The organism is Flectobacillus roseus, from assembly GCF_030056595.1.
In the GTDB taxonomy this organism is placed as follows: domain Bacteria; phylum Bacteroidota; class Bacteroidia; order Cytophagales; family Spirosomataceae; genus Flectobacillus; species Flectobacillus roseus.
The window spans coordinates 57,672-111,005 of sequence record NZ_JASHIF010000027.1; the positions used below are offsets into that span (position 1 = coordinate 57,672).

66 protein-coding genes and 1 pseudogene (1 of these 67 cut by a window edge) are annotated in these 53,334 nt (G+C 34.6%); 1 reads left to right on the forward strand and 66 read right to left on the reverse strand.

What is annotated here, in order from left to right:
• The 49 genes and pseudogenes from QM524_RS23880 to QM524_RS24115 all read right to left on the reverse strand — a co-directional run.
• A protein-coding gene (locus tag QM524_RS23880) for a serine hydrolase (RefSeq protein ID WP_283346552.1) crosses the window boundary here: on the reverse strand, nucleotides 1-1,321 show its 5' portion. It extends 53 nt beyond the left edge of the window; only the first 1,321 of its 1,374 coding nucleotides appear in the window; its start codon is at nucleotides 1,319-1,321; its stop codon lies off the left edge, out of view.
• Between the two features lie 101 nt (nucleotides 1,322-1,422).
• A complete protein-coding gene (locus tag QM524_RS23885) occupies nucleotides 1,423-2,022 on the reverse strand; it encodes a macro domain-containing protein (protein WP_283346553.1) in 600 nt (199 codons plus the stop codon).
• A gap of 84 nt (nucleotides 2,023-2,106) precedes the next feature.
• The gene (locus QM524_RS23890) at nucleotides 2,107-2,667 is read right to left on the reverse strand and encodes a YdcF family protein (protein WP_283346554.1); all 561 of its coding nucleotides are present in this window, start codon (nucleotides 2,665-2,667) and stop codon (nucleotides 2,107-2,109) included.
• A 124-nt stretch (nucleotides 2,668-2,791) separates the two neighbouring features.
• Nucleotides 2,792-3,031 (reverse strand): hypothetical protein, encoded by a 240-nt coding sequence (locus QM524_RS23895; RefSeq protein WP_283346555.1) that lies wholly within the window; start codon nucleotides 3,029-3,031, stop codon nucleotides 2,792-2,794.
• A 373-nt stretch (nucleotides 3,032-3,404) separates the two neighbouring features.
• The gene (locus QM524_RS23900; RefSeq protein ID WP_283346556.1) at nucleotides 3,405-3,689 is read right to left on the reverse strand and encodes an immunity protein Imm33 domain-containing protein; all 285 of its coding nucleotides are present in this window, start codon (nucleotides 3,687-3,689) and stop codon (nucleotides 3,405-3,407) included.
• A 73-nt stretch (nucleotides 3,690-3,762) separates the two neighbouring features.
• The gene (locus QM524_RS23905) at nucleotides 3,763-4,506 is read right to left on the reverse strand and encodes a DUF6896 domain-containing protein (RefSeq protein WP_283346557.1); all 744 of its coding nucleotides are present in this window, start codon (nucleotides 4,504-4,506) and stop codon (nucleotides 3,763-3,765) included.
• Between the two features lie 111 nt (nucleotides 4,507-4,617).
• Nucleotides 4,618-5,040, reverse strand: a complete 423-nt coding sequence (locus QM524_RS23910) for an SMI1/KNR4 family protein (protein WP_283346558.1) — start codon at nucleotides 5,038-5,040, stop codon at nucleotides 4,618-4,620.
• Between the two features lie 135 nt (nucleotides 5,041-5,175).
• A complete protein-coding gene (locus QM524_RS23915; RefSeq protein WP_283346559.1) occupies nucleotides 5,176-5,889 on the reverse strand; it encodes a hypothetical protein in 714 nt (237 codons plus the stop codon).
• A 62-nt stretch (nucleotides 5,890-5,951) separates the two neighbouring features.
• Nucleotides 5,952-6,374 carry a hypothetical protein gene (locus QM524_RS23920; RefSeq protein WP_283346560.1) on the reverse strand — a complete coding sequence of 141 codons (423 nt, stop codon included), beginning with the start codon at nucleotides 6,372-6,374 and terminating at the stop codon, nucleotides 5,952-5,954.
• Between the two features lie 125 nt (nucleotides 6,375-6,499).
• Complete coding sequence (locus tag QM524_RS26075; RefSeq protein WP_449757799.1) at nucleotides 6,500-6,586, reverse strand: hypothetical protein; 87 nt, start codon at nucleotides 6,584-6,586, stop codon at nucleotides 6,500-6,502.
• 8 nt (nucleotides 6,587-6,594) lie between these two features.
• The gene (locus QM524_RS23925; RefSeq protein WP_283346561.1) at nucleotides 6,595-7,098 is read right to left on the reverse strand and encodes an immunity protein Imm33 domain-containing protein; all 504 of its coding nucleotides are present in this window, start codon (nucleotides 7,096-7,098) and stop codon (nucleotides 6,595-6,597) included.
• Nucleotides 7,099-7,335: 237 nt separating this feature from the next.
• Complete coding sequence (locus tag QM524_RS23930) at nucleotides 7,336-7,941, reverse strand: hypothetical protein (protein ID WP_283346562.1); 606 nt, start codon at nucleotides 7,939-7,941, stop codon at nucleotides 7,336-7,338.
• 176 nt (nucleotides 7,942-8,117) lie between these two features.
• Nucleotides 8,118-8,843: a hypothetical protein gene (locus tag QM524_RS23935; RefSeq protein ID WP_283346563.1), complete on the reverse strand. Its 726-nt coding sequence runs from the start codon at nucleotides 8,841-8,843 to the stop codon at nucleotides 8,118-8,120.
• A gap of 4 nt (nucleotides 8,844-8,847) precedes the next feature.
• Nucleotides 8,848-8,985 carry a hypothetical protein gene (locus QM524_RS23940; protein WP_283346564.1) on the reverse strand — a complete coding sequence of 46 codons (138 nt, stop codon included), beginning with the start codon at nucleotides 8,983-8,985 and terminating at the stop codon, nucleotides 8,848-8,850.
• A gap of 116 nt (nucleotides 8,986-9,101) precedes the next feature.
• On the reverse strand, nucleotides 9,102-9,431 hold the full coding sequence (locus tag QM524_RS23945; protein WP_283346565.1) for a hypothetical protein: 330 nt from the start codon (nucleotides 9,429-9,431) through the stop codon (nucleotides 9,102-9,104).
• Between the two features lie 109 nt (nucleotides 9,432-9,540).
• On the reverse strand, nucleotides 9,541-10,089 hold the full coding sequence (locus tag QM524_RS23950) for a DUF5063 domain-containing protein (RefSeq protein ID WP_283346566.1): 549 nt from the start codon (nucleotides 10,087-10,089) through the stop codon (nucleotides 9,541-9,543).
• A gap of 157 nt (nucleotides 10,090-10,246) precedes the next feature.
• Nucleotides 10,247-10,960 (reverse strand): hypothetical protein, encoded by a 714-nt coding sequence (locus tag QM524_RS23955; RefSeq protein ID WP_283346567.1) that lies wholly within the window; start codon nucleotides 10,958-10,960, stop codon nucleotides 10,247-10,249.
• A 377-nt stretch (nucleotides 10,961-11,337) separates the two neighbouring features.
• Nucleotides 11,338-11,946: a hypothetical protein gene (locus QM524_RS23960; protein WP_283346568.1), complete on the reverse strand. Its 609-nt coding sequence runs from the start codon at nucleotides 11,944-11,946 to the stop codon at nucleotides 11,338-11,340.
• A gap of 168 nt (nucleotides 11,947-12,114) precedes the next feature.
• A complete protein-coding gene (locus tag QM524_RS23965) occupies nucleotides 12,115-12,567 on the reverse strand; it encodes a carboxymuconolactone decarboxylase family protein (protein ID WP_283346569.1) in 453 nt (150 codons plus the stop codon).
• Between the two features lie 658 nt (nucleotides 12,568-13,225).
• Complete coding sequence (locus QM524_RS23970; RefSeq protein WP_283346570.1) at nucleotides 13,226-14,245, reverse strand: thioredoxin-like domain-containing protein; 1,020 nt, start codon at nucleotides 14,243-14,245, stop codon at nucleotides 13,226-13,228.
• A 135-nt stretch (nucleotides 14,246-14,380) separates the two neighbouring features.
• Nucleotides 14,381-14,899 carry a 3'-5' exonuclease family protein gene (locus QM524_RS23975; RefSeq protein ID WP_283346571.1) on the reverse strand — a complete coding sequence of 173 codons (519 nt, stop codon included), beginning with the start codon at nucleotides 14,897-14,899 and terminating at the stop codon, nucleotides 14,381-14,383.
• Nucleotides 14,900-15,057: 158 nt separating this feature from the next.
• The gene (locus QM524_RS23980; protein ID WP_283346572.1) at nucleotides 15,058-15,768 is read right to left on the reverse strand and encodes a hypothetical protein; all 711 of its coding nucleotides are present in this window, start codon (nucleotides 15,766-15,768) and stop codon (nucleotides 15,058-15,060) included.
• A 111-nt stretch (nucleotides 15,769-15,879) separates the two neighbouring features.
• Nucleotides 15,880-16,824 carry a hypothetical protein gene (locus tag QM524_RS23985; protein WP_283346573.1) on the reverse strand — a complete coding sequence of 315 codons (945 nt, stop codon included), beginning with the start codon at nucleotides 16,822-16,824 and terminating at the stop codon, nucleotides 15,880-15,882.
• Nucleotides 16,825-17,149: 325 nt separating this feature from the next.
• Nucleotides 17,150-17,701 carry a hypothetical protein gene (locus QM524_RS23990; RefSeq protein WP_283346574.1) on the reverse strand — a complete coding sequence of 184 codons (552 nt, stop codon included), beginning with the start codon at nucleotides 17,699-17,701 and terminating at the stop codon, nucleotides 17,150-17,152.
• Nucleotides 17,680-18,261 carry a hypothetical protein gene (locus tag QM524_RS23995; RefSeq protein ID WP_283346575.1) on the reverse strand — a complete coding sequence of 194 codons (582 nt, stop codon included), beginning with the start codon at nucleotides 18,259-18,261 and terminating at the stop codon, nucleotides 17,680-17,682. The genes QM524_RS23990 and QM524_RS23995 overlap by 22 nt, the downstream gene beginning before the upstream one ends.
• Before the next feature lie 243 nt (nucleotides 18,262-18,504).
• Nucleotides 18,505-19,209 carry an FG-GAP repeat protein gene (locus QM524_RS24000; RefSeq protein ID WP_283346576.1) on the reverse strand — a complete coding sequence of 235 codons (705 nt, stop codon included), beginning with the start codon at nucleotides 19,207-19,209 and terminating at the stop codon, nucleotides 18,505-18,507.
• A gap of 148 nt (nucleotides 19,210-19,357) precedes the next feature.
• On the reverse strand, nucleotides 19,358-19,747 hold the full coding sequence (locus QM524_RS24005; protein WP_283346577.1) for a hypothetical protein: 390 nt from the start codon (nucleotides 19,745-19,747) through the stop codon (nucleotides 19,358-19,360).
• A 432-nt stretch (nucleotides 19,748-20,179) separates the two neighbouring features.
• Complete coding sequence (locus QM524_RS24010; RefSeq protein ID WP_283346578.1) at nucleotides 20,180-21,235, reverse strand: ligand-binding sensor domain-containing protein; 1,056 nt, start codon at nucleotides 21,233-21,235, stop codon at nucleotides 20,180-20,182.
• Nucleotides 21,236-21,473: 238 nt separating this feature from the next.
• On the reverse strand, nucleotides 21,474-22,130 hold the full coding sequence (locus tag QM524_RS24015) for an EF-Tu C-terminal domain-related protein (protein WP_283346579.1): 657 nt from the start codon (nucleotides 22,128-22,130) through the stop codon (nucleotides 21,474-21,476).
• A 132-nt stretch (nucleotides 22,131-22,262) separates the two neighbouring features.
• On the reverse strand, nucleotides 22,263-23,111 hold the full coding sequence (locus QM524_RS24020; protein ID WP_283346580.1) for a hypothetical protein: 849 nt from the start codon (nucleotides 23,109-23,111) through the stop codon (nucleotides 22,263-22,265).
• Between the two features lie 181 nt (nucleotides 23,112-23,292).
• Nucleotides 23,293-23,964, reverse strand: coding sequence for a carboxypeptidase-like regulatory domain-containing protein (locus tag QM524_RS24025; protein WP_283346581.1), 672 nt, complete (start codon nucleotides 23,962-23,964; stop codon nucleotides 23,293-23,295).
• 192 nt (nucleotides 23,965-24,156) lie between these two features.
• Nucleotides 24,157-24,687 carry a hypothetical protein gene (locus QM524_RS24030; RefSeq protein WP_283346582.1) on the reverse strand — a complete coding sequence of 177 codons (531 nt, stop codon included), beginning with the start codon at nucleotides 24,685-24,687 and terminating at the stop codon, nucleotides 24,157-24,159.
• Between the two features lie 280 nt (nucleotides 24,688-24,967).
• Nucleotides 24,968-25,363 (reverse strand): hypothetical protein, encoded by a 396-nt coding sequence (locus QM524_RS24035; protein WP_283346583.1) that lies wholly within the window; start codon nucleotides 25,361-25,363, stop codon nucleotides 24,968-24,970.
• A 118-nt stretch (nucleotides 25,364-25,481) separates the two neighbouring features.
• Nucleotides 25,482-25,991 carry a hypothetical protein gene (locus QM524_RS24040; protein WP_283346584.1) on the reverse strand — a complete coding sequence of 170 codons (510 nt, stop codon included), beginning with the start codon at nucleotides 25,989-25,991 and terminating at the stop codon, nucleotides 25,482-25,484.
• Nucleotides 25,992-26,184: 193 nt separating this feature from the next.
• Nucleotides 26,185-26,727 (reverse strand): DUF4240 domain-containing protein, encoded by a 543-nt coding sequence (locus QM524_RS24045; protein WP_283346585.1) that lies wholly within the window; start codon nucleotides 26,725-26,727, stop codon nucleotides 26,185-26,187.
• Nucleotides 26,728-27,015: 288 nt separating this feature from the next.
• Nucleotides 27,016-28,143 carry a serine hydrolase domain-containing protein gene (locus QM524_RS24050; protein ID WP_283346586.1) on the reverse strand — a complete coding sequence of 376 codons (1,128 nt, stop codon included), beginning with the start codon at nucleotides 28,141-28,143 and terminating at the stop codon, nucleotides 27,016-27,018.
• Nucleotides 28,144-28,317: 174 nt separating this feature from the next.
• On the reverse strand, nucleotides 28,318-29,151 hold the full coding sequence (locus QM524_RS24055) for a hypothetical protein (RefSeq protein ID WP_283346587.1): 834 nt from the start codon (nucleotides 29,149-29,151) through the stop codon (nucleotides 28,318-28,320).
• Between the two features lie 262 nt (nucleotides 29,152-29,413).
• Nucleotides 29,414-29,869, reverse strand: coding sequence for a hypothetical protein (locus QM524_RS24060; protein WP_283346588.1), 456 nt, complete (start codon nucleotides 29,867-29,869; stop codon nucleotides 29,414-29,416).
• 159 nt (nucleotides 29,870-30,028) lie between these two features.
• Nucleotides 30,029-30,712, reverse strand: a complete 684-nt coding sequence (locus tag QM524_RS24065) for a hypothetical protein (RefSeq protein WP_283346589.1) — start codon at nucleotides 30,710-30,712, stop codon at nucleotides 30,029-30,031.
• A 151-nt stretch (nucleotides 30,713-30,863) separates the two neighbouring features.
• Nucleotides 30,864-31,478: a DUF4304 domain-containing protein gene (locus tag QM524_RS24070; RefSeq protein ID WP_283346590.1), complete on the reverse strand. Its 615-nt coding sequence runs from the start codon at nucleotides 31,476-31,478 to the stop codon at nucleotides 30,864-30,866.
• A 562-nt stretch (nucleotides 31,479-32,040) separates the two neighbouring features.
• Nucleotides 32,041-32,610: a Crp/Fnr family transcriptional regulator gene (locus QM524_RS24075; RefSeq protein WP_283346591.1), complete on the reverse strand. Its 570-nt coding sequence runs from the start codon at nucleotides 32,608-32,610 to the stop codon at nucleotides 32,041-32,043.
• A 4-nt stretch (nucleotides 32,611-32,614) separates the two neighbouring features.
• Nucleotides 32,615-33,427 (reverse strand): oxidoreductase, encoded by an 813-nt coding sequence (locus tag QM524_RS24080; protein ID WP_283346592.1) that lies wholly within the window; start codon nucleotides 33,425-33,427, stop codon nucleotides 32,615-32,617.
• Between the two features lie 185 nt (nucleotides 33,428-33,612).
• Nucleotides 33,613-34,029, reverse strand: a complete 417-nt coding sequence (locus QM524_RS24085) for a hypothetical protein (RefSeq protein ID WP_283346593.1) — start codon at nucleotides 34,027-34,029, stop codon at nucleotides 33,613-33,615.
• A 190-nt stretch (nucleotides 34,030-34,219) separates the two neighbouring features.
• Nucleotides 34,220-34,981, reverse strand: coding sequence for a hypothetical protein (locus QM524_RS24090; protein WP_283346594.1), 762 nt, complete (start codon nucleotides 34,979-34,981; stop codon nucleotides 34,220-34,222).
• 245 nt (nucleotides 34,982-35,226) lie between these two features.
• Nucleotides 35,227-35,673 carry a hypothetical protein gene (locus QM524_RS24095; RefSeq protein ID WP_283346595.1) on the reverse strand — a complete coding sequence of 149 codons (447 nt, stop codon included), beginning with the start codon at nucleotides 35,671-35,673 and terminating at the stop codon, nucleotides 35,227-35,229.
• A gap of 381 nt (nucleotides 35,674-36,054) precedes the next feature.
• A pseudogene (locus tag QM524_RS24100) lies at nucleotides 36,055-36,183 on the reverse strand (hypothetical protein); the annotation flags it as partial.
• Between the two features lie 72 nt (nucleotides 36,184-36,255).
• Entirely contained in the window at nucleotides 36,256-36,453 is a 198-nt protein-coding gene (locus QM524_RS24105; protein WP_283346596.1) for a YdeI/OmpD-associated family protein, read from the reverse strand.
• A gap of 149 nt (nucleotides 36,454-36,602) precedes the next feature.
• The gene (locus tag QM524_RS24110; protein ID WP_283346597.1) at nucleotides 36,603-36,995 is read right to left on the reverse strand and encodes a RidA family protein; all 393 of its coding nucleotides are present in this window, start codon (nucleotides 36,993-36,995) and stop codon (nucleotides 36,603-36,605) included.
• Nucleotides 36,996-37,082: 87 nt separating this feature from the next.
• Nucleotides 37,083-37,775: a helix-turn-helix transcriptional regulator gene (locus QM524_RS24115; protein ID WP_283346598.1), complete on the reverse strand. Its 693-nt coding sequence runs from the start codon at nucleotides 37,773-37,775 to the stop codon at nucleotides 37,083-37,085.
• 104 nt (nucleotides 37,776-37,879) lie between these two features.
• Between QM524_RS24115 and QM524_RS24120 the strand changes: the two genes are divergently transcribed.
• Nucleotides 37,880-39,460, forward strand: a complete 1,581-nt coding sequence (locus QM524_RS24120) for an IS1182 family transposase (RefSeq protein ID WP_283346599.1) — start codon at nucleotides 37,880-37,882, stop codon at nucleotides 39,458-39,460.
• Between the two features lie 180 nt (nucleotides 39,461-39,640).
• On the opposite strand, the gene QM524_RS24125 is transcribed toward QM524_RS24120, so the two are convergent.
• From QM524_RS24125 to QM524_RS24205, 17 genes are all read right to left on the reverse strand, one after another.
• Nucleotides 39,641-40,057, reverse strand: a complete 417-nt coding sequence (locus tag QM524_RS24125) for a hypothetical protein (protein ID WP_283346600.1) — start codon at nucleotides 40,055-40,057, stop codon at nucleotides 39,641-39,643.
• Between the two features lie 197 nt (nucleotides 40,058-40,254).
• Nucleotides 40,255-40,974, reverse strand: a complete 720-nt coding sequence (locus QM524_RS24130; protein ID WP_283346601.1) for a hypothetical protein — start codon at nucleotides 40,972-40,974, stop codon at nucleotides 40,255-40,257.
• Nucleotides 40,975-41,199: 225 nt separating this feature from the next.
• Nucleotides 41,200-41,856, reverse strand: a complete 657-nt coding sequence (locus QM524_RS24135; protein WP_283346602.1) for a hypothetical protein — start codon at nucleotides 41,854-41,856, stop codon at nucleotides 41,200-41,202.
• Nucleotides 41,857-41,976: 120 nt separating this feature from the next.
• Entirely contained in the window at nucleotides 41,977-42,543 is a 567-nt protein-coding gene (locus tag QM524_RS24140) for a hypothetical protein (RefSeq protein WP_283346603.1), read from the reverse strand.
• Between the two features lie 222 nt (nucleotides 42,544-42,765).
• Nucleotides 42,766-43,245: a hypothetical protein gene (locus QM524_RS24145; protein WP_283346604.1), complete on the reverse strand. Its 480-nt coding sequence runs from the start codon at nucleotides 43,243-43,245 to the stop codon at nucleotides 42,766-42,768.
• Between the two features lie 184 nt (nucleotides 43,246-43,429).
• On the reverse strand, nucleotides 43,430-43,990 hold the full coding sequence (locus QM524_RS24150; RefSeq protein ID WP_283346605.1) for a tetratricopeptide repeat protein: 561 nt from the start codon (nucleotides 43,988-43,990) through the stop codon (nucleotides 43,430-43,432).
• Between the two features lie 166 nt (nucleotides 43,991-44,156).
• On the reverse strand, nucleotides 44,157-44,771 hold the full coding sequence (locus QM524_RS24155) for a hypothetical protein (RefSeq protein WP_283346606.1): 615 nt from the start codon (nucleotides 44,769-44,771) through the stop codon (nucleotides 44,157-44,159).
• Between the two features lie 228 nt (nucleotides 44,772-44,999).
• Nucleotides 45,000-45,431 (reverse strand): hypothetical protein, encoded by a 432-nt coding sequence (locus tag QM524_RS24160; RefSeq protein ID WP_283346607.1) that lies wholly within the window; start codon nucleotides 45,429-45,431, stop codon nucleotides 45,000-45,002.
• 58 nt (nucleotides 45,432-45,489) lie between these two features.
• The gene (locus tag QM524_RS24165) at nucleotides 45,490-46,056 is read right to left on the reverse strand and encodes a hypothetical protein (protein WP_283346608.1); all 567 of its coding nucleotides are present in this window, start codon (nucleotides 46,054-46,056) and stop codon (nucleotides 45,490-45,492) included.
• 157 nt (nucleotides 46,057-46,213) lie between these two features.
• Complete coding sequence (locus QM524_RS24170; protein WP_283346609.1) at nucleotides 46,214-46,828, reverse strand: hypothetical protein; 615 nt, start codon at nucleotides 46,826-46,828, stop codon at nucleotides 46,214-46,216.
• 424 nt (nucleotides 46,829-47,252) lie between these two features.
• Nucleotides 47,253-47,732, reverse strand: a complete 480-nt coding sequence (locus QM524_RS24175) for a hypothetical protein (protein WP_283346610.1) — start codon at nucleotides 47,730-47,732, stop codon at nucleotides 47,253-47,255.
• Between the two features lie 246 nt (nucleotides 47,733-47,978).
• The gene (locus tag QM524_RS24180) at nucleotides 47,979-48,665 is read right to left on the reverse strand and encodes a hypothetical protein (RefSeq protein ID WP_283346611.1); all 687 of its coding nucleotides are present in this window, start codon (nucleotides 48,663-48,665) and stop codon (nucleotides 47,979-47,981) included.
• 162 nt (nucleotides 48,666-48,827) lie between these two features.
• Nucleotides 48,828-49,454: a hypothetical protein gene (locus QM524_RS24185; protein WP_283346612.1), complete on the reverse strand. Its 627-nt coding sequence runs from the start codon at nucleotides 49,452-49,454 to the stop codon at nucleotides 48,828-48,830.
• A 101-nt stretch (nucleotides 49,455-49,555) separates the two neighbouring features.
• Nucleotides 49,556-49,942: a hypothetical protein gene (locus QM524_RS24190; RefSeq protein ID WP_283346613.1), complete on the reverse strand. Its 387-nt coding sequence runs from the start codon at nucleotides 49,940-49,942 to the stop codon at nucleotides 49,556-49,558.
• 553 nt (nucleotides 49,943-50,495) lie between these two features.
• Nucleotides 50,496-51,356, reverse strand: coding sequence for a hypothetical protein (locus tag QM524_RS24195; RefSeq protein ID WP_283346614.1), 861 nt, complete (start codon nucleotides 51,354-51,356; stop codon nucleotides 50,496-50,498).
• Nucleotides 51,357-51,497: 141 nt separating this feature from the next.
• The gene (locus QM524_RS24200; RefSeq protein ID WP_283346615.1) at nucleotides 51,498-52,028 is read right to left on the reverse strand and encodes a hypothetical protein; all 531 of its coding nucleotides are present in this window, start codon (nucleotides 52,026-52,028) and stop codon (nucleotides 51,498-51,500) included.
• Between the two features lie 380 nt (nucleotides 52,029-52,408).
• On the reverse strand, nucleotides 52,409-53,164 hold the full coding sequence (locus QM524_RS24205; RefSeq protein ID WP_283346616.1) for a hypothetical protein: 756 nt from the start codon (nucleotides 53,162-53,164) through the stop codon (nucleotides 52,409-52,411).
• Nucleotides 53,165-53,334: the final 170 nt, after the last annotated feature.

Consider the following 53,334-nt stretch of genomic DNA (forward strand, 5'->3'; position numbering starts at 1 on the left):
TAAAAGAATCTCCATCTTTTATAAAGGTGGCTGTTGTATTGAAGTCTCTTAAGAAAAACTGATGTTTTGATTCTGGAAGTAAAGGTAGTTCTGGCGCTTGAGAGTTGCCTGCACCTTTCATATGCAGTTGCCCATTGTTGTAAGTAATCCTTAGCCCTGTTTTCTTGTTTATTTTGTAAAGTCCGACGTATTGTTTCAAGGTAGCTTCATCGACCTTTTGCTCAGTTCTTGGTTGCCAAAAGTCAAAAGGTAGGTTAAACAGAATGGAAGCAACGCCCATTCCTGTTGCCCATACATTTTGTCCGTAATTACCAAAATTATTAAGAATAATGATAGTGATATCCTCTTTGGGAAAATAGACAAAGGAAGACATAAAACCCGGATAGCCACCATCGTGACTTACATAATCTCTTCCAAATAAATTACCAATGTTCCATCCATAGCCATATTGGTTGAGTCGTGGTTTGAAAGCATTGCGCCACGAATTGGGTGTGAGTATCATATTGGAAGCTATCGCCTTGGCAAATTTGTACAAATCACCACCTGTGCTATAAATTGAACCTGCAGAATAGGCATAGGTGGAGTCATAATATTTGTAAGGTTTTTGCTGGAAGGTATCAAAAATGCTATATCCTTGAGCCTTAGTGTTTTGAGGAAGATTATTGAAGTCGAACCCAGAATGACTCATTCCTAAAGGGGTAAAAATGTATTTTCTTACGATTTGTTGATAGGATTGCCCAGTAACTTTTTCAATTATTATCCCAAGCAAAAAGTACCCTGAATTGTTATAGCTATAACGGCTCCCCGGCTCAAAATCTAAAGGTTTGGTCATGAAGGCTTCCAATATTCTTGCTTTGGGAATGGGATGATTGATAATGGCAGAATCCTCTTCACCGACTATATCTGTAAAATTCGAAATTCCTGAACTGTGTGTCAGTAAATTTTCTATGGTTATCTTTTTGCCGTATTGGTAATCTGGAAAATATTTTGAGAGTTTGTCATTTACTGAAAGTTTGCCTTCCTCTTGCAATTTCAAAATAGTCGTAGAAGTAAAAGACTTAGTTATTGAAAGAATAGGAAAACGAGTAAGTGTATCATTGTAAAGTTGTGACTTGATATTAGCGTATCCATATGCTTTGTTTAGAAGGATATTTCCCTTTTGTGCTACCAAAACACAACCATTTAACTTGTATGCTTGGTTGGCTGACATAAAATACTTGTCTAGCGTTTGAGTCAAACTGTCACCTGAAATTTTAGTTTTCTGGGCTATTACACCAACACCGTACCCAGTGAGAAGTAGTAAAAATAGAATTCTTAGCATATGGATATTTAAAGCTGCCTTTGTACGAATCATCGCATCATGCCAAGTTATTTAGGCTTGAAGTTATGAGTTGACATTTTGTCAAAAATAGAAAGTGAATTTTAATGTGTCCAAATCATTCCATGTGGATTTATTTCCCAATGATACTTTTGTGCTTCACCAAAAGTTGCAAAATCCATTTTTTGTCCAAGAATAATTTCTTTATAGGCTTGAAACATTTGTCTTGCTGCAATGATCGGTTGCATTCGCCCAACACCTGTACAGAGTCCAGGTATGGCAACGGCTGAAATTCTGCTATCGCTTTTTGCCTTGATTAAAATTGCTTTCATGGCCAAATAAGCATTGATCGAAGTATCAATATTGAAATTGGTAGGGATACGCATGGTTGGTGCAGAAATGATAAATGGGACTATACTGTCGCCTGTCTCCAAAACTAATGCTTGTCCAACCAATAATTCACCTTCAGGGAGGTCTTTAATAATTTTTTGCAAGTTTTTTTCTAAGTCCCAGCCAAATCTTTCAGATAAGGCATAGTCAAGTCCACCGTCCATAAAGCCAAATGAATTGGCTGGACTGACAATGGCATCACAGGCAACTTTAGTTATGTCACTCTCAAGAATCGTTACATCCTCTTGATGGCTAAAAAACTCTTTCCAAGCATCTAGAAGTTTGGGTGCTAAATCTGTCAAAATAATTTTCATAGTTGTATGGTTTTGTTCAACTTACTGCAATTTGATGTTGGCAAGCGTAAGTTTGATTGGGATATAGGCTGTACTGGCAAACTTTTATTCTACATAGTAAGCTACAAATTCTCTAAGCAATGAGTAAATGTCTCTAATTTCAAAATATTTAGGACTGACACTGCTTACGTTTTCAAAATGTTTTTTTCTGAACAACATTTTGGTTCTAGTTAAGTGAAAATATTGCGATACAACTATAATACTCTGAAAGTTTAAACTGTCTTGTAGTTTAAGGGTATTATTAACAGTTGCGAGAGTATTATTGCCTAAGTTATCAAGGATTATTACGCTATCAGGCACATTGTTTTTAATCAAATACTCCTTCATTTTGTCTCCTTCGTAGAACCCTTCTTTTCCGAGTCCACCACTAACTAATATTTTTTTGACTCGTCCAGAATGGTAAAGCGAAAGACCACATTCCATTCTTTTTTCAAGTCTTTCGGAAAGTGTTCCATCCTCATTTACCTTATTACCTAGAATGACCGCAATGCCTGCTCGATTATTCTTGTCTGTTAAACCATCAATAGTTATAAAAATCAGATGACCACACACCCAAGAAAATAGAATGGAAATAATTATTTTGAATATTAGTTTATAGTTTTTCATACATATCTGCTAAACGGGTAGGCATTATGACGGACAGGTTTCTAATCACAAATTTCCAATTTATAACCAATGTTATCAGAGGTAAAGGCTTTTGTAGGTCAGTTCGAATAGGATAAAAGCTTGATTATGCTTTTTTATCTAACCGATAAAGAACTTGTCTAAAATACCTGTTCAAACATCCAATTCCGCTGAATGTCTCCTTAACCTTTGAGGCTGCCTCATTTACCGCTTGTCGATAAAATTGTTGGTCAGCATTTAGAACACTACCTAAGTAAACCATTTTATAAATGATATTGTCAGGTTCAAGTTTTGTTGCTGTGAGAAGCAATTCGTTCCCTACTTTTTCAAATTCTTCTTCGTCCAAAACCTTACTGTGGAATCGGAGGGGTATTTTGAGGTAATTTTGATCTGTTAGTTTGATTTTGCTTTAATAAATTTATTCCTGACTATAATTAACATACAGATAATTGACAAGATAATTAGAAGGTCAACGAATAGAAAAACTGGTTTAAAACCAAAATTATCATAGCAATTATCACACTTTCCTCCAAAATTATCGTAAAATATGAAAGGAAAACCATAGGCGTCAATTCTGTCAAAAGCAGCTTCTTGTTTCACTGTCAATAAAGTCGTTGCAATAAATATGGTTATTGTCCATATTATTGTGGGCTTAATATTCTTCATACAATTTTCTATTATCGGTAGGTCTTGGTGGTGTTAGCTGTTTTAGTTCGCGTTTATAAGTTTTTTAATTTTTCATCATACCAAATGTATTCGTCAGCTATACTGTTTGATAAAAATCTAAAACCTATATCAAGTCCCAAGTACTTAATTATTTCTGGCCTTTGTTGTAGCAGATGTTCTGCACATATTGGTTGGAAAAAACTGTCTGCTTCAGAAAATTCCCCTGTCCATATCAACCAGCCAGTTGAGCCTTTTTCTGCCTGACATCTAAGTCCGTTAATTGGGTATTTTCCAAGGTTTTTAGAAACTCCTATTTTTAATTTTTGTTCGCCAATCATGGGTTGCTTACCGATGATTTATAGCAGTAATTATACCTTACTTTGTAAAAAAGAACAATTATCGGTTTTCTATTTATTTTTGATACATTTTTTCCAATTCTAAGTTAGATTTGATTTCAACTTTTTTTCTGTCTGAAACTACAGTTCCGAAGTGGCCGCCTAGATTTGAGATGATTCTTTCAAATTTTCCAAGGGCTAGCATTTTCTCATTTATTCTTAAACCGTCTGCGTAATCTTCGAAAATATCAACAGGTAGAGGTTTATATTTATCTGTTGATTTGATATACAATGAAAAGAAGTAAGGGTCTAAGTCTCCAAATTCTTGTCCAAAAACAAGTGGAACTTCAATAGATTGATGGGTCTTGGTATTATCAAAAGAACAATGGAAGCCGTGAATATTATATTCCCAATCCCCTATAGTTCCGTTTCCTTTTTGCTCCCTTATTAGCTGATTAAAAGTTTCCAATGGGAAGTCCTTATTCAACTTCAAATCAAGTTTGTCGACCAACATATCAATTAATTCTTCTCCCAATGCTCTGTAATCCTTTGCACATTGCTCAAAAAAGTCTTGGTTTTCCTCTATTTCAAGGTCGGTTATTAATTTCGCAATGCGTATTTCTGGTTCTAAGGTATGAATTCCAACATAGAAACCTTTGAGGTTAGTTCTGAGTTGTTGTCCTGTGGCTTCTCTTAGGTTTTGAACTTCTTTTTCAAAAATAAGCTTGAGGGTCTGTTCACGTGGAATTGAACGAATTGTATCGAGCGCTGGAATTTTTTCAACCGAATTAATTATGATTATGTCTGTCGTTCTGTTCATAGGTAGAGAGTTTCGAGATTCATTAGCATTTTGACCTTTTTGGACTTTGAATATTTTTAGCGCTAAACTTCAATGATAGTATTTTTTTCTCACCTTTAAAGTAGGTATTTTTCAATCAAACCATTCTATACCATCTTCTAAACGTTCTAAAAAGTTGGTGAAGGAATTTCCAATTTCGATATGAGCATCTTGTTCAATGATAAAAGGCGATAACACGATTCTTATCTTGCGATTTTTTAATTTTTCAATTGCTATAAACTCTCCGCTTCCATTATCTCCAATTCCTAATGTTTTGGGTAAATATTCAAAAATTTCATATTCCTCATTAATTTCAAGGATTTCGTCAAAATTCCAAAGTCTTAAATTTTGTTCACCAATCATATCTTCAAATTCTGAATACTTTATCGCATAAGACTTATAGTCTTCTGGAAGTTTAAAGCCTATGATTTTTTCGACTTCCTCAAAAGTAATCCTTGGCTTGTTACTTCTTTTAACGGTTTCATACTTAGATAGTATTTCTTCAAACTTTTCCATCCTAATCGAGTTTTTCTCCAATATTTGCTAAAATTTTATAATCGTAATAGCCGCTTCTTCTCTGTTTTTGTTAAACTCTTTAATAAGTTCTTTTTATCGTAGCTCATCCATAATTAGAAATATTTGAAGTGGTAATTAGTGTACAATTTTGTTTAAAACGAAATCCTCTTCAGTTAGCAAGTTGTTAAAAACAGTATCATCTTGCATAGAATAGTAGCATTGTCGATGATAGTCTTTTATCCCAAACTTTGTGTTATCTAACCATTTACACGTTTTTGAGTATTCATAAATCATGTCATCCCAAAACCAATTCTGTTTTTCGATCAAAATCTTATTGATAGTTTTTCCGCCAGATTGTATTTGTATGCTTAAAATGGATTGATTCACATTTTTGGTGAGTAAAACTTGCCCTGTAGATTTCTTGTCTCTCGATGTTTTTTGGGGGTAAACTCTTTCAAATTTGAATTGACTTGCAATTATATGATTGTAGGATTTAATGAAAACTGATTTGTCCCAGCCATAAGTTTCTGATAATTCCAATATTGCAAAATGAAGTAAGTCCAGAATATACTTGTACTTTCCATGTTTTGATAAACTTAGATATTCTTCTTCATTGAATATTTTATTGTATATACAAATTGCCCCCAAATATCTTGGTCCCGCCAAACTAATAGTTGGTCCAACATGTAAAGTTATTCTGCTTGTTTTGGGTGGTTTGTAACCGTCTAAAGAATTATGATAGAAGTCTGATATGTAGTTTAAGGTCCTATGAAACTCCAAATCCTCGGGTGTATTCTTTATTAAATGACCATGGTAGTATATTGTAATGTCAGAAAGAGGTCGTCCCATACTAGGTGTTTTTTAAGATTGTTACTAATGATTGGCTTTGGTGGTGTTTATAGAGTTCTATATTAAACTAACCCACGTAAAATGTCAAGTCGGTTGCTCGGAGCATCTGGGGATAAAAAATCAGGAATAGTTTTATCCGTCCGCTTCGGTCTTTTTAAAAACTCAACTTGCCATTCAGTCAATCTAGGTTCTTTGATATGTACAAACTTTCCTGGCTCTTCTTCGTCGATATATTCCTCTTGCAATACTAATGCAATGGGTGACTCACAGCCCACATTATTTTTAGAAAACTCAAACGCTTCTTCATAAGTAGAAAAATAGTAATAATAATCGTTGCCATCTTCTGTATCAGGTACTCCATTCTCAGGATAACACCAAACTCGATATTCCAATACATCATCCCACACATAACCGCCACCTGACATTACTAAGGCAGGATATTCTCCAATTAAATTGGGGTCTTTAACCTCTGGATATTTTGTCATAACGTTTTACTGTTGTAGTATTCTCAAGTAGTTGTATTTGTCTTTCTTAATGAAACGGAATTAAGCTGTCCTATGCGCTTTACCAGACGGAGATCTCTTCTGATATTAGGTGTTTTAGCTCGCTCTTATAAGTTTTTTGATTTTTCATCATACCAAATGTATTCGTCAGCTTTACTATTTGATAAAAATCTAAAACCTACATCAAGCCCCAAGTACTTAATTATTTCTGGCCTTTGTTGTAGCAGATGTTCTGCACATATTGGTTGGAAAAATTGTCTGCTTCAGAAAATTCCCCTGTCCATATCAACCAGCCAGTTGAGCCTTTTTCTGCCAGACGTCTAAGTCCGTTAATTGGGTATTTTCCAAGGTTTTTAGAAACTCCAATTTTTAATTTTTTATTGATTGGTTTCCAAATAGAGTTACTTTGCTCGCAAATTTTCTTTTGCGTTTCAATATGTGCATTCCAATTATTGTAAATTATTAAGTTATCTTTTTCTGTCAATAGGCGCTCTTTCCAAAGCAAAATATTTGTTTTGTTAATTTCAAAATTAATGTCTTCATTATCCCACTCAAAAATTGTGTCTGAAATAATTTCGTCTTTCTCCCGCTCGAAAAGATTATCATTAATAGCAGCCCAAGCAAAATTTATAATTGCGGTTTTGTCAATTTTATGGTCTAAAAAATTGTCACAAAGCTCTATTAGATTTTGTCTTGTTACTTTCATGTCGGGTCGTTTCTACGATTATTGCTTAATGAATAAGGTTTTGTATACGAGAGAAATTGGAACCTTAATGGCGCTTGAATATGTTGGGGTATATTCCTTATTTTCAATTGTTTGTGGAATTGAGTGTATTTTTCATAGTCGCAACAAAAGTACAAGGAGAGCTCTTATGCTTAATAACTTCTATCAGACTCAACTTGTAATTGTCAGCTGATTTTCTTTGTGTACAAACTATTTTGACTAATATTTTGGTGTTACACTATCAATCCGTTTTATTAGTTTTTGTTGTTCTGCATCCAACAAGTTGAACTCATTTTTGTCTGGAATATTATCTTTTTGGTATTTTTCAATTAGTGGCAGAGTTAAAATGATTTTTAAAGCAGTATGATGGTCATGAAGGGTCAGATTTTTTTGAGAAATATGTTTTAAGATAGATTGTAGCTCATGTGTTCTATTTTGATATTTGTTTTTACTTGACGTAATGAGAAACGAAATTCGTTTTTTTAATAAACTATCCTCGATGGAAGTTATATTATTACCTGCCGAAGTGTAATAATTACTTGATTTGTTGTCGTACTTAGCATATTTCTCAGATGCTTCATTTGAGTTAAAATTCTCGATATCTTTCTCTAACTGTTGTAATGCTACATTTTTACTCACAAGGTAATCATATAATTCCTGCGTAATGTCGTGTTGACCTCTGAAACTACTTGTCACGATTTCTTCCGATTGGAGTGGTTCGGGATTTTCTTTTTCTACCTGCTTTGTTTCTCGCTGTGATGGATTACAAGAAAATACTACTACCAAGGTCAAGATTATCGAGATGCTCGTTAAATGTTTTTCCATTTTTAGTTCAATTATAGGTATGATTTTTAGAAAGCTTCAAATGTTTTTTAAATGTCTACTAATGGATTTGGCTTAGTAATCAGCGAGTTATCCATTTGTTGAGAATCAGACATAGTTTCTCGATACTCCCCGTATGCCGATTAGCCTATCCGATATAAAAACTGTTTATTTTTTCATTAAGGGGCATCGTTATGCAAAACTTGGGCTATTAATTTACCATTTCTAAAGTACATTAATATTTGATGTCCAAAACTATGGTTTGCTAGGGGCTTACCTTTTAAACTAGTTTTGCCGTCAAACGAAGCGTCTCCAATAAATAGCCATTCCAGCTTTTCGATGCCGTCTGTAATTGTTTGCTTGTCTGGGTTGCCGTAAGTTTTAACTGCTTTTTGTTTGGGGTCTCCAAGACTGAACCCCTTTTTTGTAGTAAAGTAAGAAGAATTAATGGGAGTTGTATGTTGGAGAAAGCCATTAAAATCTTTTAATTTTTGTTTGTCAGATGCAATTTCCCCACCTTCGGTGTGGAGTTCCATTCTACGGATCAAGTCGATTGGAATATCATTGTCTAAAAAATGATATATCGCTAATCTGTGATAATCGGTGTAAAGTTCAAAAACTAAAGTTTGTTTAAGGGTACCATTGCTGAACCACACCTTATCAAATGAAAATATCTTTCCGCTTTGTTTTTTATAAGATGAATTATTACTTGTTCTATCGGCAAGCATTTTATTTTTGACAGGATAATCATCAACAAGCAATTTCTTCACGGTGTCAGAGCTTGAAACCATTACTTGTGTATCTAATAAAGCACTTGTAATTTTTGTCGCAGTATTATCGGGTTTTCCAATGCAAGAGAAAAACCTAAGTGTGAAGATAAGCGTCAATATTTGCGGTGTTGTCATACAATTACGATTGAGGGATAGGTGTGGTATTTTCAATTTGATAAATATTGCCATAGTCAAAATTGATGTCGTTGTTTTTAGCATCAGGGATGGCCAATTTGTATTTCTGGCCCCAAGGATAATTTTCTGTTATCAAGGTCATACTAATTAATTTTAAAAGGCTTTCGAATAATGAGGTTTTAAATAAACGTAAAAAAATTTGGGCTTGGCGATCAGTGATTTATCAAGGTCAAATGCACATTGATTGATTTCATATTTTTATTCAGTCATAAGAGCTTTCATTCTGCAATATTCCGCTTGGTCGTTTAATTTCATTTTTTCGCAAATACCGACAAGCCCCATCCAAAAGTTTTTTGTAAAGTGGTGCTCGGTTTCATCAGAAAGTTCTATTAAACTGTCAAGAGCAAGCTCCCACTCTTTATTTTCCAAGAATTCAACGCTATTTTTAAATTGTCTATGAGATCTATAAGGCTCTGGTATATAAGTCATTATTTGTCTTATAGTCTGCTCATGAAAGAGGTCATTTTTAAAGCCTCGTTTTATAAAGTTGAATATATTCATTTTTTCTAATGGAGTTGCTATTAACATTTTAGAGCTTTGCGTTGCGGTGTAAACAGCTTTAAAAAACTTTCGTTTATGACTAAACTATTTGCGTAACTCGAAAATTTACCCATGACTAGGGTAAGTATTTCTTCTGTCAGATTGTTTGTTTCCCCTCATAGTATAGATAATGAAAATATCTCAATGCATTGATGCAATGCTGTCCCCAATGATGAGCAAAACCCCACTTTAATTGCCATAATGCGTCTTCTATGGCTTCGTCTGTACGGAGGTTGTCTATTTTGAACAATTCAATTTTCAGGTCACGATAAATATCTGAGAAATCGTCAATAAGCCAACCTTGCGTTGATTTCCCATCGTTTTCCGAATAGGTCGGCTCGAAAACTTCCCAATAAAATGCCTCTGCTCCAAGTTTAGAAATTTGTCCAGTATTTTTGTTCTCAAAAATTGCGTCTCGGTCGAAGTCTTTACCATTTGAAGAATACTTTAACTCAACTTGCTCAAGTTTGTATCCTGCTGAATAAAGGTCTAAAAGTGCTGAATGAGCTTTCGTGAAAAATTCTTTTTTGTCAATGGGAGTTATCTCCAATAGTTCAACAAATTGTCGAGCAGCCAAAAGAAAGGTCTCTGTCGAAGCCCTTGTTAAAAATTCCTTGATGTCTGTCGATAGTTGGTTGGATGTCATGGTATTGTGACTGATAGTTTATAGCTTGATGTTGAGGAGGAACCCACTATAAGATTAGCCCAAATCAAAAACCAAATTGAAAAGCTAAAGATAGAGCTTTGTTTATTCGCCTATCATAATGCAAACCTTTTGTGACCGATACTCAATGTTGGCAGGTTTACTTGTGTTTTATTTTGTGAAAATTGTCAACGTATTCAGCTAGGTTAAGAAGAGGTTTTAATCCTTTAAGCTCTTCTTGCGTAGTAGGCATATTTTGAAAGTCATAACTGCGAACCTTTGTTACACCGTCATATTCACCCAATATATTGTCAATCAGTAAAAGTCCACCGTAAGCAACCTGATTGTAATTTTCTTTGGTTACACCGTTGGCATAAATAATAATATCGAGACTGTCGCCTGAGACTACTGGAAAAAATCTCATATTATCGGGTTTAAGCTCATGGTTTTCTGCTCTCAAAACCATTCCTTTAACTTTATCCGACGGTATCCTTTGTCTAAATGCAACAAAATGCCATCCTTCAATTTTCGGGGCTTTCTCAATAATTTCTTTTACAATTGGAAATAATTCTATGTCTCCGTTAGCTGAAACTGTAACATTAAGAATGTCGTTTTGGGGCGGTTCAAATTCTATTGCCAATCCACTTTGAATTTTCTTTACGTTATCTAAAGCTTCAGTTAAGGTACTATCCGGATTCTTCTGGAAATCACGTAGGGCTCTTTCGTTTGCCAAAAACCACTTCCAAAATTTTTCAATTCGGTCTTGCCTCTTGAAAGATCCTGTCGTATCTTTTTCTGCTTGCTTTGTTGTTTTTGAATTACAACTAATAAGTGCTAATGTTAAAATAGGGATTAAAAGTAAAAATTTTATCATTTTCCTGTTATTCATTTAGTGCCATGCCTTAAGGTGTGTAGGTGATACCCCGAGGTTTTGCGATTGTTTGGTAATTGTAGGACTACAGTTTAGCTAAAGAACAGAAGTTTATTCTGCCAACTCAATTGTATAGCAATATATAGAAATATACAGACTTCCACCTTGTTAAGAACCTTTAATTTTAGCTTCGGGAATTGCTTGGAAATGCGTATTTAAGGATACATAAGGGCATAAAAATATCGGTGGTCGACGAGGCCGATAATTTTAAACAAAAAAACAAACCTCCTTTAAATAGCTTTAAAAGAGGTTTTGAAGGATATACGGTAATTGTATTTTAGAGGAAGTTAGTTGTGCGAACGATTCTCTTGTTTGTGATATTATTTTCCTATCAGGACGTTATACTCTTTTGGAATATTGATACCATTGAAATGGTTCGTTAATCCATAAAATATAATTGCTGTGATCAACCATCCAAAAGCAAAAATCATTTGTGCTTGTCGAGTAGGGGTAAGAGATAAATAGGTTTTTCCCATTTTTTTACTATGTATAGCTGCGACATGCCCAAAGAAGGATATAATTGCTAGTGAATAATAAGGAACAAAAAAAAGGCTCATTGGGAATACATTAATTCCTGCGGCTCCGTAGTAAAAGTTTGTATCTAGATGAAGTACGAATCGACCTATTAATACCGCAGAAACGTGCAGAGTAAGAAAAAACGCTAAATAGAGTCCGCTGTAAATGTGTAATTTTTCAAAAAAAACTGTTGCTTTTTTTCTTACTAATTTAATTCCAGAAATGATTTGAGTTATTACAGCGACTAACAAAGCCGTTTCGATTATAGGGTTTCGATATATGTGTCGAATTGTAGCCATAAATCTGATATGCGCATCCACTCCAAACACACTGATTGTATGATTTGTTAAATGAATAGCAACAAAAGTAGCTATTGCTAGACCAGAAAAGTAATGTAGTTGCTTGGTTTTCATATGATTAATTTCTGTCAAAATTTTTGTCAATTTGTATGCTAACTTTTGATAATTGTCAAATAAATGGATTGTTGCCTATACCGCATATCTACACTCTTTTGTCTTTTAAGCAAGCCCTAGATCACTTTTTAGAGATATCCTATAATTGTGTAAGCTATTTTTGGTGCTCTATGCTAGACTTTCGCCAATTGGTAGGTGGGTGCTCAGTACAACCCTGTTCCAAAGATTGATGGCAATTACGCTCGTTATAATATCCGCAATTTGGGTTTCGCTAAAAAAATGTAATGCGTTTGAATAGGTTTGATCTGACAATCCATTTTGATGGATTAGTGTCATCTCTTCAGTTATTGCCAACACTACTTTCTCTTCTTCAGTAAAAATACCCTCAACTTCTTTCCATGCACTCAATAGAAAAATACGTTGATTGGTTTCCCCATTTTTAATAGCATCTTGAGTGTGAATGTTAATACAATATGCACATCCGTTAATTTGTGAGGCACGAATTTTTATAAGTTCTTTGGTTGTCTGAGATATGGAAGCCTTTGACAGATAAGCCTCTACTCCAATCATTGCTTTTAGTGCATTTGGTGCAACATCCTTAAAGTTTAATCGTTTTTGCATGGCATTATTAGTTTTAAATTGTTCAATGCAAAATTGTGGAATTAGAAAATGATAAAACTTAAACTGGTTTAAGAAAGCAGTTTCTTTTGGATTTTGCTTAAACTATTTGGAGTGAAGTCTAGATATGATGCTATGAAGGTATAGATCACACTATTTCGGGACGATTTCTAAGGGTGACTAAATAAAAATCTTCTTTTGAAAATGAATAGAGAAATTTGATACGTTCTTTAAGCACTGTGTAAGCTCATTAGTAAATAATATGGTTGGCCGAATATGCTCTCGACAGCATTTGGCTATGGAGATATAAAGTGTCATCGATTTTACTACTGTCAAAACAAAATAATGATGACCCGCAAATCAGTCTTTTTGGGGTAGATTTTTCTTTTGGACTATCTCTTTAGTTTCAAAGAAGGTTTTAATTGTTTCAAATTCATGGCATGTTTTCAACAAGAGTGGCTTAAAAGTACCTTATTGCAAAAACTAAAAAATACTAAAAAAACAAACCTCCTTTAAATGGCTTTAAAAGAGGTTTTGAAGGATATTCTGTAAGAGTATTTTTAGAGAAAATGAGTTGTGCGACAGCTACCTACGTGGGGTACAATATTTTTGTTCGAACTATGCGTTGTACACAGATGAAAAATCAACAGAGGTGTTACATTTAGTTTATTTTGGATAATATTTCAAATGATTTGTCATAACCATTGGCTCTGATAACCAGATTTTTATCGACTAATAAATCGTAGGGCAACGCATTGAAATTAAGGGTTTTGATGATTTCACTATCAAAGCCCTCTTTGATATTTAGTTGAGTCCAAGTTACTTTATCTTCCTTAATTGCTTTTTTCCAAGTCAATTTATTGGAGTCAAGTGAAACCCCAATAATTGCTACTTTGTCTAAATCAATTGTTTTAATGATATCATTCATTTTTCTATTGAATATTCGACAAGGCCCACACGCAGCATCCCAAAACATAATAAAGGTATATTGTTTGGTAGTGTCAATTATTGGTTTTTCAACGCCGTTTATATCAGGGAATGAGTAATTTTTAATTGCCTTTCCAATGAGGCTACGTTTTTTCAAAGATTGTTTTATCGAAGGCCCAAGATATTTATCTTGATTTTCTATGGGTATTTTCTCCATCAGAGCATTTATTTCATCTGTAGAAGCTATGTCCAAAATATTTGATATTAATGCAAGACTACTTAAGGAGTTGGGGTATTTTTCTCGGTGTTTTTCAATCAAATTCATGATTTTAGCTTTGTCTTTGAATGAAAAATTATCTGAAAATTTTTGGGAAATAAGCCCCCAAATTTTGTGGTCATCAATGGTGATAGGATTTCCAGAAATACTAATAGGAGAAACTTCGATAACTTTACTATCGATCAAATTTGGCGTATTTTTATATTTAACATTGATCGTGTTTCCATCCGTATACACTCCTCTTGCTCCTTCAAAATCATTAAATCCAATGTTAATATGCCTAGGGTAGTCTAGTTTGCCAGTTAGAACAAATTTATCTTTATTAATGATAATGGTGTCGATTGTAAAAGTTGGGTTTCTGTGAACATTCACCTTTTTAATAAGCCCATCTTCATAAGTACCAGTTATTTTAAAAGGAATTTGTTGTGAAAAAATAGTATGTGAAAGGAGGAGGAATAAATAAAATAATTTTTTCATAGATGTGATTTTTTGTTTTTAGTATTTAGTTTTTCAACAGGTTGTCAATCCACTCATATGTAAAAACCTCAAAAGTTTTCAAAGCAGTTGGTGGATAATTTATAATGGTCTTTTTGTTTCGTTGTGTGTTCAAGTTTAAAATTTAATTTTAAGACCAAACTCTTTTTTCATTGTAAGTAAGGCTTCTGCATTACCTTTTGCATCGTCAACTGGATTATGAGTATGTTTAGTTTTACGTAAATGTTTGAACGTTTTAAAAGTGTCCTTTTCGATTCCTTTGTAAAGACTCCCTAAGTTTTGTGAGCTAAATCCAAAAGGATTTGTCCCTATAAAGTGATGAAAATACCAACAAATAAACATCCAGTCAAAGCCATTGTTGTCACTTATAAAAATGGGTCTGTCTTTACATACTTCCTTAATCCAATTGGCAAAGTTTAACATTACAATATTGGGTTCTTCAAATGTCAAGGTTTCTTCCCTTGAATGTCCCGAAACAGCAAGTGCTTCTGGAATAAACCTATCAGAGATTGGTTTGAGTTTTCCATAAAATGTTTTGTCGAGTTGTTCGTTCACTAAAACTGCTCCAAAAGATATCATAGAAAAGTCGCCTGGAATAGGTCCGTCACTTTCTATGTCCACCATTATATATGCCATAGGTTGTGTATTTGTTTAGGGGTTGGTAATATTGTCATAAGGTTTTTAGATTGGGTAAGTTGTTGATTTATAGGTGATTGTTTTGATTTAAGGCTAAGGGTTATGGTTAATCCAAACTCCTATTTTAGCACCGAACCAGCCATTTTGCCCAAAGACTATTAGCTGCTGTATTTTTCGTTTGGATGTTGAAGTTGATAAATTTCGTCTGTTTCTAATTTGTTTCTTAAGACATTCGAAATCCTGTATGTTCCATCATTCAATATTTCTATTTCCTTGGAGTCAATAGCCGATAATATCTCTGATGCAAAGTTTTTAAGTTGCTTGTGATAAAACCCAAAATCGTTTGAAAACTTTTCGTATTCAGTTTTCCAATTTTCGCCATAGAAAGTTTTCAAATATCCTTCGTCTGTCCAATAGAGATAGTTAAGTCCTAAATTTCCTAAAAATTTGTACGCATATCTTCTTTTCCTATTCCCTTGGTAAACCCCACAATATAAATGATAAATGCGGTTAAGATTAAGGTCTATTTTATCTGGTTGAGTAAGGAAGGCGTTTAAAGCTCTTTGTAGTTTCCAAGTTTCAAATTGTCCTTCTTCAATAATGCTAGTCTTTATGAATTCAGGCAATTTTACTTTGTTGTATTTGTCCTTAAAATTAAACTCAATCAAATCTAAATATGCTTCGCTATCAAGTTGTTGCTCTAAATCTGGTTGAGAATAAATAAAATTCTCCAAGTCCTCAACAGATATGTCTCCATTAAGAAATTTGTAAAATTCTATTTTATTGTTGCTAGACAAGATTGACATAATATGGTAGCTACTGTTTGGAGCTTGGGGAGTTTGAGTTCTGCCAGCAAGTAAGTTTATCATAGCAATATTGCTGATATTTTATTGATAAGTCAAGCTCGACCAGAAGCATAATAAAGAACAAACGTTGAGGAAATATTCGTTATGCTTACCTCATTTTGACAGAGGTTTTTGTTAGTCTTTTGAAGTTTTTGTCCCACAAGATGAACAAAATGGCAAGTGAGCAAAATTTTTATTCTCACACTTTTTACAATTACTAAACAATTCAAGACCGCAATATCTGCAAAAGTCTGTTGTAACATATTGTAGCTCGATTTCTTGACCTTTTATTGGCAATGCCCATTTCTTGATAATAAAATCTTTGCCACAAGAAGGACAATAATGGTTTTCAAGAGCTTTTTCAGCTACTTCCATTTGTACTTTCTTTGAACGTTCTTCAGTTGACACTTGCAGTTCTGCTTGCTTATCCTCGATATATTTCCCGATAGTTTTTATTGCGTAATAACCAAGTCCACCTGATACTATAATTCCAACAGTATACCTTATATAGCCTCCATAGCTTGGTAAGTAAGGCACAAGTCCAAAAAAGAATGCATAAAAAGCAAAAAGCGTGAATCCAAAGTATAATGGCCAAAATTTATGTCGACGATAACGAATGAAAAAGAAAATACCTAATGCCAATATTGGGGCTACAATGAAAAGTCTGATTAAGAAAACTTTTAAATCATAATGCTTTACTGCACTATCGAACTTATTTTCTGCCTCTGTTTTTTCATCGTTTACCAGTTTCTGAAGGGCAATATTTTGTTTAGAAACCGTCTCAATTTCAGTTTGTTTTGCTTCTAATTTAACCTTCCAGGCATCCTTGATTTTATGAATTTCATCTAATCTCTTTGCTCTATCAATTACTTCTTGATCTTTGTCTGGCGAGCCCAACGTTTTTCTAGTCTGTACCCAATTGTCAAATGATTGCTTTTCGCTTGTATAGTTTTCTTCTGCTGTTTTTATGGTCTTTTCAATTAGTGACCTCTGAGCACTTAAATTTTCGATTTGTAAGTTCAAAGCATTTTGCTTCGTAGTAAGCTGTGAAAGTTTTGCTTTGTTTTCAAATGACTCCATGAGAGGTCTTGTTGAAGTGCTATCAATGTCATCAATAATTTTGTTGCAAAGTAGAACTAAAAACAAACAAAGTATGATTGAAATGGAATAGTAGATTAGCCTTGATGTTTTCTCTAGTTTTTTACTGTTAATATCCATTATTGTGTAGGTTTAAAATTGTTGCCAATGTTTCTGGGCTTTGTGAGGGTTGGCTTTACAAGCAGAATAGCCTAATTTATTACTAAAATTCATTAAAAGCACGAGACTTCCAAGCTTGCACTTCAGCCCGAGGGATGCAACACTCATGTTGCTGCCTGAGCTTTCTTCTATTGTTACGTTTACGGTCTTAGTGTTTGTCCAACTTAAAAACAGTCTGAATACCTTTACCTTTTAAGTTATCCTGAAATGAATCCATTGTCTTTTCTGTCAAATTTTCATCATACGCATCGAGTTCAAGTCCTACGCAAAAGTATTTTTTAGTATCATCTGCAGTCTGAATGGCGATATAGTTGCTACCAAATATACAAAAAGCGAAATGCCACTTCCACTTTGACTTGTCAATAGTTATTTGTCGAATGTCAGACAATGGATATGTCTTAACTTGTCGAAAAGGGAAATTAGGATTTATAACTATTAAAGCATCTTGTGTCAAAGCAAAGCTGTTGTTTAGAAAGGCACAAACGGTATATCCACCTAGGATATAAAGGATTAGCAAGGGAAAATATTTTGAAAAGGCTAATTGAAAAACAAGCCCATGAGCTATTGCTAGCACAACAACAAGAAAAAAAAGCCAAGCAACCATTGGACTATAGTAAATATCTGTATCTACCAAATTACGAACAAACAGCATTTTGTCAACCCGTTTGTCTTTGAGTCCTATTTTATCTTTTGTATCCAATTCTGTTCAAGTATTTCTTTTCTGATGGTGTCGTCGTCTAGGAAAGTAGTATGCTTAATTTGGTAGGTCAAACCATTGCTATTTTTCTTTTTGTTAAATTGTCCTTTTTCATCAACTGAAAAGAGTTCATAAATGTATTCAACTTTGGAATCATTTGCAGACTCTCTGTATGTTTTGGAAACATAGCTTAGTTCATTATCAAAATGATAAAGAGCCATTTCCCTGTCTATCCTGAACTGACCAAAGAAGTTTTTCGTTTTGCTTTTAAGATCATAAATTAAAAAATAGTCCAGACTACAACCTGAACCTACGCAAGGATTATATGACATTCTTATTCCTATAAGTTCTCTACGGTTATATGTGAAAAGTTTGATTTCATCCCAATTATTAGCAAAATCTACAGAGTCTTTGTGCCCCCAAACTGTATTTAAAGTAAGCTTATCTTTTAGTGTAAAAAGGTCGTCGTCAATTTTAATTTTTGTCTCTTCAGTGGTGTCAAGCCATTCTATTTTATGCTTCCCAAGGTTAATTAGAGTTTGTTTACTTTCTGTATTATTCACAATTATTAAGGGCTTAATTTCATAGTCGCAAAAGTAGGTATCGAGTTGATCATTTATTGATGTGTTAGACGTTTCGTTGGAGATTTGTTGAATACTTTTTTCTGTCTTGTTGTGACAAGAAGTAGTGAGAAAGACAGTCATTAAAATTAAAAACCTAATCATGAATTTTCTGTTGAATGTCGCATTCTAATGGTAGTATTACTCCCTTTCGCTCCACTTAATAGATGCCGATGCTTTGCACCGCTATTCTTTTTGCTCTCCAATTATTTTGTGACGTATCGCCCTCCATTTATATGAATTTCTGTCAAGATGATAAGTATGTTCTCCAACAGAATAAGCATTTGCGACAACCAAAGTAGTAAGCCTTTTTTTAGTTTTGTCAATTTTGTCTGGAAAATAAGTGACAGAATCTGTTAGATATTGGTCCTTGATAAATTTTTTATCTTTTGTCTGTGTGTAATAACTATAAAATGGTCCTCCAGTACCACCGCTGTCATTTATGACTGCAATGTCGTCTTTTCCATCAAAATTTATATCCACTACCACTAAATCCCCAAAATAGTTGTCAACTATTTTTCTGTCTGAATTAAAATTAGTTGTAAATGAAGTCATACTGTCACAACTCATAAACATGCCTGATACATAAAACGTAGAAACAATAGAAAAACTATCAACGGTTGATTTTTTAACTTTGTCTTTTATGAAAATCTTTAATAGGCAAGAATCCAGTTTTTCTTTTGTGTCAGTGTATCTTTTGAAATCTATCAAAATGTCAAATTGATAGGACAATTTGGTTTGTTCACAGTTATTTGTCTCAGTCAGAATGAACTTAGTGTTTTTCTCTATTCTTATATTAAATGTGTCATCAATAACTCTTTTATTATTTTGTTCTTGTTGAGTTGAACAACCCCCAAATAGCATTATTAATATGAATATTGTTTGTTTCATTACAGTGGAGCATAGTATTCGGAGCTTTATGCAGGTTGGAAGTCTTCACAATTTTGATAATAGGTTTTTAACATTTCGGTTATCCGTTACGGTTTAAAGCTTGCATTTCATTTTGTATGTATATTGAATTGATAGACTTCAATTAAGGTTATATCTGTCTTTTATTTTTCAATATAATACCGATTAGAACAGCGAAAATAAATGTCAATAAAGCAAATAATCTCTCAAAACTTGTCTTTGCAATAGTATTTCCGATTGTATTGAGAACGAAGAGACCCCAAAAAGTCCAAAGCAGAATATTTATTACACGGTGTTGAAAGAAATCCTTTATGTATCCACCTTTTATAAGCAGTACAAATCCCAAAAACAGATTGACTAAAATTGAAATGGTTTCAAAAATATACATTTCTTGGTCAGACTCTAATCGTCCTCCCCATGTTATTTCATACGGTATTATTTTAATCAAGATACATAAATGAAATAGAACTACTGCTAAAAGTAGTCCCAACAAAATTTTTATGGCTATTCTAATTGTCATCTTTGAGAATTTCTAATTTTTGCAAGGTATTTTGGCTTGACCGCGAACAGCGGGTTTCCTAGCACAAATAACCAATTTATCACTCAGGTTTAATGGAGGCACAAAGCTCTAAGCCTGTATCTGGACATGCCTGATGTAGGACTTGTGTACCTGTTGCACAGCTCAAATATAGGAATAATCATAGGATCCATCTAGTGTAGAACCTTTAATTTTACCTTGTGAAAATGCGTTATTCTAAGGATACGCAAGGACGCAAAAACCTCCAGCCGCAACGGCGACCGCCCAAAATGTTGAACCAAGTCAGCTTGGATAGCTTAAAGTTTGAACATATTCACTGTTAACAAAAGAAAGAGGTCTGGAAGTTTATGCTGTAAGAGTATTTTAGGTAAAATTAGTTATGTAATAGCTACTGATGTTGGTAGCTGTTCTGCATTATGGTTTAAACTTTTCAAATGTCTTTCCAGTAAATTTATATGCACCATTTTCATGTGTGCCAAGCCACAAGTCGCCATTGTTGTCTTTGTAAATACTGAATAATTTAATATTTGTTGATTGTTCTTGAACAGGGTAATGTGTGATTTTTGAGCCATCATATTTCCAAACTCCATCACGATACGTTACAAACCACAAATTGTTCTCGTTGTCTCTTACCGTTGAAAGATATTCATTTAGACCTTTTGTATTTTTCCCATCTAAACTACCTATACTTTCGTGTCTTGTATAAAAGGTGTTGCTTTTCAAAGTGGTGCTGTCGTAAACACTGTAACGGTTTTCGGTATTGAACCAAAAGTCTCCATTTTTGTCTTCAGTCATGGAACGAACTCCATTTGCTCCTTGGTTGCGAAATTCTGTCACATCTTCCTCTGTAATCCAGTCGAATGATTTCCCATCGTAACGACATACTCCAACTGGATTGGTGCCAAACCAAATGTTACCTTTCCTGTCTTTATAAATACTATAGACTTCAAATGGATTGTGAAGTTTGGGTGGCTTGGGAAGCGTCAGTTCGTACAAGGTATTTCCATCAAAACGATAAACTTTTTGTTTGTCTTGATAAGCATTTTTTAGCCACAAATCATTCGCTTCAAGTTTCCATTCATTACTCGGAGTCGCTTTAATATTGGTAAATGATTTTCCGTCAAACCTTGTTATTGTAGCATTTGGATTCATACCTGAGAAATATAGGTTGCCCGATTCATCTTCTTTTATATCATCAACTCTATCAGTATACAAACCGTGTTTTGTTGTGTAATTTATCAAGGTTTTACCATCATATTTGTACACGCCCGTTTTCCAACTACCAAACCAATAATTATTTTTCTTGTCTTGGTAAATTACCATTATACTACTTCCAAGTTCTTTTACATTATCCCCCTTTATATTGATTTCTTTAAAAGGAATAGATTGGTTCTGCGAACTAATAGTCTGCCCATTACACGAAGCCAATATGGATAGAATACTAAAAAATAAAAGTGTAGATAATTTCATTTCTATCTGTTTTTGATTTTAGGATGTCTGTTATAGAATAGCCAATAATGTCTTGAGGTTTGGTGCATGCAGGATTTTAGTACTTCAATATCGTAGAAGCCCCCTGTGCTTATGCCCAATAGCGGCAGTCTGTGAAAAAACTTAAAATCTAAGCCTTTAGATTTGAATAGTTGAAAATTCCTCAAATAGGCGTTCGAGTATAGAAATGAATCAAATTAGTTTTTTCACAGCCTGGCGGTTACCTGCTAGCTTTTTTGAGTTTGTTATTAATGACTTGTTTAATGAATCCTGTTCCAATAATTGTTGCACCTTCTCTTAACTCAAATTGCATTTTTTCTGTCAGTCGATTTGCGAAATGGTCAACTGAGAGGATTTTTATTTCAGCATCAACAGTGTCACCTGGAAAAACAAGTTCTCTGTCAATAAAGGTTTGTTGCCCTGAGGTATGCATCTCGTCAAAGTCAAATTTCACTTGTGGGCTATATCCATTTTTTGCTGCTGTTTTTCTTCCGCCTTGTTCGGTTGTTTTGTATGTCAATGTTGCAATAAAATCTGCCTTTGAATTATCAAGCTCAAATTTGTTGTTGTGAAAATATTCCCAAGCATAGCTTTCGATTTCTCCGCCTGTTAATTCATTACCGTTTTCATCTTCAATTTTATAGGTTTCTTGTCGTTCTCCAATTTTTGCGCCACCATCAAGTCCTAACAAAGTTGTATAGAAAGCGTCTCTTAGAGTTCCGTTTAATATTTGTCTAAGTCTTTCGGTTTTTTCTTCGTCGAGCTGTAATTCACCAATTAGCTTGGAAACGTCAGTCTCATTGTCAGCACTTAAATATAAGTCGACAAGATTTTTACGCTCTAAATAAAAATTCTTTACAAATTCTTCTGGTGTCATATACTCTGCTGTGTTGTTTGTTGAGCTTGTCACTAGGTTGATATAGAGGTGTTTATGTTTATTTTGATGTTAAATACCCACTTTACCTAGCACTGAGTGAAACGACTGTTGCCTGTAGTTGTTCTTTGCTCGTCAGTTGTCCAGTCGATATTTTTCTATATAATTTTCTTTTGCCTTAAAATGTCCAGTTTGCTTACTGTAAAGAAACACAAATTCTACTAGAATTTTCTTGAAGGGATTGTCAACTGAATAAGTTACAGTCTTTCCATTGATAGTTTCATTGTCAAACCAGTCGCCATTTTTGGTTTGTCCTTGAATAAGAACTATTTTACCTACGAAAGCAATGTCATTGAGTCCGTCATTATTGTAGTCTTTAATTTTCAACGATAATTCGTTCGGCTCGTAGATTCTATTGTCTTGGTGTGCATCATAAGTCCTAATGGCATTGTCAAGATATCCTTCATAAACATTTTCTAATGTGTCGGCCGACATTTTATAAATCTCGTGTCCACCATTGCCTTTTGCAGTTCCAACAACTATCAGTAAAAATGGATTTTTGCCTTTAAAAATCTCAACGAATTCAAATCTATGTCCAGAAAAGATTTTTACGAGTTTACCGTCTGTCGTGAGTAAAATTTGATATTTCCAAGGAAAGGCTGCCCCAGAACCGTCACCGTAGTCATACTCAATAAAAATGTAGTCATTGTCAGAACCGTAAATTTTTACCTTCTGGTAGGTCGTGATTTTTTTAATTACTTTTTGGAAAGAACTTTCATCAACTTCAAGTCCGAAAGTTTGTTGCAGGTCTGTAATAAATTTAGTTGTGTCCTTAATGGTCGGAAAGTCGGCAACTTGCCTAAAAATGGTCACGGTGTTTTCTTGATTTTCTGCCACAGATAATTTTTCGTCTTTCGGTGTCTGTTTATTAGCACAACCTACAGTCGTAAAAGTCAAAATTATCAATGAGAGCAGTGTCTTCATAAAATTACTGGTAATCGATAAGGCTTTGTGCAGATAAGAGAATAGCATTCCGTCTGCCGATAACCTCTGCTGATTGAAAAGATATAACTAAAGTTGAGATTTATTCGTCGAGCTAGAACTGAAGCTTGGGTTTGCTATTAGTAGATAATGATGGCATCTCCAACTTTCATCACCCTCAATATTAGTGGCTGTTTTTCTTTTTTCTTTGCCACCATTTCCCTTTTTGTTTTATAACCACAACTTCTCCTAAAAGTGCCGCCGAGCTTGGTAATATTAGAAGTTCTTTGTCGATCGGTAAGTCTTTTTTATGTACTGTAAACTCATTCGTTGTATATCCTACAAAGAGAACTTGAAATACCATTTTCTCTGACAAAAGTTCTTCGCTGATAGTTAATTTGAAAAAGCCATTTATGTCAGTCTTTGTGCCAAATGACTCCCCTTTTAGTTGAATAATTGCACCCACAAGCGGTTCTTTGGTGTCAATATCAATTATTTTTCCGCTAACGAGATTTTTTAAAGTGTCTGTTGGTAATGTGTCGTTGGCAACAGACACTTTATGGTTGTTCTGTTGCAACTCGGTCTTAAAACTATCTATGTCTTTTGAACCTGAATTTTTGGCTTCAATATTATTGGTTGTCGAGATAAAAATAAGTTCCGTTAGAAGTTTGTAAATTCCTGTCCCAATACTTTGTTTTTCTTTTATTTCAATAATTCGATTTAATTGTTTTTCGTTAAAACGTCCACAGACTTTACCATTTGACTTTTCAATTAATCCTAGTAATTGCAGAATCTGACAGACTTGTGAAATTAATGAGGTTTTTGGAACAAACAGAACAATACTTTCCTTGTTCAATAGTCGTCATTGAAGTCCAATTTTCTTTACAAGGATTGTCAATTTTGAGGATGTAGTTTATCTGCTTCATAGAGTTGCCGATAATGTTACGGGGCTTTGCGTTCGAGCGGGATGACTAAGCACCTCCGTTGATAAATATACAAAAGTTTATTAAAGTTTTTTACATTTTGCCTGCCTGACGCACCACCCTTACTAGCGGTATTGGGCTTTTCTGTATTCAATGTTTAAAGTTAATCCATTTACTATCGTCCATAAGAAAACCGATGTTCCCAAAAGGAGTCCGTTGTGTCCACTTATGTCATATTGAAAGAACACTAACCCACTTCCTATTGATGTCAGTAAGATTTGTATGAGTGAAATATTCTTTTTTAATAAGTATTTTGTCACAATTAAGAATAATAAAGACCCTAAAAATCCAGCTAATACGCTCATATTTTTTACATGTACCTCTCCACTAAACAACCACACACTTCCGTAATAAATTGTATCAGAAATAGCTAAATGTGTAACTTTTTGAACGTCTGAGTATAATTTTTTTTCTGTCTTGTAGTAACATGTTGTCAAAGGAAATGTCAGTCCTTGCAAAAACAACATTAAAATCATAAATAAGACTTTTGTGTTGTCTCCAAAGTCAAGTGACCAGCCAAAAATAAGGTAAAATAGCCCTGTTAAGAGGGAGTTTACTATAGGTTTATTATCCTTACAATGTTCTGTTGTTTTCATATTATAGTTTTAATATTGGTGGTGTTGCTGTTACTTCCAACGTTTTTCAGCTATTCAAAGGTGGAGGGTTTTGGTGTACAAAACTGTTAACAAGCACTGAACTTGAATAGAAGTAAAAAGTTTGATCTAATAACAGAAACGCTACTTTGGAGAAGGTGCTGTTATGCCTAGGCTTTTTCTTTATTCGTCTGTCAGCACCAATATTTATTAATTGCTCAAATGTTTCTATTCGCATTGTCCGTCCACCAATGCAAAACCCAGATTAGTGGCTGTATTTTTTTTAGTCGTTGTCAAAATAAGGTATATTGTCAAGTTGCTCCTTTGCAATGAAAATGTCTCTATTAACCACGAAAAGTCTATAAACCCTGTCGCCAGATTTACTAAAGTCAGGAATGTCGTTTTGTATTGTCTTAACGTTCATTTTTTCAAGCGTCTGTTTGTAGTCACTGAGTATTTGGGTCGCGCGGGTAAAAGCAATTAGGTGCCAATACTCAATGGTAGAAACAACGTCCGAGTAGAATTTAATTGCAGCATCCTTGTCGTTTGTCGAGAAGATAGGATTTGATTTTTGTCCGCGCTCAATATAATACACAGTCCAAATTTGATTATCAAAACCTAAGCAATGGCATCGAATCAATAAGCAGAACAATAATATCAAACTAAATGCCTGTTTCATTTTCTTTTTTATGGCTGCCAACGACTGAAGCTATCGTAAGTGCGGAATTAGATTTTTGCTCAATCACGCCAACCCCACACTTGCTGTAGCGATTGTTATGCTGTGTAATTCCTTTTCTTTAGTCTTCAGAAATAAGTAACCTTGTTTTTTTATTAAATCTATCTACACCCATTTCTTGAAACTGATTCCCCAAACACGAACTGCCTAAACTTATGTATTTCAATTTCTTTATCTGATTTTCTTGTTTTAGTTTTCTGGTCTTTTCTGTACTGTTTAATCCATTTTTGACGATAATCATGGGCTCGTGCATTTGATAAAAATATTCGGAAAAGTCTTCAAGTCTTGAGTAAATTATTTCTTGCTGAATATTGTCTAAAAATTTTACTTCAAGTATAGCCAGACAAGAAGAGATGTTGTCAAGTTTGATTGTAAGTGATTCAATTTCTAGAATTTCTTTGTTCTTTGGTAAAAAATAGAGATCTCGGTTTATAGGTTCTAGTGTTGCGTTTTGAATTGAGTCAGAAAAAACTGGCTTTGGAAGCTCAGAATAAGCTGTCTGCGAGTAAACTTCTAAATCTAGAAGTATAAGTATTAAAGTGAAAATGAGGCTTTTTATAAAATGTAGCATAATGAACAGGGCTTGTGGCAAGGTGGGAATTTGTAACTCAAAACCTCAAGTCTCATCTGGTGTAAATTATTGATAATGAAATACTTACTACTGCTAAAGGTTTTCTGTCAGCCGAAACAAAGGTACAAAATAATTACTAAGGTTGAGGTTTATTTCGTCCGCCGCCCATGTTGACGGGAGTCGTTTTTGTCCGTCAGTTGAATTTTGCCCATAGTTTTGGGTACAACTTGGGTAATTGTTCGGTCGTCCAATCTGTACCTTTTGTCGGTGGTGCCCCAAAGTCATAATCAAGTCCTTTTTTGAATGCATAATTTCTTGGAAAACTGTAATCGTTGTCATCATCTTCACTTTTACCTGTTTTTTGTGCAAATGCTTCTGTTGCAACGTACATTAATTGCTCGAAATCAGTTGAGGTTTGATTACCGACTAAGTCTGCGAGATAATCTGGATTTTTCAAAGTTTCAGTAAATGTTTTTTCTCCTTGTCCGATTAGCCAACAACGAAAGTATAAATATGAGTCATCCGAAACGGAACCTTCTATTATTTTTTCGGCAGCCATTACTTTGAAGTCGTCTGCCTCAATAACAAGTTGTCGGAATACAATTTCAAATTGAACAATGTCGTCCTCCGAATAGGATAGAAGTTTTTCAAGAATGATACTCTCTTGTAGCGACGTGTCATTTTTCGCTTTATCAACCGAAAAGTTTATTATTTTCCAAAATTCTTGTCTATCCATTCGATTTCCTTTTTTAAATTTTGCTTCTGAATTTCTGGTATTTGAAGTTAAATTTCTTGTGTTGTCAGTGGTTTGTCCACACGCAAATAGTGTCCAAACGAGTAAATATAATATTTTGAAGTATCGCATTTGGATGTTTTTACAATTACCGCAAACGAACAGGGCTTGTGATTAAGAGGAACCTCTTAGGACCCATGTTGAGCCACTGCACGCTGTAGATATACGTTTTACTATTCAATAACTTTCGTCCGCCTACTTATCACAAACTATGTTATGAGCAGTTTGGTTTTACTTCCCCTTTGAATAGAATGGTTCTAGTTTATCAAATAAATCACCTGCTCTATTGCAATTTGTCATAAAAACAAATCCTTTCTTTTTGTCTTTATACATCATAAAGTATGCTGTAAAATCGCCATTGTTTCCGCTGTGCATATATCTTGTCCCATAGTATGTTTTTTTCATGTTGATACCAAGACCCCAAAAATCTGCATCGTCCCAATCAGGTACTTTTGATTGTTGTTTAAACATCTCAGCTAAAGATTTTTTAGAAAGCCCTTGTCCATTAATTAGTCCTATCATAAAGTTGGCATAGTCAATGGCATTCGTTCTAAGGGTGCCAGCAGCTCCAAACTCTTCAAACTTCTTTAATTCATTTTTTACGTTTATACCGTCGCTGTCTTTTTGTTTATAGCCTGTGGCTCTATGCTTACTTATGTAGTTGTTCCACCAATAATAGGCATGTTTCATTTTAAGTGGCTTGCATACTTCCTCATAAAAGACAGCGTCAAGTTCCTTTTGAGTTTTATGGAGCAAATGAGCTACTACATTAACTAGGTATTGGTAGGCTTCTCCTGAATATGAAAATTGGGTGCCAGGTGTAAATTTTAAATAGAGGTCTCCTTTTTTTATGTGAAGACTGGAATCAGCTAAGTCCCACTCTCTCCAGTTTGGTAAGCCTGTTGTATGTGAAAGAACCATTCTTGCCGTTATCAATTTATATCTTTCATCATAAGCAATATCTTTGTTTGGCAGATATTTATATAAGGGTGTGTCTAATGTTAAAATGCCTTTGTCAACTAATTTTAGAACAAAGTAAGCAAAGGTTGTTTTGCTCATTGATGCGGCTTCAAAAATAGTATTGGAGTCTACTTTTGTTTTATTTTCAATGTCAGCAAAACCTAGTTCATTATGATAAATTATTTTACCATTGTCAATAAATGCAATGGAAAGTCCAGGCAATTTCAATGAGTCCATTTGTGCTAATAGAAAACTGTTCATGGAAGATTTTGAAATGTTCTTCCCACTTATAGATTTTATTTGTCCATAAGCGTTTACCAATAAAAGTGTCAGAGCAAAACAGACTGCTTTATAGAAAATTCGATTTATCATACTTTGGATTGTTATTTTCAATTGCATATAAGGAACAGGGCTTGTGGCAGTTTGAGGAATTGAAATCCTAAACGTTAGTCGATGTAAATTTCTGATAATAAAATACTTACTAATGCTAAAGGTTTTCTGTCAGCCGAAACAAATGTACAAAATAATTACTAAGGTTGAGGTTTTCTGTCCGCCCTACTTGCAAAAAAAAGATTAGCGGTTTGTTGTTTTTTTCTTACTACGACCACGGTACAGAATTAGCAGTTTGTTTAGATTTCTTTGGTCTGTTTCATAGTCGTCAATTGGCAAATATTCTATTCCGTTTGGGTGGTAAAAAGTTAAATAATATTTAGTATCTTTTCCATGACCGCGACTAATCACTTCCTCCTTTTTAATTTCACTCCACTTGTAAAAATCTGTTGAAATAGTTTTCATTCCCATTTCATTTAAAATAATTTGGGGTTCAGTATTTGTGGCTTCTTTATATTCTTTAACACTGGAATATGCACCTATAATTGAAATAATTGAACCAAAAATATAGCTGTCCATTTCAACAATTAAGAAAATCCCCAACCCTAAACAACCTAACATTCCTGCCATTTCAATAAAGTTTCCGAGTTTTGAGTAATAAATAATTGTTTCGTTTGGAATGGTTAAATCGTCTTGAAATAGATCATCTTTTTTAAACTTGTGCTGTAATGATGCCCATTTTTCTTTGTCAGCCTTTCTGCGTATTTCTGTCTTTTCAAAAATACTGTTATCTGCCCAAATCAACTTTTCTTGTACAGCTCTTTTTTTAAGTTCGTGAACATTTCTAACATTATCAAAAGCCCAGAGTCTCCATCTTGTAATCATTATGCTCCACCAAAGCCAAGCAAGTCCGAATGAAAGTATAAATCCAACTGGAATGCCCCATTCAGGAATGAAATTTTGAGAACCTAAATAAAGTGTAAGCCCACTAATACCAATCATGATAACAAAAACAGGATAGTTTACCATTCTGTGTCCTTTTGCTATTGCTTCGTCAACTGTTACTAATTCATTCATGACTTGGGTCTCTTTTTAGGTATTTTAGCAATGACTGCTAACATTTTGCAGCTACTCGAAGGTGGAGAGGTCATAGCACCAAACTGTCAACCAGTACTGAACTTGAATAGAAGTAAAAAGTTTGATCTAATCACAGAATCGCTACTTTGGAGAAGGTGCTGTTATGCCTAGGCTTTCTCTTTATTCGTGTGTCAGCACCAATATTTATTAATTGCTCAAATGTTTCTTTTCGCATTGTCCGCCCACTAACTCAAAACCCAGATTAGTAGCTGTATTTTTTTAAGTCGTTGTCAAAATAAGGTATATTGTCAAGTTGCTCCTTTGCAACGAAAATGTCTCTATTAACCACGAAAAGTCTATAAACCCTGTCGCCAGATTTACTAAAGTCAGGAATGTCGTTTTGTATTGTCTTAACGTTCATTTTTTCAAGCGTCTGTTGGTAGTCACTGAGTATTTGGGTCGAGCGGGTAAAAGCAATTAGGTGCCAATGCTCAATGGTAGAAACAACGTCCGAGTAGAATTTAATTGCAGCATCCTTGTCGTTTGTCGAGAAGATAGGATTTGATTTTTGTCCGCGCTCAATATAATACACAGTCCAAATTTGATTATCAAAACCTAAGCAATGAACATCGTCTAGTCTGGGCCCACCAATTCCGTCAATATAAAAGTTATTATAGCCGTCATTTATGAATTTATTATATAGTTCTTTCAATTCCATTATTTCGTCTTAATATTACCGCAAACGAACAGGGCTTGCGATCAAGTGGAACCTCTTAGCACTTAAGTTGAGCCACTGCATGCGGTAGATAATTTTTTTACTATTCAACTACTTTCGTCCGTCCTGCTTGCCACAAATCCATGTTGGAGGCTGTATTCCCTATGGATTCCAATGGTGTAATTTGTACTTTGTTGTGTCAAATTTAAAAACTGTCCTTTCGAATTTTTTGTCCATATTAAGCCAAGCAAACAAGGAGTCTTTTTGAGTTACTTTGCTTGAGTCATCCAAATCGTAGTCTATGTCTCTGTATCGAATAACTATGTCTAGTTTTGTGTCATTATTCAAATCTTTTAACCATGCGTCTTGTACAAAATGCCAACCCTCATCACCAAAGGAATCAGCTAAATCATACATGCCAACTACTTTTTTTAGAGAATTGTCCCAAATCAATAAGTCAATAGCAGATTCTGTATCATACTGACTTGGTTTTCTTAGAATTAAACCTGTTTTTGTGTCAGACAGTTTAACTCTAAAACAGCCATAAATATGCAAGGTTGTGTCAACTAATAAAAACTTAAATTTGTCATCAAAGGTCAATAGTTTATAAAAACTTTGATTAATGACTTTTCCTTTAAATTTATCTCCGTTTTTAGAGTCATCAGGCGTATAAATGTGTAAGTTTTCGGGTTCAATTTCTTCAAATAAATCTAAGAATTGTTCATAGTAGTCTGCTTCCTTTTTTTGAGTAATCAATGCTGGCGAAGGCTTGTCTTCAGTTGAATTATGTTTTGTACAAGCTAGAAGAAAACCCAATATTATAAGTAATGTAAGTACCTGTTTCATTTTTAGTATAGTCACCAACGTTCAGGGCTTTGCGACGGGCGAGTTCCCTAGTACAAATGCCCAATTATTACCAAAGTTTATTACAAACACAAAGGTTCAAGTTTGCACGTCACTCCCGCCTGATGTAAAACCTGTGTTAGTTATGGTTTTTCTATTTATCAAGCTCATATTTTTGTCCATATTTTTTTACTGTCATTAAGAAATGTGGATTTGTCTTTTTGTTTAGAAGTCCTTCATATTCTCGTTTAGCTTTGTCGAATAGTTTTAGCTCGCCATAAATTATTATTTTACCTAAAGGTGTCATTATCATATCTGCTTTATCTAACTCTTGAAGCATTTTTTCTGTGCTATTTAGTCGGTCGAAATATGGCAAAATGAATTTTGTTAAATTTGTTTTCATTTCGTCAATCAGTTGTTGCTCGTCTGTTCGCTCTTTAATGTCATACCAAGTGTCGTGTCGATTTCGCAGGGTTCCAATTCTTTTTCTAATCAAACATTCTGGTTCAGTCGGATAGTTTGGAAGTCCTTTGTCGCTGTAATTGTAAAAGGCTAGCCAATATTCAGGGACAAAAATTCCTGTGTTTATAGTAAAACTGATACTGTCCTTGCTTCCAAACGCACTTTTCTGGATATTAATGATTTGTCCGATAGTGTCAAGTTTTAAATAAAAGTTATTCGCCTTTTTCTTAAAGCCTAATGGTTTTAAGATTTCGTGAAATCCTTGTTTTATTATTTTGTCAAATTTTATCTCTGATATTGACTTCATTTCATTTTTTGGTGAGTCGTTCTAAATTCACAGCTAACGAACAAGACTTTGCGTTCGGGCGGGATTTCACAGCATAAAGCTTCGAATAATTACTAAAGTTTCTTAGCAGCAAAAAGCTATACGTTTGCTCGTTAGCCTTCCTTACGCAAAACCCGTATGCCTGTTGCACAACTCAAATATAAAGAAATCACCATAGACTTCCACCTTGCTGAGAACCTTTAATTTCACCTTGGAAAATTGTCCAAAAATATGTATTTTAAATATATGCAAGGACGCAAAAATTTCCAATGTAAAATGTATTACCAAGTCAGCTTAGATAGCTTAGTAAGTGTCGATAATTTCTATCGAAAACTCGAAAAAGCTTTGGTATGACAAACAAAAAATAAACCTCTCTTAAATCGCTTTAAAAGAGGTCTGGATATGTATTAGGTAGGAGGGTTTTTAGGGAAAATGAGTTGTGCAACAGTTACCGCTGTTAGTGGCTGTGGCTTTCAGTCGTTAGCTGTCAGTCGTGTTTGGTAGTGTGCCTTGTCTGCTGAAAAATAAAAAAGGTGAAGGAAAATTAACGGATTTTTTTCCTAATTCTGCTCAACGAAGATTGGGTAACCCCCAAGTAGGATGCTAAATAGGAAAGCGGAATACGATTTACAAGTTGTGGGTATTTCTCCAGAAACTCCAAGTAGCGAGTAGAGGCATCCTCCGAAACCAAGGGACTTCTTCTTTCTATCTTTTGTATTAATGATTTTTTGACGATTTTGTTTACAATACTTTCCCAACTAACAATGGTATTGGCGATTTCTTCCCAATTTTGTTTGGTAAACACAATTAGTTTGCAGTCCGTAACCGCTTGCACATATCCTGAAGAGGGAATTTTGTTGTCAAAACTGTCTAAGTCCACAACAAAATTGTTTTCGTCTATAAAATACTTGGTAATTTCTTCGCCTTTGTTGTTATAATAGCAAACCCGAAGAATGCCGTCTAAAACGAACCCAACTTGTTTTGCAATTTTGCCTGCTTCTGAAAAATAATCTTCTTTGCGAAGTACTAACTCCGTTGACTTGTTTGTAATGAAGTCAATTTGCTGTTTGTTTAAATTTCCGAATTGCAATAAATAATTGATCAATGCTTCCATCGTTTTATTTCATTTGGCTCATTATCAGTTTGTCAAATAGTTTATCGGAGAGAATTTTTCTGAAAAATAACATCATTTTTGCTCCCGAAGCACCAACATACCTTGTTTTCGGATGATTTGATTCAATGCCTTGTTTGATCAATTTAGCAATGACAATTGGGTCGGAAGCATCTTTTTCTACTGCCGCATACATATTGATCACGCCTTTTGCCAAAGAACTGTAGGCCGTATTGCCCGAAACTCTTGACATGTATTCAGTTCCAAGCCCTGTCATTTCTGATTTTGTACCGCCCGGTTCAATGACTATTACGTCAATTCCGAACGACTTTACTTCTTTGCGAAGTGCATCACTCAATCCTTCAACAGCAAATTTGCTTGCGTGATACCATACGCCCATTGGCAAGGTTACTTTACCGCCAACCGACGAAATGTTTACGATTTTTCCGTAATTGTTTTTTCGCATAGTGGGCAGTACCAATTGGATTAAACGTGCGACACCAAAAACGTTTACTTCCAACTGATATTTTGCGTCGGACATTGGCATATCTTCCAACGCACCGTAATATCCCGAACCTGCATTGTTGATTAAAACGTCAATACTTCCTGCTTCTTTCAAAATTTGTTCAACACAAGCAACAATGCTTTCTTCTTTAGTAACGTCTAAAGAAATTGGTTTTATGCCGTGTATTTTTAAGTCTTGCATTTTCTCTGTTCTGCGTGCTGCACCGTAAACGTTGTAACCGTTTTGTGCCAAATGAATTGCTGTTGCTTTTCCAATTCCTGCCGAAGCACCTGTTATTAAAACCGTCTTTGCCATTATTTTATTTTTTACATTATTGATGGTGCAAAATTGGCTCAATAGAAAATGGAATAATTTGTCATTTGGCAAAAAGTGAGTTTTGTGCGAGCTTGGTTCTATTGACTTTTAAAATTTTTCTATGTCAGTGGGTCAGGTATCTGCTGTAGGTTGGATCCGTCCTACCGCTGCTGCTTTATTCAATGTCAAGCCATAAAAACGGCTGGCTTTTTACTAGTCAAGTCGATATGGCTTTTTTTATACCAGTTCACATTTGTCTTAAAATTTATGGTGTCGCCGATGCTTTCGTATTCTTCAAAAAATATATTTTCTTCTGTCTGCGGCTTTTCATAATAATACCATTCCCACAAAACCTTGTCTGCTTTATCAATTTGAAAATATCCTTTTGTGTCCGTAATGTTTTCTGCATTCCAAACTGTCAGCCGTTCTTTGTTATCAAACGACAATGTCAACTTATTTAATTCCTTGTCGAAGGATACTGCGTCGAGCTTATGAAAATTATCCATCGGTCTGCCAAACCAATTACCCCAAATACAAAGCGAGCCGCCTTCAAAATATCGGCTTGAAGAATTATGTCTATTTAAAAACTCATGTGTGTTCATAGCAGGTGTGATAAAAAATGAAGCTCTTGTTCTGTATTTTGAAGGGAGAAGACTGATTCTGTAAAATTACAGGCAAAGGGCGGGTTTAGGAGCACTAAACTGTCTGCCAGCACTGAACTTGATACGAAGCTCAAAGCTTCATTTAAGCACTGAACCGACAGTTTCTTGTAGGTGGTGTTATTGTTTGTTTTTATTTCAGTTCATCCAGTGTTGACCATTTTATATTTCTTATTGCTTCAACTTTCATATCCGATTGTGTCGAGTGTCCTTTGAAAAATATTGCAGGGAATTGCTTTGTCGTGTCTGGAATTGTAATGTTACCATCTCTTTCTATGTCATTGTCAACCGAAGATTGAAGGTATATATTTTGCGAGTCATATTTTAAAATTAGGTCTGTAATGTCCCAAGGATAACCCCAATAATGTTTGCTGTTTTCTATAATTATTGGATTAAAATAAAATAGCAAATTGTCTTGTAAGGTTTTTAGGTCTTGGTCATAAAATGCGTAATCAATACCATCTTCATAACCAGTCGCGGTAAATATTTCTGGTTCAGGGTCTTTGTCAAGATTTACAAACCAAAAGAAATCAAAGTCCATTGAATACTTTTTCAATCGCTTAAACAGTCTTTTGTCTGAAGTAATCCAATCTTCTAAAAAGTCAGCTTTGTCAATGTTGGTTACAGGTTTGTATTGACAAATAAAGTCGAGCTTGCCGTCACCGTCAAAGTCAACTTTAAATACTCTTGTTACTTTTCCTTTGATTAAAGGTTGTATGTAACTTGGAACTTGTTTAAGAGTGTCCATTTTGAAAAAAGCCGTTGAAGTTAGTTCTAAACTGTCAACAGTGTTTGAGTTAAGAGTTGTCGAAAAACCATTTTCTTTAGGGTTATCACAGGAGAAGATTGTCAGCCCCATATAAACTAAAAATGTTATTAAAAATGTCTTTTTCATTGTTGCCATGTCGTGACCTAAATTAAACGCTAACAGATAGGGCTTGTGATCGGGTTGGAGTTTAAAAATCTTCTGCCCGAATGTTCACTGATAGAAATAGCTATTTTTCAATTACCTACTAATGTTCAAAAGATTTCAGTCAGCCGAAACACATGTACAGAATATTGCCCAAACTTGATGTTTATTCCGTTCACTCCACTTGACACAAGTCCATGTTGGGTGCTGTTTTTTGTAGGTTATATTGTTTAATATCCTAAATCCTCTCTTATTCTTTTCATGGTTCTATCCGTTCTGACTAATGTCATGTTACCAGCGGAAACATAAAACAGAATACTCCCACAAAATTTAGATAAGTGCCATAAAAATTCAAGTATTGCGTTCTCATCTCCACGTTCAAAAGAAATTGAATCTATTTTATCTATATTATCAATATAAATAGCAGTCATAATTTCACCATTCTTGGAAAGTGAATTAGTCCATCTTTGTCGTCCAAAATCTTTAATAATTTCCCCTTCACCATAATCATAAGAAGTCTGTGTAATGGCAAATTTTACTTGTTCCAATGTTGGTAGTCCAAATTTACATTCAGAAGCTAGGTCAATATCAACTCCTGAAAGAAAACTTATTGTGTTTGGGTCACTTTTATGGTCAAAAAAAACCTTCTCAGGGTATGCAAATTTCGATACTCCCATTTAATATTCTGTTAGATTGTATAGGTACTTGTTGGGTGTTTCAGTATTGTGTTCTATTATTCTATATGTCAAATGTCTCAGCTGCCAATCAGTTCCGTTGAGTTCATAGGTCTGATGTAAATTTCCTATTGCAGTATTTAATTTAACAAAGACCTTATTTATTTTGCACTCAAAAAACACTAGTCCAACAAAATCATAGGGAAATTTAAGAATGCTATCAACTGTACGTTGTTCTCCAAGTATAAGCTCATCTACATATCCGTCAGATGGATGCCAAGTGTCACCGAGCGATAAGTCTTCAATATAATCTACTTTATCAAATAAATTCAAAAGATCCTTCAATGATTTTGTGTATATAAATAGTCGCATTGTTAGTGTCGATTACATTGGAAATGTCGCCATAAAATAGTATCTAAAGTTTTCGGGCTTTTTGTTCGAGCGGGTTTCGGGTCGTTTGGCAAGAACGAGTGATGTCAGCATCATTTTTCTAGTCGATTTACTTAAACTTTGAAAGTAGTCTTTTGAACCTTAATGCTTTTTTAAGGCTTTTTCGAGGTTTTGGGGGATTATAAGTTCTTCAACTTAGTCTAAGATTGTCCAAGAACCGTTTTGTTTGGCTACTTCAATACTATTCAAGCCTACTTGTGTCATTAATCCTTTTTCGATAAGGTTATGAACTTTCTCTTTGTTGATTTTTGAGTTTGCTGAAAAATTGATGTGATTTTTCTTCGTCAATTTTGATTTTCTTGCTGTATATCCACCCAAAGCATAATGTTTCATCAATTGCTTCACTCCAAGAAAAGGAAAGCTTCTCTGATGATTTAGCCTAAAAAACAAGCCAAACAGATTGCTTGGAGAAATGATTTTTTCTAACCATTGTCGCCAATCTGCTTGACTTGTCGGATAAAAAATTTCTGTTTCGGTTATTGTTACTTTACAACCGTAGCCTCTAATTCTACAGTCAAAGTTGCAAAAAGTCCTTTAACTTCGAGAAGAGTGGTCGCTTGCTGAATTCCGTGTTTCATAAGAAATGGCACATAAACATCCATACAAGAGGTAAAGAACTCGTTTGTGTTTGTTGTGTAAACATTTAGCCTTACAATATTTTTACACTCATAACCTGACTCACCAATGAGTTGCTCCAAATTTGCGATGGTTTGAATGAGTTGGCTTCTCATATCGGCAGCACTTGGAACTCCATTGGCATCAATCGCTACTTGTCCTGAACAATAAAGTGTTCCTTCTGAATGCTTTACTTCTACGGCTTGTACAGAATTTGTGTTTTTACCCCACGCCCAAGGGTCGAATGTTGTCTTTTGCATTTTATTGATTTTAAATAGTTTGTCATTATTGACATAGCAAAAGTAAAATGGACGTATGACAGCCTTATGTCAGGGGTAGAAAACGAATTAGTGAAATTTATCAAAATATTCTTGTAGGGTCATTTTATGTGGCTCAAATTTTTCATAAAGAACTTGCATTTTTGTTATCCTATCCAAACGAAAAAATCTAAATTCTTTTCGCGAACGACACCAAGCAATAAGAAGCCAATTTTCGTTTGTACTAATCAATGCAAACGGCTCAATAGTTCTATTTGTAGTTTTGTTTTTTTCGTTGGTGTAGTCAAATTTAACTAATTGGAAATTAGTTAGTGCTTGTTGTAATTCGGAAATATTGTTGCTGTTTCTTTCTCTGTTAAGGTTTTGTTCAAAACGGGTTCTGTCAGCAAGTAAATTCGCTTTGTCTTTTTCAGATTGTTGCAATACTGCCTTGATTTTATCAATAGCTTCCATGTAATCTTTGATGAAAGAAGTGTCCTTATTCTTCAGAACCAATTGTTCAGCAAGAATTAATGCATTTGCTTGACTTTCGGTAAACATAACTGGTGGAATTTTGTAGCCTTCCATCAAAGAATACCCCTTTCCGTCTTCCGTCAAAATGGGAACTCCTGCTTGTTCCAATGCTCTAATGTCCCTATAAATCGTCCGTACGCTCACGTCAAATTTCTCTGCAAGTTTTGTGGCTGTCAATAGTCGTTTCGTTTGCAATTGTGTTAAAATTGCAGTCAGTCGTGAAAGACGTTTTGTATCGTTATCATTCATTCGTTAAATGTCGGTCTGTTATCGTTGCGGTCGTCCTAAAATGGCTACTAACGTCAGGCTGTGAAAAAACTAACACCTCCAAATCTTTGAGATACGCTAAAAAAATGGTATTTTTAAGTCTAACAAATCTTCTTCACCAGATGCCCGTAGCTGCTAAAAAAGACCGTTTTCAATTTCATTTTTCTTCTCTCGAAGATACTATTGCTTGCGATAATCCCGTTCGATTTCTGGATGCGTTCGTCGATAAACTCGAAATGGAGAAACTACAATTCTGTCCACAAACTATTAAAACAGAAGGACGACCAGCCTTTGAACCTCAAATATTCTTGAAACTTTTCTTGTACGGATATCTGAATGGTATTAGAAGTAGTCGAAAACTCGAACGTGAATGCGTGCGAAATATAGAGTTGCAATGGCTATTGTGTGGGCAAAGACCTAACTATCATTCAATCGCTGATTTTCGAAAAGTAAATCCTGTTGCGCTACAAAATACCTTCAAGCTATTTGTACTTTTTTTGAAAGAAGCACAGCTTATTGGAGGTAAAACACTTGCCATTGACGGTACAAAAGTGAGAGCGTCCAACTCTAAAAAGAATAATTTCAACCTCAAAAAAATAGATCGTCACTTAACCTATATTGAAACTAAAACTGTTGAATACCTTCAACAATTATCAGAAAATGATAAAACTGACGATGAACTCGATGTTACTCACATTCAAGCTAAGATAGAACGCCTTCAAAATGCTAAAATCAAGTACGAAACATTAGAAACCATACTGAACGAAAGTATTGAAGCTCAGGTAAGCACAACCGATGCGGATGCTCGTGCTTTGCTGATACACGGACAAGTCGTTGAGGTAAGTTACAATGTTCAAACAGCCGTGGACAATCAACACAAGTTGATTGTAGCCACTCACACCATCAATCGCAATGATAGAAACGCTCTGAGTCGGATAGCACTTGAGGCCAAAGCAAACATACAGGCAGAAGAGTTAACCGTCATTGCAGACAAGGGTTATCATAATGGCAGAGAGATACAAACCACTCAATCTGTCAATATACAAACCATTGTTGCCGTAGCAGAGTTGGTAAACAGCAACGACCATGGAACACAACCAGACTATCTCGTTTCGAAGTTTATTTACGAACCAGAATCAGATACATATCTATGTCCCCAAGGACAAACCTTGAGAACTAAAGGCACTTGGCATCAAAAGAAAAGAGAATTAAATGTAAGCTACCAATTCAAGAAATATCGAACAACCGCTTGTACAAGTTGTCCGGTGAAAGATCTCTGTACGGGACGAAAAGATGGGAGAAGGGAGATAGAACGTTCGGAATACGCAGAAGCGGTAGAGCAAAATGCCAAGGATTATAAAAGCAATCAGGGCTTGTATCGAAAAAGACAAGAAATTAATGAACACATCTTCGGGACGATCAAGCGACAATGGGGCTACGACCATACCAATCTGAGAGGCTTGAGCAAGCTCAATGGAGAAATGGCATTAATCATGACAGTCTACAACATCAAACGTAGTCTGAACATCTTGGGTATGTCCGAGTTAATGGAAAAACTTCATAACTGGAGTCCTGATTATGGAAAGGCAACCTGTTTTGGCAAAAAACGGGGCATTTTAAGCCTATTTAAGCCCTTAAAAGAAAATGAAGGGAAACAAGCCGCTTAAAAAATAAGGTCTCTCAGAACGCATTAAAATGCTTTAGAGGCCTCAATGCTAAAAGGATTTTTAACTAATTTAAGTTTTTTCACAGACTGACGTTTCGAGTAATAGCCAATGGTGGTGAGTTTATATTCGTCCTTCTGGAACTGCAACACAATAGAATTACCATTGCTGCTTATTTCAATGTCAAGCCATAGAAACGGCTGGCTTTTTACTAGTCAAGTCGATATGGCTTTTTTTATACCAGTTCACATTTGTCTTAAAATTTATGGTGTCGCCGATGCTTTCGTATTCTTCAAAAAATATATTTTCCTCTGTCTGCGGCTTTTCATAATAATACCATTCCCACAAAACCTTGTCTGCTTTATCAATTTGAAAATGTCCTTTTGTGTCTTTAATGTTTTCTGCATTCCAAATTGTCAGTCGTTCTTTGTTCTCAAACGTCAATGTCAATTTATTTAATTCCTTGTCGAAGGATACTGCGTCGAGCTTATGAAAATTGTCCATCGGTCTGCCAAACCAATTACCCCAAATACAAAGCGAGCCGCCTTCAAAACTTCGGCTTGAAGAATTATGTCTATTGAAAAACTCATGTGTGTTCATAGCAGGTGGGATAAAAAATGAAGCTCTTGTTCTGTATTTTGAAGGTAGAAGACTGATTCTGTAAAATTGCAGGCAAAGGGTGGGTTTAAGAGCATAAAACTGACTCCCAGCACTGAACTTGATACGAAGCACAAAACTTCATTTAAGCACTGATCTCGCTTTTTTCCAAACACCTGTTATCGCCGCTTTTCTTTCTGTCAATGTGCTTTCAGTATTTTGTCGGCAATGGTCAAACAGTTTTCTAATGTTCCACTCATTTCCATATTTTCAGTTTCAAATTTGTGCAGTCTCTTTGCGATTTCTTGCCTGTCAGCGTTTGATTTTACAAGTCCAAAAATTTCAGGAACGTAACTTTTATATTCGTCTCTTGGTGCAAGGTCGTTAATGCCAATTGGGTCCCAGTCAAACCAAAGTATGTCGTCAATTTTTTTGTATACTAAAAAGTCCTTAGCTGTTGTTAAGTTGTCTTTGAATTTTTTGTTTCGACTAAACAACAAAAGTGCAGATTTAACTTCTTCTTCAAGTCTATTGTCCTCAAAATATTCTGTCGCTTTGAGAGCCAAACTTGCAATGTAATGTCCACTGTTGCTGTCAAACGGAGCAGATTGTCCCGAAGCATTGTAAGTTACTTTGGCTACAAGTTCTACAAGTCTTAAATAAATTTCAGGTTCGTAATTTTTGTTTTCAAGTCCGAACACTCTGATTTTAGTGAATTGTTCGTGTGCATCTTTCCAACGGTCTTTGTCGTCTATGATTTGATAAAGTTCACTAATTGAGTTCGGTATGTTTTTTATGTAATGGTCAAAACGAGACAATACAAGTCCTGCCCAACTTGGTCTGATGTCGTTGGGTAAGTTCTCAAAAATCTGTTGTCCGATTTTGATGTTAGTTTTTATGTCGTACTGCTCTGTTACCATAAAGTGGCATATAACGTTCGAGGTTTGCCGATGGGCTAGGATTTTTGCTGCATCTGCCCGGAAATTGAAACCGATTATATTGGTGTTGAATTTAATAACTAAAAGCCAAATAGAATTTGGTCAAGCCCTTTTGGGGTTGATAGGAGTATAGCTGCCGATTGTTATTACGTCCGTCAGCCTTTCGGCAAACCTTTTGTTGCCTGCTGGCATTTTTTGTAACGCCTCTCATTTTTTATTTTTACTCTTCAATTTGTTTATATCGTCCAAAACATAATGTTCGGGGTCTTCAACGTCGTGTCCAATGTCAATAAAGAAACGTTTGAGCAGGTCATAAGTTATATAGTCACCGTTAATGTGGTTAAACTTCGTTGTCTCCATATATTGGCAACTTAAACAAACATTAAGAACTGAAACAATTTTGTCCTGATTGTCATAAAAAACAAAGCCGTCACGATATATTGGTGCACACATCCAAGCTGGAACGTCATTTATTTCTGTTCTCAAAATGTCCTTTAATAATTCAACGTTTGAGTTTGTCGAACTAAAAGTATTTGTCTTTTTAGCAGAATAGTGAAATTGATTAGAGTTGTCTAGTAAATACTGTGTAGAGCCGCAAAGTTTGTCTAAAAATGATAATCTTTTTTCTTCTTCAATCGTTAAGTCATTTTGTTTTGACTTTCGAGATTTTAATTTGTCGTACTCTTCTACGAATATTTTTTCCTGTAATTCATATTCTGACCCACGTTGAAATGAATATGTTTCAACATAGTCAAAAGCTAAGTTGTTTATAAAGTCTGTCGAAGGTATGAATGTGTAACTTGGTGTCATTTTATGTGTGCCAGTAATGGTTGAGGTATTGCCGCAGTGGGGGATTTTTAGCACAAATGTTTAATAGAAGCACTTCAGCTGTTATATGGACAAACTGCTGTTAGCTGTTGATTTTTTGTTTTTGTGTAAGTTTTCTACCACAATTTCCACCATTCTTTTTTGTTTTCTGTCGTTTTATGATTTTTTAATATTCTTATACAGTTTGTCGAATTGTTCAGCAAGTTTTGTGAATTCGTCAGCCCAACCATTTGATAACGATATTTCTTGATAAGTTGAAGTAGGTGCAAATTCCATATTTAGTTTGTCCAAAGTTTTAAAGTCACAAAACTTAATTTTTTCAATGTCAGCATTTAAGTCAACCAAAAACTCTTTTCCCTTTTCAGAGCCTGCCCAAACTGTACCTGTTTCATCTGTTATCCAACTTTTAATAGCTTCTAAAATATGTTTTACTTTTTGGAAGTCATTATAAAATGGAATTTTGTCTACAAAAAGTTTAAAAGTTTCAGTATCTGAATTTTCATATAATTCTGTCAAAGTACTTTTCGTGTATTCATATGAAGTTAGTCTTCTAGAAATTAATTCTAGGTCTTGTAGTTTGTTTGAAATTAATGTCCAAGTTGTATACAGACTGTCTGCAAAAACAGCTTTTTCTTTTGGTCTGTTATTTCTACAAATTCCGTCAATGTCGCCACCATATGAATTGTAGATTTTCAGTTTGTCTATGTTTAAGCGGTCTGTCATAAAGTAGTAGCTAACGTTCGAGGCTTGCCGACGGGCGATTTCCCTCGTACAAATGCCCAATTTGTTACAAAAATTCATTAGAAGCACAATGCTCCAAGTTTGCACGTCACCACGCCTGATGCAAAACCCTTGTTGGTGGCTGTAATTCTTCTGTTTCCAATTTAGCCCTTCCTTATAATCTTTAAATGCTAGACTTTTAAAATTAGTTAGTTATGCGTCCTACTATTGTTCAGTGTTATTTAACTCTTTTATTTTTCTTAGACATAAAATTACTATAAAAACCCCTAATAGTGGAGTAGCTAAAACCGCCAGCCAAAAACCACCCAAGTTATAAAGTAGAGAAACAGGCTCCCATAATAGTAATGAGTCAACAGTCCCTGATTCCAAGCTTTTCAAGTCAAGATATGTCCAAATCGATGTGATTAAAAATGCAGGAACTCCAATCAAAAGCATTCTTTTGTAAAAGGATATTTTCTCTGCTATCGTAGAGTCTGTCGAAGGTGCATAAACTCTATCTTCTTCTCTTGTGTTTTTAAGTTCTTTAAAACAAGAATAAGATTTGTAGGCTAAAAAAGAAAGAAAAGCTATTCCAAAAATAACTCCGGACTCATCAGTTTTTTGGAGTGCAAAAATTACTGTAAGTACAACTACAACTAAAGCGTAAGCCCAACCTTGAAAAAGTAAATATTTTCGTTTATCCATTTTTTTGCTTATTACTGTTGTCTGAGTGATGTCTAATATTACGGCTACCAATGTTTTGCGGCTTTGCGTTCGGGCGGGTTTAGGAGCACAATGGTTCAATTTATTACTAAAATTCATTAGAAACATAACGCTCCAAATTTTCACGTCACCCCGTCTGACGAAAAACCTCGTGTAATATGCCGTTTTATTTATCATTCAGTATTTGTCTAACTTCGGGATTAATTGCTTTTGGGTCAAGTCTGTCAGTTATTGCTAAATATTTTCTTGCACTGTCCTTTTGCATAAAGTATGAATAACACGCGGTCAATTGTCCGTAACTGGTCGCAGAGCATAGCCATACTTTTGAATTTCCTGAATTTATTGCTAACGATTTGTCAAAATACTTGAGTGATTCTTGGAACTTTTGTTGTCTGCCGAGAATATTTCCAAAACCCCAATAAACGTCTGCATTTGTGCTGTCAAGCAACCACGCTTGATTAAATCTCATCATTGCAGTGTCAAGGTCGTTTTTGAAAAAGTATTCCCAACCTCTGTCAATATGGTATCGAGTTGCTTCTTTTCTATCTTTAAAATATTTATTACAGTCCGCAATGAAGTCGTTGTCAATTTTAATTTGCTCGTCACATTTTTTAAGTCCACTGAACATAGGTAATAAATTAGCCTTGTCTGGGCAGTCTTTTCTTGCTGAACAACTTACTAAAAGTGTCATTGAAAAGAATAGTATGTTTCGTAAATATCGTTTCATAATTGGTTTATAACGGTTTGGGGCTTTGCGATGGTGGGTCATTTGAAAAGCGTCAGCCCAACATTAGCACAAATGTTTATAGAAGTACAAATGCTCAATTACTTCCGTCTGCCCTACTTTTGTCAAACCGATGTAGGCAGTTCGTTCTTTTTCTTTGTTTGTCTGTTTATGTGTTTTGCATTGTATAACACATTGTCCTTGTTGTCGGCTCTATAAAAATGTACAAATTCCCGTCACACCAAAAGTTGAGTTTTTCGAAATATTGAGCCATTCCTTTTGTCGGTTCAACATTACTAAATGTTGATTTTATGTCACTAAAACTACCTAATTGGCATAAGAATTTCATTCTCTTTCCACTTTTGGGGCAGGTTGGTGTTTCGTCTGCTTGTAACCATTCAGGTTGTCCACAAATTCCGATGCTTTCGTATTCGTCAATTTCTTCCTTCTGTTCTAAACTTACTTTTAAACCTTCCCAAATAATCTTTGAATTTTTGTCAACTTCGTCAAACGCACTTGTCGATGAAGCTGTATCTGTCGGATCTAAAATTGTCGGACTGTTCGGGTTAGTATAATCAAGAAAAACATAATATTCGTCTGTATAAATAGGATGAATTAAATTTACCCTAAATGGTAACCAGCTAAATAACGGGTCTGAATTATCTATAAATCCTAAATAATGAATTCCACCTTTAAATTCATTGTCAGGAATTTTAAAGTCTTTTGGAATATCGCCACCAATCTGGTGTTTACCATTCTCATCTCTTATTATTTCGTATTGCATTTTTTGTTCTTAAATAGTTTGTCAAAAAGTCCCATAGGTTTTCGGTGTATCGTTTTAGAATGACTGCCAACGTTTTGGCACTTGGCGAAGAAGCGGATTTCGGAGCACTAAACTGTCTGCCAATACAGAACTTGATACGAAGCACAAAGACTGAAACCGCTTTTTGGCCAAACGCCTGTTATGCGTTCGATTTTCTGTCCTATCGTTACACTTGTCTATTTTCATTTACTAAAAGATCCAATTAATAATAGTAACAAGTCCAACCACAACAGAAATCAGAAGAATAATTGCAATAAGACCGCAACCCAATGGCATTAGCTTGTCTAAAAATGTCGATTTATATTCTGATTTTGGCTTTAACTTTTGTTTGTCTGCAATTGGTTCAATATACTGAATGAATATGTCGCTGTTTTCGTCCACCCAATCTTCTTTATATTCAAACGGAATAATATTTTTCTCTGGGTCTGACAACACACTTTCTATTTCTCGAGCTGATTTTAATAGTTCGAGTGCAAATAATTCAAGACCTTCTTTATTGGCTCTTACGAAACTTTCGTCCGAGCCACCTCCGTATTGTGAAATTCCGAAAATCCCTTGTTGTTTGAGTTCGACTTCGTCAAATTGGTCAATAATTTTTTGTAGTTCCTCTTTTGTCAGCATTTATTTTATCTTTTGTTTAGGTGTGGTTTCTTAAATTGACGCAAAACGGCTGTTACGGCTAGTATTTCTTTCTGTCATAGTTAATTATAACTTCAGTTTTTGGAGTCCATTCAAGTCCACCGATATTATACATTTTTGAGTCAATCAATATGAGCGAATGCCCATTGTAAACATAAGTATCGTCCCGAAATTTTATTTTTTTTCTTTCTTCATTGTCAACGTGTGGAATGTCATATTCTGCGATAAATACTTTATTTCCTTCAACTTTATATGTCATTTCATAGTCTTCTTCCATTTCGCAATTGTAACTTACTCCTTTTCCGTTTACTTGAAATTTTAAATACGATTCACAGTTGTCAAATGGTATGTAAATCCAACGGTTATTTGTTAAAAAGTCTGTTGAGATTGTCTTTACTGATATTGTATCTAATATGGATTTGAACAATTCTTGACCGACTTTCTTTTTAGCTTCTTGAGCTGTGTTTTTTGCTGTCAATACTAATTCGGTCTGATTTTTTTCAGAATTAGTAGTCTGCTGTTCATTTTGTCTTGTTTTTTGTCCACAAGAACTCAAAAATGTCAAAGCAATTATTGTCTGTATCGTTGTCTTCATAATATTAGCCATAACGTTTTGCGGCTTTACGTTCGGGCGGGTTTAGGAGCACAATGGTTCAATTTATTACTAATGTGTGATTGAAGAAGGACAAAGCTCCAACTGATACGTCATCCCGTCTGAGGCAAAACCTGTGTTAGCGGCTGCTCTTCTATCGTATCGTTTCAAGTTAGTTTGCATTTTCGTTTGGCTGTCGCTCATTTAGCAATTGTCTTGCAGCCTCAAGTGCTTCTGGAACATATCTATTTGCAGTTATGATTTCGGTCAAAGTCTCTGCTGAGTAACTTTTATATTTCCCTTTGAACTTTTCTACCTCTTCAGCAAATCGTACTTTCTCTATTCTCTCTTGTTCTTCTGGTGTCTGCTTTGTTACTAAATTGTCTAATATGAATTCGTTTATTCTTTTGAAGTTAATAATGTAAGCGAGAAGTCCTGCCCAAAATGCAGATGGTTGAAAACCTATTTTCAAACTATTAATACCAATAATTGATGTTGTTTGCAAAGCAGAAAAAGTCATAAGATTAAAAAGTCCTATGGCAATTGTCAGCCCTAAAGTGTATTTGTAAAACTGTCGGAGAAAAAAGTAGGTAAAGAAGTTTACGCCAATTGCAACGAATGCGATGTAATGTTTTATTGTCAACACATAGTCGTAGGTAGTGCTAGTAATCACCACTGTCCCACGCATTGCCGTGACAATTGCGTCTATGCAATAAATTGTCAGCAATAGGACTGGAAGTATTTGTAGTTGCTGTTTTAAAGTCGTTAAAAACTTATATCTTATCATTCGTTTATTGAACTATTATTTTGATTTTGTACTATTGTTTGAGTAGCCGCTAACTGTGCGAATATTGGATAAGTAGCTGATTTTTAGGTGTTTAGTTTTAATTTAGTGCTAATGTTCATCTGAGCTCCAAATTTTCATTTTAGCTCCGAATCCGCCATTTTGCCAAACTGCTGTTAACCGTTCAGTTTTTTATTTTTATTTTATTATCAATATGTCATATTGTTCTTACTATTTTGTCAATTAGCTCAGTTCTACTGCCCGAAATTTCAGTAAAATCAACAAAACCTTAACAGAAAAAAAATCCCTGTTGAAGATATACAATACCGAGTTTTGAAAGTTCTGTATCCATTCTATTGACAAGGAAATCTAAAATTTTCTCGTCCAGAAAAAATTCAAATTCTACTCTAAATTTAATAATCATTTTTTAACATTGTCGTCTTTTTGTTCCAACTATTATATGGTTTTCTATATCAACGAGGTAAAGTCCATATTCGTCTCCGTGGATTCCATCTTGCCATTTAGTCCAATAATTATATATCAATGAGTAAGAAAAACCATTTTGTACGAAAGTTCCATCTGTCTTACCGTTGTAATAGATAGAATTTGAAAACTCCATTTTATAGTCTGCAACATTTTCAAAACAATCTCGAAAAAATGCTCTACCAAGTTCTTCAACAAGTTGTTTTGAATCTTTGATTAAATCAGTCAATCTATTTTCTTTATTTATGAAACTGTAAAAGTCCTTGAAATGTGTCCAATCTACTTCTTTGTCAATATGCAGGGCAAAATCTATTTCTAATTCAATTTCAAAATTGTCAATAATAGTTTTTGTCTGCCAACAGTTAGCTCCATCATTAAATCTTAGTCGAATTTCTTTATTTTCTATGTTTAGTGTCTGCTCCATAAAATTGTGGCTAACGGCAGTCTGTGAAAAAACTTAAAATCTAAGCCTTTAGATTTTAATAGTTGAAAACTCCTCAGATAGGCGTTCGAGTATAGAAATGAATCAAATTAGTTTTTTCACAGCCTGACGGTTTTGGGCTTGCCGAAGATGGGGGGGGGGGCACTAAAGTTCAATAGAATTAATAATCTTGAACTTTGCACAAAAGCCCTATCGAAGAACTTCAGCCCCGCTTTTGGCAAACCCTTGTTACCTGCTGTTTTTTATTTTTATGTAAACGTCTTTGTCATTTTCGTCAAGCCACCTATAGCTGTCAAGTATTTCTACGTTTATGGCTTGTTGCATTACTTGTTCAAACTGTTTGGGTATCCAACAGAATAAACTTTGGTCGCATCTGTGGTCTGAATGATAATAATCTCGCTTTGCATAAAACCATGTATCAATAGGTGGGATGTCTCCCTCATCTACAAAGTTTCTGCTTTCTACAATTGGCGCTCCATCATGGGTTGTCACACATGTTTGAAAGCTTAAAATTCTACCCAATTTGTCAATTTTTGATAAATCAATATATCCGATGTCTGCTCGTACCTTTATCGCTTCTCCAAGAAGATGGTCATAGCAGTCAAATGAATAATCCCAATTGTTCCATGACGAATAATCTTCACCAAAGTCATAACCTAAACTTAACTTTGTTATATCATCTGATTGTCTTCCAAATTTATATAGCGGAAAGTCATTGCAAATTGGATTTGTCTGTCGAAAGACTAACCCATATTTACCATTTTCATAGTCAAAGTTTTTGCTTAGTAGGTCTGTCCACGTGATGACTTGAAGCAAGTTGTTCCTAAAGTTAGACAGTTCTTTCTCAGTCCAATTGTTTATAATTGAATTGCTTTCTGAAATGAAAGTTGATCTTATGTTTTTAAGAAAAGTCATTGTCTATTCGTCTATAGGAATGTCGCTGTAAATAGCAGGTAACGTTTCGCAGCTTGGCGAAGTGGCGGAATTAGAAGCACAAATGTTCAGTTTTGCACAAATGTTCAATCGAAGAACTGCTGTTGGATTCAGCACTAAACCCGCCATTTTACCAAACTGCTGTTATGTGCCGTATTTTTTCTTTAGTCTTGTTATGCGTCCAAATTCATCACCTTGAGGAATTAATTTTATTATTCTGTTTGCTGAAATTGAATTAGATAATACAATTTGATAGTCTTCTAGTGAATAAGTCATAAAATCAAGGTCATTTAGTTTTTCATTTAAAACACTTGGATTTTTTTCAAGTTCCTTTTCAACTAGTTGTAAATATAGTTCTGTCCTTTTTTCGTAATCAAAAATGTCTTTTCCAATATTTTCTTTTTCTGCAAGTTCTTCACCAAGTCTCCATATAAGTGTTTCTTTGAACTCTTTTCCAAGTTCTTTTAAATTCGTTATTTCTTTTTTGAAGTTGTCTCTATTGGTTGTTCCTATCCAATGTCCAAAATATGCAGGCAAATCACTTTGTTTAATTCTAAAAACAACACCATTGTATTTTTTTCTTTGTCGAACACCACATTGATTAAAAAAATAAATCCACCATTTATCCAATGATTTGTGTCCTGTCAAAGGAAAGCAGTAAAGTCCTTTCTTTGATTTTGTAATTCCGTTTTTTAGAATATTTTTTGTCTTATCTACTGGTGTCCAATGAACTGCTAGCATAGTTTTGTCGGTTTTTTTAATATGGGGCATAACGTTTTGCAGCTACCCGAAGGGCGGGCCTTTTACAACAAAACTGTCTTTGGAACACGAAACCCTGCCTTTTGGGTAGGTGCTGTTATGCGTTCGCCTTTTCATTCGAATTTAAATTTATAGGTCACTCTTTTTACATCTGTCCAACTATGAACACAACCACTGCAATGAAAAATAGTCCCCTTTTTATTAAGAACATTTTTGATTATTGTAAGTTCTTCCGCTGAATATATAGTCCCACTTTGTTTCAATTGAAATAGTCCGTCAACCGCATAAATTTGTTTTTCAAAACTTGTCGATTTTATCCATTTAAACAGTTCCTCTTTATTCTTTGTCGCCACAAGATTGTCAATTATCATTTTCTCTTTTGGGTCTTCACCAATGAATCCACAGGCTTGTCCATAAACAAGGTCGTCAATAAATAATTCGGTTTCGTTTAATTCACCGTCAAAGGATTTAAAGAATGATTGTCGAAGTAGAGTAAACAAACTGTCATTTTTATAATGGTCAAGTGTGTCATAGTAAGGAACCCATTTTTTTGTTACTTTCTTGTTTCTTTTCTCGCTTATGTCGTAATAAATAATTGTCTTGTCTGAAACTAAAACTCTAACTCTAAATGTGTAAATTGAACTTATAGCTGGATTTTTGCTGTCGGGAACAGATTTAGTGATGTAGAAGATACCTTCCTTAAAATCAGTTGTCAGGTCCCGAAAAACTGTCCAATGGCAAGAAATTTTTTGTTCGCTACTTGATAAAGTGTCTGCAAAGTTTTTTTAAAAAACAAAGTCCTTCTTTGATAGAACTTCTTTCACTTCATTCTGCACCTGTCCAAGTAATTTACTTGTCCAAAGTAGTCCGAATATTATGATGATTGCTCTATTTTTCATAAGGTGACGCATAACGGACGAGGCTTGTGGCTGTGGCGATTTTCCAGCAAATCCACCCAATCCTATTCCAAAAGTTAATCTAAAATTCTGTCGTTCAATCTATTTCAAAACCGCCATAGCGACAAGCCTATGTTGGTGGCAGGCAAATTTTTCGCTATGTTGTCAAAGTGTTTATTTGTCTTGTTAAGTTAGATAATGTTATAAGTCCGCCACTTGCAATAATTGCTCCTCCTACAAATGGAAAACCTGCACCAACCAAGTCTGCCACATTACTTGAAAATAAAAATGGTAAACAAAATAACATGCCAAATGTCCCAAGTACGATTGCTGTCAAAGCTCCAAATCTTATTAGTGATTTCATATTAAGTTCTCTTTGTTGTCTAAATGAATAGTTTGTAACAACTTGTCTTAAAGTTGAGGTTTGGCAATGTGCATAGTCTTCAATTGTCCAAGTTTTAATAGGTTTTGAATTTAGTCCGTTTTTGTAGTCCTTATAAAATGTCGTCCACAATTCAGGAAGTAATAATGCACCAAAAATAAATATTGCAAAACTTGGAATAGAGTAGTTTCCGTTTCCCAACATAAAAGCTTGCATTCTAATTTCGTCAACAGGTGTCATTTTAAAGTCAAGCAAAACGTGTTTCAAGTCGTGGCTTTCATAGTTGGGAACAAGTCTTAAATTGTTCTTTTCTAAACAGTTTGCGATGTCTTTTCCGAGTGTTCCGTCTGGAAGTTCTTGTAGTTTTCTTGCTTTCTGTTCATAAGCAGCAATGTCGTGAAACTGTTCAATTGTCCAAACCGACAAGTGAAATGATTTTTTAATAATTGTCCGAGCTATAGTTTGAAAAATGTTCATTGTCGTCAAATTTTGTCTGTTAGGATATCCTCTGCATTGCTTGCCATCAACGGACAAGGCTTTTGGCAGATGGAAAATTTGAAAACCTGCTATTGAGCCTTTGCAGTTAGCTGATTGATGTATAAATGTTCTATTACTTCCGTATGCCTCACTAGCCACAAATCAATGTTGTACGTAGGTTTGGTTGACTGTAAGTTTGAATATATAAATCAAGAAAGTATTTTTTGATTTTCATTGACAAATATAATGATACCAACTTCGTGATAAGTTGGTATCAAAAATTTGATACTGAATAGATTTCTATTTAGTTGATTTGTATTTACTGCTTTTAGAAGAAGTAAATTTTATTTTTTTCTTTGTTGTCTTGTTTTGCTTAATTACAGGAGGTGTAAATTTTACTTCTTCGTCCTTTTTAATTACTGGGGGAGTAAATTTCACATCTTCGTCCTTTTTAATTACTGGAGGTGTAAATTTCACATCTTCGTCCTTTTTAATTACTGGGGGAGTAAATTTTACATCTTCATCCTTTTTAATTACAGGGGGAGTAAATTTCACATCTTCATCCTTTTTAATTACAGGGGGGGTGAATTTTACATCTTCGTCCTTTTTAATTACAGGGGGAGTAAATTTCACATCTTCGTCCTTTTTAATTACAGGGGGGGTGAATTTTACATCTTCGTCCTTTTTAATTACAGGGGGAGTAAATTTCACATCTTCGTCCTTTTTAATTACAGGGGGAGTAAATTTTACTTCACCTTTTTTGTCAACTGTTTGAGCAGCACAAAGATTTGTAATTCCGAGTGTCAAAAGTCCAAATAATATTTTTTTCATAATAACTATTTTTTGTTTAAGGTGTTAAATGAATCATTTCCAAATGAAATCAAACTATATTTCTTTCAAGTCACAATATCCAAGCTTTGAAGCTGTTGAGACTTTGCAATAAACGTACGTACAACTCTTAAATATACGAAAGTTTTGCAGTACATTTTTACACTTTGGCGATAATTCCTCATACTATTCTTTTCGCACTTTTTGTATTATCGGAAAGTTAGTTTTCTAGAGGTTAAATAACATTTTGCTGTTTGCAAAATACTATCCATCTTTTACATTTAATCGATCAAAAGGTCAAGTTTTCAAGTGTTTATTTGTGTATAAGGCAGGTAACTAGCTCAGTATTGAATGATCGTTTTGTACTTAGCATTAACCTACTTTTATGGAGTTCTAATTCGCAGAATGCTATATCTTGTGGCTTCTTCATCGTTTTGAATATAGTTTTCTTTGATGGTAAGCGTGTTATTATCAATCCATTTGGCATCCTCTATTCCTTTGGTTTTGAGTGCAACTTCTGCACGTTTAATTATTTTTTGATCTTTGATTTCTAGTAATAAAAAACCATTATAATCATATTCGGCGATTAAGTCGGAAGATACACTTATAAGCCACTTTTGGTCTGGTGATATAATGGGAGGGCTCACTAAATCTATTTTTTCTCCCGTATTTTTATTGACCATAGTAAACATTCCTCCTTCATAAAAATTAACCTTAAAAAACCAATATGGTAGATTTTTAACAGAGCCTAAACACTCATAAACGACAAAACTATCAAACCCCTCATTATCATTTCCAGAGAGTACAAGCTTTTCCTTGCCTTCCATATCCAATGCATACCAGTTCAAACCCTCATGACGAAGCCCGGAACTATCCGGCATAATAAAAGATTTTGTAAAGTACTGATTATAGATTTTTTTAGTAGAGGGTTCAAAAGTAAATGTGAATCTTCCAGATTGAATTTGATGTTCGTTTGTATCAGGGGTTGCTAGAATTTTAGCAAGTGATTGAGAAGAACGATTGACTGAAGTGTCGGTATTGGTATTAATGGTATCATTCTTTCGGGGTCCACAATCCCAAAGGAGAATTAGTATAAATGACCCAGTTAAAAGATTGAATAAAAAAGGTTTTGAGCGCATAGGATAGATATAGAATAAGCTTTTGAGGTTATTATTAAATATGTTTCAAAGTACTCTACCCTACTAAAAAATGGGACAAATTAGGTAAAAAGAAAGGGAAGCAAGAGTTTTGTAGTTACCAAGCTCCAAAACATCCCACTTCCCATGAACCAACGGCTCGAAAGCGAAAT

What these genes read in the sequence shown, in the direction of transcription:
- QM524_RS23885 (WP_283346553.1), bottom strand. Translation starts at nt 2,022, where the DNA reads ATGAAAATTATTTTGACAGATTTAGCACCCAAACTTCTAGATGCTTGG.
- QM524_RS23890 (WP_283346554.1), bottom strand. Translation starts at nt 2,667, where the DNA reads ATGAAAAACTATAAACTAATATTCAAAATAATTATTTCCATTCTATTT.
- QM524_RS23900 (WP_283346556.1), bottom strand. Translation starts at nt 3,689, where the DNA reads ATGATTGGCGAACAAAAATTAAAAATAGGAGTTTCTAAAAACCTTGGA.
- QM524_RS23905 (WP_283346557.1), bottom strand. Translation starts at nt 4,506, where the DNA reads ATGAACAGAACGACAGACATAATCATAATTAATTCGGTTGAAAAAATT.
- QM524_RS23910 (WP_283346558.1), bottom strand. Translation starts at nt 5,040, where the DNA reads ATGGAAAAGTTTGAAGAAATACTATCTAAGTATGAAACCGTTAAAAGA.
- QM524_RS23915 (WP_283346559.1), bottom strand. Translation starts at nt 5,889, where the DNA reads ATGGGACGACCTCTTTCTGACATTACAATATACTACCATGGTCATTTA.
- QM524_RS23920 (WP_283346560.1), bottom strand. Translation starts at nt 6,374, where the DNA reads ATGACAAAATATCCAGAGGTTAAAGACCCCAATTTAATTGGAGAATAT.
- QM524_RS23925 (WP_283346561.1), bottom strand. Translation starts at nt 7,098, where the DNA reads ATGAAAGTAACAAGACAAAATCTAATAGAGCTTTGTGACAATTTTTTA.
- QM524_RS23930 (WP_283346562.1), bottom strand. Translation starts at nt 7,941, where the DNA reads ATGGAAAAACATTTAACGAGCATCTCGATAATCTTGACCTTGGTAGTA.
- QM524_RS23935 (WP_283346563.1), bottom strand. Translation starts at nt 8,843, where the DNA reads ATGACAACACCGCAAATATTGACGCTTATCTTCACACTTAGGTTTTTC.
- QM524_RS23940 (WP_283346564.1), bottom strand. Translation starts at nt 8,985, where the DNA reads ATGACCTTGATAACAGAAAATTATCCTTGGGGCCAGAAATACAAATTG.
- QM524_RS23945 (WP_283346565.1), bottom strand. Translation starts at nt 9,431, where the DNA reads ATGTTAATAGCAACTCCATTAGAAAAAATGAATATATTCAACTTTATA.
- QM524_RS23950 (WP_283346566.1), bottom strand. Translation starts at nt 10,089, where the DNA reads ATGACATCCAACCAACTATCGACAGACATCAAGGAATTTTTAACAAGG.
- QM524_RS23955 (WP_283346567.1), bottom strand. Translation starts at nt 10,960, where the DNA reads ATGATAAAATTTTTACTTTTAATCCCTATTTTAACATTAGCACTTATT.
- QM524_RS23960 (WP_283346568.1), bottom strand. Translation starts at nt 11,946, where the DNA reads ATGAAAACCAAGCAACTACATTACTTTTCTGGTCTAGCAATAGCTACT.
- QM524_RS23965 (WP_283346569.1), bottom strand. Translation starts at nt 12,567, where the DNA reads ATGCAAAAACGATTAAACTTTAAGGATGTTGCACCAAATGCACTAAAA.
- QM524_RS23970 (WP_283346570.1), bottom strand. Translation starts at nt 14,245, where the DNA reads ATGAAAAAATTATTTTATTTATTCCTCCTCCTTTCACATACTATTTTT.
- QM524_RS23975 (WP_283346571.1), bottom strand. Translation starts at nt 14,899, where the DNA reads ATGGCATATATAATGGTGGACATAGAAAGTGACGGACCTATTCCAGGC.
- QM524_RS23980 (WP_283346572.1), bottom strand. Translation starts at nt 15,768, where the DNA reads ATGATAAACTTACTTGCTGGCAGAACTCAAACTCCCCAAGCTCCAAAC.
- QM524_RS23985 (WP_283346573.1), bottom strand. Translation starts at nt 16,824, where the DNA reads ATGGAGTCATTTGAAAACAAAGCAAAACTTTCACAGCTTACTACGAAG.
- QM524_RS24000 (WP_283346576.1), bottom strand. Translation starts at nt 19,209, where the DNA reads ATGAAACAAACAATATTCATATTAATAATGCTATTTGGGGGTTGTTCA.
- QM524_RS24005 (WP_283346577.1), bottom strand. Translation starts at nt 19,747, where the DNA reads ATGACAATTAGAATAGCCATAAAAATTTTGTTGGGACTACTTTTAGCA.
- QM524_RS24010 (WP_283346578.1), bottom strand. Translation starts at nt 21,235, where the DNA reads ATGAAATTATCTACACTTTTATTTTTTAGTATTCTATCCATATTGGCT.
- QM524_RS24015 (WP_283346579.1), bottom strand. Translation starts at nt 22,130, where the DNA reads ATGACACCAGAAGAATTTGTAAAGAATTTTTATTTAGAGCGTAAAAAT.
- QM524_RS24020 (WP_283346580.1), bottom strand. Translation starts at nt 23,111, where the DNA reads ATGAAGACACTGCTCTCATTGATAATTTTGACTTTTACGACTGTAGGT.
- QM524_RS24030 (WP_283346582.1), bottom strand. Translation starts at nt 24,687, where the DNA reads ATGAAAACAACAGAACATTGTAAGGATAATAAACCTATAGTAAACTCC.
- QM524_RS24035 (WP_283346583.1), bottom strand. Translation starts at nt 25,363, where the DNA reads ATGAAACAGGCATTTAGTTTGATATTATTGTTCTGCTTATTGATTCGA.
- QM524_RS24040 (WP_283346584.1), bottom strand. Translation starts at nt 25,991, where the DNA reads ATGCTACATTTTATAAAAAGCCTCATTTTCACTTTAATACTTATACTT.
- QM524_RS24045 (WP_283346585.1), bottom strand. Translation starts at nt 26,727, where the DNA reads ATGGATAGACAAGAATTTTGGAAAATAATAAACTTTTCGGTTGATAAA.
- QM524_RS24050 (WP_283346586.1), bottom strand. Translation starts at nt 28,143, where the DNA reads ATGCAATTGAAAATAACAATCCAAAGTATGATAAATCGAATTTTCTAT.
- QM524_RS24055 (WP_283346587.1), bottom strand. Translation starts at nt 29,151, where the DNA reads ATGAATGAATTAGTAACAGTTGACGAAGCAATAGCAAAAGGACACAGA.
- QM524_RS24060 (WP_283346588.1), bottom strand. Translation starts at nt 29,869, where the DNA reads ATGGAATTGAAAGAACTATATAATAAATTCATAAATGACGGCTATAAT.
- QM524_RS24065 (WP_283346589.1), bottom strand. Translation starts at nt 30,712, where the DNA reads ATGAAACAGGTACTTACATTACTTATAATATTGGGTTTTCTTCTAGCT.
- QM524_RS24070 (WP_283346590.1), bottom strand. Translation starts at nt 31,478, where the DNA reads ATGAAGTCAATATCAGAGATAAAATTTGACAAAATAATAAAACAAGGA.
- QM524_RS24075 (WP_283346591.1), bottom strand. Translation starts at nt 32,610, where the DNA reads ATGGAAGCATTGATCAATTATTTATTGCAATTCGGAAATTTAAACAAA.
- QM524_RS24080 (WP_283346592.1), bottom strand. Translation starts at nt 33,427, where the DNA reads ATGGCAAAGACGGTTTTAATAACAGGTGCTTCGGCAGGAATTGGAAAA.
- QM524_RS24085 (WP_283346593.1), bottom strand. Translation starts at nt 34,029, where the DNA reads ATGAACACACATGAGTTTTTAAATAGACATAATTCTTCAAGCCGATAT.
- QM524_RS24090 (WP_283346594.1), bottom strand. Translation starts at nt 34,981, where the DNA reads ATGAAAAAGACATTTTTAATAACATTTTTAGTTTATATGGGGCTGACA.
- QM524_RS24095 (WP_283346595.1), bottom strand. Translation starts at nt 35,673, where the DNA reads ATGGGAGTATCGAAATTTGCATACCCTGAGAAGGTTTTTTTTGACCAT.
- QM524_RS24105 (WP_283346596.1), bottom strand. Translation starts at nt 36,453, where the DNA reads ATGAAACATTATGCTTTGGGTGGATATACAGCAAGAAAATCAAAATTG.
- QM524_RS24110 (WP_283346597.1), bottom strand. Translation starts at nt 36,995, where the DNA reads ATGCAAAAGACAACATTCGACCCTTGGGCGTGGGGTAAAAACACAAAT.
- QM524_RS24115 (WP_283346598.1), bottom strand. Translation starts at nt 37,775, where the DNA reads ATGAATGATAACGATACAAAACGTCTTTCACGACTGACTGCAATTTTA.
- QM524_RS24120 (WP_283346599.1), top strand. Translation starts at nt 37,880, where the DNA reads ATGGTATTTTTAAGTCTAACAAATCTTCTTCACCAGATGCCCGTAGCT.
- QM524_RS24125 (WP_283346600.1), bottom strand. Translation starts at nt 40,057, where the DNA reads ATGAACACACATGAGTTTTTCAATAGACATAATTCTTCAAGCCGAAGT.
- QM524_RS24130 (WP_283346601.1), bottom strand. Translation starts at nt 40,974, where the DNA reads ATGGTAACAGAGCAGTACGACATAAAAACTAACATCAAAATCGGACAA.
- QM524_RS24140 (WP_283346603.1), bottom strand. Translation starts at nt 42,543, where the DNA reads ATGACAGACCGCTTAAACATAGACAAACTGAAAATCTACAATTCATAT.
- QM524_RS24145 (WP_283346604.1), bottom strand. Translation starts at nt 43,245, where the DNA reads ATGGATAAACGAAAATATTTACTTTTTCAAGGTTGGGCTTACGCTTTA.
- QM524_RS24150 (WP_283346605.1), bottom strand. Translation starts at nt 43,990, where the DNA reads ATGAAACGATATTTACGAAACATACTATTCTTTTCAATGACACTTTTA.
- QM524_RS24155 (WP_283346606.1), bottom strand. Translation starts at nt 44,771, where the DNA reads ATGCAATACGAAATAATAAGAGATGAGAATGGTAAACACCAGATTGGT.
- QM524_RS24160 (WP_283346607.1), bottom strand. Translation starts at nt 45,431, where the DNA reads ATGCTGACAAAAGAGGAACTACAAAAAATTATTGACCAATTTGACGAA.
- QM524_RS24165 (WP_283346608.1), bottom strand. Translation starts at nt 46,056, where the DNA reads ATGGCTAATATTATGAAGACAACGATACAGACAATAATTGCTTTGACA.
- QM524_RS24170 (WP_283346609.1), bottom strand. Translation starts at nt 46,828, where the DNA reads ATGATAAGATATAAGTTTTTAACGACTTTAAAACAGCAACTACAAATA.
- QM524_RS24175 (WP_283346610.1), bottom strand. Translation starts at nt 47,732, where the DNA reads ATGGAGCAGACACTAAACATAGAAAATAAAGAAATTCGACTAAGATTT.
- QM524_RS24180 (WP_283346611.1), bottom strand. Translation starts at nt 48,665, where the DNA reads ATGACTTTTCTTAAAAACATAAGATCAACTTTCATTTCAGAAAGCAAT.
- QM524_RS24185 (WP_283346612.1), bottom strand. Translation starts at nt 49,454, where the DNA reads ATGCCCCATATTAAAAAAACCGACAAAACTATGCTAGCAGTTCATTGG.
- QM524_RS24200 (WP_283346615.1), bottom strand. Translation starts at nt 52,028, where the DNA reads ATGAAAAAAATATTATTTGGACTTTTGACACTCGGAATTACAAATCTT.
- QM524_RS24205 (WP_283346616.1), bottom strand. Translation starts at nt 53,164, where the DNA reads ATGCGCTCAAAACCTTTTTTATTCAATCTTTTAACTGGGTCATTTATA.